We start from the raw sequence: 57613 nt of genomic DNA, 5'->3' as shown, positions 1-57613 counted from the left end.
TCTCTCTCCTAAACCTTAAATCATCATCTCCTGCGCTCCCTGTAATTGGGACTGCAAAGATACAAACTCTTTTTTAACTGGCAACTTTTTTTTTGCAAAAGTTTTGAAGTTTTTTTCGTCTGTCTCTTTTTGAAGTAGCTAATGTTTTTGCCTATCTAAAGGCTCTTCTGCGCTGCTGAATGTCTTTCGTTTTTCAGTGGGGCAAAGATAGAAACTTAACTCACTCCACGCAAATTTATTTAACATAAATGTTACATTTTATTCATATTTATCCCTAAGACACTGGAATGCAGTAAGAAAAATTTTAAACATTTGTTTGGGAGGTTCAGTGAGAGGGGGCTGGGAGTTGGAGAGTTTGGATGTGAGAGGGGTTTTCGTGAGTAATGAGTAATAAAAGGTATACCTATATATATTATACAATAATAGATATCTTTCTAGAAATATTCTTTTTCCAGGTTGGGGATAAAGCCCGCTTCTATTGAATCGCCAGGTACAATTAACCACAGACTGCACGGATTTGCACAGAGGACAACCGGTACAATATATAAGAGAGGTTACAATAGCAGAAATATTATGCATCGTAAGTAAAATACTTCGACTCTGCTCAGCATGACACCGCTAATATTTACTGCTAAAAAACCTTAGACATTATACTCTCATTTTACTTCCTTTACAATTCTCATCAATAAGTCTGGATTCCTGCGGAATGACACAATGGGAATAGCAGGATATCTCCACACTGGTTTGTATAGGAATGATAGATTTAAAAACTTCAAACTGATTACCGAAACCCAGCAACCAGGAACCCACAACTTTATAACCCGAAACCCATCATTCATCACTCATCACTCATCACTCATCACTCATCACTCATCATTTATAATTAACTCCCCTTCCCTAGCCCTGATAGAAATGGTTACCCCGCAGCTTACGTTGGTGGGTGGGTGGGTTTGGGAGTGGGTGCGCTGGCGCGAGGAGTAGGAATGGATAGCAGGATGAAGCTCCTGAGAATGGTGGAGAGTAGGAATAGAAAAGGTTCTATCTATTATATATATGGAGAAAAATTACGATGTTCTATCTAATGTGCTTTCAGCAGTGGTTTTTCTTTTTATGATTCAAGTTTTCAACTATAAGAATAGATGTAATAGTCAGAAAAACCGGCTTACATCTTTTTTTGATTCCTTACATTTGTAGTGCATTCCGGATTCTAAGGAGTGAAATGAGTTTTATATGACAGACAGAAAATATAAGGAAACGGTACATACTGATAAAAGCAACTACGAATATATTACGGTAACCCACGACGAAAATAACGTCAGAATCTATACTCTGAAAAATGGATTAAAGGTTTTTCTTGCCCAGAATTTTATTTCTCCTAGAATACAGACCTTTATTCCGGTAAGAACAGGAAGTAATAATGATCCGTCTGATAATACGGGACTGGCTCACTACCTAGAACATATGATGTTTAAGGGTACTTCTAAGATAGGGACTCAAAACTGGGAAAAGGAAAAGGTGTTTCTCAACCAGATTTCGGAATTGTATGAAGCACACAAAGCTGAGCAGGATTCTGAAAAGAAAAAAGAGATCTATAAAAAGATAGACGAAGTTTCTCAGGAAGCCAGTCAATATGCTATTGCGAATGAATATGACAAAGCTATTTCTTCTCTGGGAGCCAGTGGTACCAATGCGCATACATGGTTTGATGAAACGGTATACAAAAACAATATTCCGAATAATGAGCTTGAGAAATGGCTGAAGATAGAAAAGGAAAGATTTTCTGAAATTGTACTTCGCCTTTTCCATACTGAACTGGAATCTGTGTATGAGGAGTTCAACAGGGCACAGGATAACGATTCCAGACTTGTCAATTACGAATTGATGGACGCGCTCTTTCCTACCCATCCCAACGGGCAGCAAACAACATTAGGAAAGCCTGAACATTTGAAGAACCCTTCTATGAAGGCTATCCACAAATACTTTGATGAATATTATGTTCCTAATAATTATGCATTGGTATTGGTTGGAGATCTTGATTTTGAAAAAACCATTCAATTAATTGATCTGTATTTTGGCAGCTTACCCTATAAGGAACTTCCTAAGAAGACTCCTATTATTGAGAAACCTATCACAGAAATTATAAAAAGAACGGTAAAAAGCCCTACTACTCCACGCACCCAACTTGCATGGAGAACAGACAACTACGGAACCCGCGAAGCTATGCTGGCAGACATCACCGCCAATATCCTCAGCAACAGAGGGGAAGCCGGATTGTTGGATCTGCACATCAATCAGACTCAAAAAATGCTTTGGGCACAGGCTTTTTCTGTGGGATTGAAACAATATGGTTATTTCTCCATCGTTGCGGTTCCTAAGGAAACTCAAACGCTGGAAGAAGCAAAGAACATTGTATTGGAAGAGATTGAACTGATCAAAAAAGGAGATTTTCCAGACTGGATGTTACCCGCTATCATTAATGATTTCAAACTTCAAAGAATGAAAGGCCTTGAAACTTCGGAAGGACTGGCCACCAATCTTTATGATACCTATATAAAAGGAAGGACCTGGGAGCAGGAACTGAATGAAATGGATGAGTATGCTTCATTTACAAAGGAGGATGTAATCAATTTTGCAAATGAATTTTTCAAAGAAAACTATGTGATCATTGATAAGGAAAAAGGGGTCAACGACAGATTGATCAGAGTTGAAAATCCCGGGATTACTCCTATTAAAATCAATCGTGATAGTCAGTCGAAATTTTTAACGGAAATTTTATCTGATAAAACTGAAGATATACAGCCGGAGTTCATCGACTATGAGAAAGCAATTACTACTGTTGATGTAAAAGGAAAGAAACTGAGCTTTGTTAAAAATAAATACAACGATATCGCTCAGGTTCATTTTATTTTTCCTTTTGGAAGTGATAATGACAGAGACCTGGCCATTTCAACCCAGTTGCTTCAGTATTTAGGGACAGATCAATTTTCTCCTGAAGATTTAAAAAAGGAATTTTTTAAAATCGGGGTTACTAATGATTTTAAAACAACTCATGACCAGCTGACCATTACCTTAAGCGGGTTGGAAGAGAATATAGAAAAAGGAATTATTCTTCTTCAGCATTGGATGACTGATGTAAAGCCTGACGACGATATCTACAGCCAGTTTGTGAAAAGTGTTATAGAAAACCGCCAGGCGATTAAAAAGGATAAAAACCGTATCATGACTGCCCTTACCAATTATACAAAATTGGGCAGTACATCACGTTTTACCAATGTTATTTCTAAAGAAGAACTGGAAAGCAGTACCGCAGAAGTATTTACCGACAGAATGAAAAATTTGTTTAAAGCTCCTTACCAGATCTTCTTTTATGGAAAAAACTTTGAACATTTCAATGGATACATTGATAAATATATTGAAACAGAAAGCGTTATAATCCCTGAAGCGAAACAATATCCTGAACCTGATACGGGTGGAAATGTTTATTTCGTTGGTTATGATATGGTTCAGGTGGAAATGAGTAAGATCGGAAAAGGAAATGAAGTAGATCCACAATATTTTGGTAAGGTAAATGTGTTCAATGAATATTTTGGAAGAGGATTATCTTCCATTGTTTTCCAGGAAATGCGTGAGAGCAAAAGTCTTGCTTATTCTGCCTATGTTTCCTATGCTGCCAATTCAGAATTGAAGCACCCTGATTACGTTACCACTTATATCGGAACACAGCCTGATAAGCTTATGATTGCTGTTGACACTCTTAATGAGTTGATGGAAGAACTTCCTGAAGTACCTATTCAGTTTGAAAATGCCAGAAACGCAGCTCTTAAACAGATTGCTTCTACAAGAGTAAGCCGCGAAAATGTATTTTTCAATACGTTGAATCTGAAGAAACTCAATATCTATCACGATTTTAGAAAAGATATCTATGATCAGATCCAGAATCTGAAATTTGAAGATCTGAAAGAATTTTATAAAACAAGAATCCAATCTGTTCATTTCAATACAGCCATTCTCGGTAAAAAAGAAAATCTGGATATGAATGCTGTCAATAAAATGGGGACATTTAAAGAAGTAAGTCTGAAAGATATTTTTGGACATTAAAACAACAAACCGCCCGATAGAACTATCGGGCGGTTTGTTGTTTTATAAATGATCAATGATAATTGATGAATGATTATTCATAACTCATCATTTATAATTCATAATTTTTACGTCATCATACAATCACCGTCACCATCCTGGTAATTGGGATTAAAGTTCTTCGGAAGCAGTTCCAATAAGTCTTTATGAAATAGATATTCTCTATTGAAATCCCGTTCATAGATATGAGAAAATACTTTTGATTGTTGTATGGCCTTGTTCAGTTGGGTTTGATAGCTTGTAAAACCTTTTATCTTATTATTCACAATGAAATAATTGAGAAACCGGACAACCTCATCTACATCAGTATTTGAAAAGAGGTAAGGAATTTTAAGATACCCGTCTCGAAGTTGTAATAGAAGGCAGGCTTTGAGTGTATTATTTTGGTCAAAAATCTTGATCCAGGAATATTTAAAAGTACCTGCAAAGCTTGAAAATAAATATCTTTCATCTTTTTTGCCTTCTAAAACCCATGGATGATCTATAAAAGTATTGATTTCGTCTGCGTTGCGTACTCCTGAAAATTCATTGATGAAATCAGCACTTTCTTTATCTATACGATCAAGCATTTCATATTTGAAATTTGGCTTCTTTATAGGAAAGTTCTTTATTGATATCAATAAATTAGCAGCAGCATCCAACGCCTGAAAAATGGGTTTCAATGGTTGGGTTTCCGGTTTTTTTTCTGGAATTATTTTGGCTGCATCGGTTTTAAAATAATATCTTTTCCCTTCTTTAGGAAAGACATATTCAAAAACACCCATAATATTATATAAAGCTTCTGCTTCTTTGGTAAATTCTGTAATGGCAATTTTGCCTTCGTATTCTTCAAAAACTTTTTTCAACAGAGCCTTTGCTGGTCTTTTTTTTCTGTATTCGGGGTTTACATATAAAGTGCTCAGCCATGCATAGCGGATTTCTTTACCGTCAATCATGAAAGAATCCGGGAAACACCCTACATAGCCGATCAGTTTTTCTTCATCAAAAGCAAGAATAAGAAGGATATCTTCATCTGCAGCCTTTGGATTTTTTATGTGGGATAAAGCCCGATGCCTTGTAATCGGGAGAAAATCATATTGCTGGAAAGTTCCGGATGATATAAAATCTTCCAGTTCTTTTCTGTTGAATGTTTTCAGCGTTATCATTCTCTAATAATCGTATTTTTATTGATCAGTTTTTTCAGTCTGAAATAAGCGATTTCTTTTTTCAGAATCTGTGCACCGCTCTCCCCCATTTCCATGGGAATCCTCTGGAAATTTCTTTGTACGCTATCCAATTTTACGCCTGCGCATCCGAAACTGCAATATATTTCTTCATTTTTAAAAAGCTCATCAAAAAAATCCTTCTTAACCTCAAAATCGGTAAAAGGAAATGCAAAACTTTCATACAGAAACCCATTTTCTTTTAAATAAGCAAAGGTTCTGCCTGTTGTTTTCATCTGTTCGTTCAAGGATAGTTCTCCATATTTCGGGTGATCCCAACTGTGCGAAGAAATTCCGAAACCTTTACGGGTAAGTTCTTTTAATTCTTCTGTGCTTAAATAAGGCCGATGTTCTTTTGAATATGCTTTAAAATCTACCTCAAGTTTTTCTGCAAGCCAGTCCAAAGTATCTTTTCCTTGATAGTTGACTGATAAAATTTTCTTTTGTAAAATACCTTTCTCAACATGACTGTCCAGAGAAAGTATACGATAAACTTCCGGATCTATGGCTTTCTTTTTCTCAACAGCATCTGCAAGAAGGCTTGCTTTACATCTGAACATCATCTCTTCATTGTCTATGAAAGCCGGATTTATAAAATTACAGGCATAAATTCCCTTTTGTTCCAAAATGGGAGCTGCAACATGATAAAACTCTCTAAAACCATCATCAAAAGTTAATAAAGCAATCTTTTTCTTAGGTTTAAAATTCCCAGAAGTAAATTCTTTGAACTCCTGCCAGTCTACAAACTGAAAATTCTTTGACAGATGATCAAGATCGTCTTCAAACTGTTTGGTAGTTTTATAACGGATTACATGTTTTATATGGGAAAGTTCTTTGTCTGAAACACTGTGATAAAGTGGTAAACAGTAATCTAGCGGAAAAGATTTCCCGATATTCTCAGATTCGAAAGCTGCCAAAGCATTGATGATCCTGTCTTTCATCTTGTTTAAAATAAAAAAGAATCTATTCAAAACTCAATTCAAATAGATTCTTAAAGGTATAACTTTTAAAAATTATTTTATAATCTTCATTTCATCAACAAGCCATCTGGAGTCTGCGAACTTATCGATAATGAAAAGGATATATTTTGTATCTACCATGATATTTCTGCTGAAACGCGGATCATAGTTGATATCACTCATCGTTCCCTCCCATTGTCTGTCAAAATTTAATCCTACAAGATTTCCGTTGGCATCAAGAGCAGGGCTTCCTGAGTTTCCTCCTGTAGTATGGTTGGTAGCAGTGAATCCTACAGGAACATCACCTGTTTTATCTTTATAGATTCCGAAGTCTTTTTTGTTGTAAAGATCAATCAGTCTCTTTGGAACATCGAATTCATAATCTCCAGGAACGTATTTCTCCATTACCCCTGCAAGGTGAGTCTGGTATCCATAAGAAACAGCATCTCTAGGAGTAGAACCTTTTACTTTACCATATGTCACACGAAGTGTTGAGTTGGCATCCGGGAAGAATTTTCTGTCCTTATCCGTCTGCATCTGCTGTGCCATGAACTTTTTCTGCAAAGCATCAATTTTTGCCTGCATTGAAGTATACTGAGGATCTGCAGTTTTCATATACGTTTCTTTCATGGAAACATATAATTGGTAAATTGGATCTTTCTTTAACGTTTTGATTAATTTATCCTGATTAGAAAAAGCTTTGTCAATATCTGTTGTTAACGCTCCTCCGTTTACAGCAGTTCTTCCTGTAATAACAGAGTTTTTAGACATATCTTCGATTACAGGAATATTGGCATTCTCATCTTTATATTTGTTGAATCCTGCCGGTAAAAACTGTGGTGCTGTTTTGTTAGCGTATAAAGCCAATAGTTTTGCTGTTACTTTAGCATCAAGTTCTGCACTGTAATCTTTGTAGAAAGAGGTTAGTTTCGTTTTTAACTTGGTAAGTTCTTTCTCATCCATTCTTCCAGCTTCTACAGAAGCTATGAAATCATAATAATCACCGGCAAGCTTTAAAGTCTCAGCGTTTTTCACCACTTCAGTGTAGTAAGCATTGTTTAATGCGTAAGGAGCCTGATCATTGTACAGTTTATTCAGCTGATCCAAAGTAGTTTTGATCTCCGGGTTTTTAGCCACCAAAGAACCTTCATACATTACTTTCTTTTCTACCGCATTGGATTTTTTCAATCCTTCCACTTCACCGATCCATTTTTTCCAGTAGTTGGCTACAGAAGCATATTTTGAAGCATATTTAATACGAGTTTCATTGTCAGCACGCATTTTTTCGTCTAATGTTTTCAAAGCTACATCACGTACCGCAATTCTAGCAGGATCAATATCCTTCATGATTTTCTCTACACCAACTGCAGGAAGATATTCCGTAGTTTTCCCCGGGAATCCGAATACAAAAGTAAAATCGTTTTCATTTTTATCTTTGATAGAAACCGGTAAGTAATGTTTTGGAACGTAAGGTACGTTGTCTTTTGAATATTCCGCAGGTCTGTTGTTCTTGTCTGCATAGATTCTGAACATGGAGAAATCTCCGGTATGTCTTGGCCAAACCCAGTTGTCTGTATCACTTCCGAATTTCCCAATGCTTTGAGGCGGAGCGCCTACAAGACGGATATCTTTATATGTTTCGATGGTGTAAGCATAGTATTTGTTTCCATAATACATAGGCTTTACCATGATAGACTGGTAAGATTCAATTTTCTGAGCGTTTTTGTAAACCTCAATATTATTGTTGATCTTTTTAGTCAGTTCCGGTTCTGTAAGATTGTCCGTACCTTCTAAAATCTGATCAGTAGCTTCTTTTATATCTACAATAAAATCTACTTTTAATCCCGGGTTAACAAGTTCCCCTGCTGTATTTTTTGCCCAAAAACCGTTAGAAAGAAGATCATTCTGAACGGTAGAATGCGCCTGAATCTGGCTGAAACCACAATGGTGGTTTGTTAAAAGCAATCCTTTAGGCGAAATAATTTCCGCAGTACATCCGCCATTAAACTGTACTACCGCATCTTTAATGCTTGGTTTCTGAGGGTTGAAAATATCCTTTGCAGAGATCTTCATTCCCAAATCCTTCATTTCCTTTTCATTCAGCTCTGTAGGGATCCACATTCCGCCATATTGTTGTGCAAATGCCATTGCAGCAGGCAAAAGAAATACAGATAAAAGTATCTTTTTTGTCATAATCAAAATTTTGCCCCAATTTACAAAGAAAAATAGGAATAGGCTTTATAAAATACGCGGAAAAGTTATTATGAGGCTATTTTTAAAAAGATGAATAGCCTATAGTAAATTATGCTTCGCAAGGGAATGGTGAATTTTATGATCATATGGCACTTCCAGGTTTGTTGTAAATTCATTAAAAATTGACAAGCGAAGCGAATTGACCATATTCACTATTCATCATTCACTCATTCTATCCCTTCCCTCTGGCTCAGTTTTTGTTGATTGGAAGTAACTTTATTACTAAAAAACATACTTAAATTAATTATTATGATGAAAAGCAAAATGCTCATGTTGGGAATGGTGTCAGTTCTATTTCTTGCTTCATGTACTAAAAAAGAAACAACTGAAACAACTGCTACAGCAACAGATTCTGTGACTGCCGTACAACCTGCCGCCACAGACAGTATCACTAAAGCAACTCCTACGGCAGCAGGTGACACTTCTGAAAACTCATTGGATTGGGCAGGTACTTATGAAGCGACGGTTCCGTGTGCTGACTGTCCGGGAATCAAGACTTCTTTAACATTGAATGATGATAAAACATTCAGCATTAGTGAAGAATATCTTGACAGAAATTCAAAGAACCAGGATAAAGGAACCTTTGCATGGGATGCTACAGGAAGCATGATTACTTTAAAAGGAAAATCTGCCAACTATAAATATAAAGTGGGTGAGAATATTCTGATCCAGCTGGATATGGAAGGAAAAGAAATTGACGGTCCCAACAAGGATCTTTATGTATTCAAGAAAAAATAAAAATAAAGGCTTCGGCCTTTATTTTTTGCTTATATCTTATCTAAAACTGATAGGCTTTGATTTTCGGATCATCTACCAAACGTCTGGTTAATCCTTCATGATGGCTAATTTTTCCTGTAACTCTCCAGATCACTGTAAAACCTTCCTGTGAATACTGCTGTCTGATCATCAGATAGGCTAAACGATTTTCTTTAAAAATATTCTCACAATATTTAATATCTGCTGAGTTGATAACTGCTATTCTATATTCCCTTATTTTATTATAATTGTCAATAAAACTCTGCAAATAAGTTAAAGCACTCAATATAATTAACACCAAAGCGGTTCCCAACATGGCAATATACACATATCCGGAACCTACCGCCATTCCTATGGAAGCAGTTGCCCAAATGGTGGTTGCAGTGGTAATCCCTTCAATTTTATTATCTCCTTTAAAAATAACACCTGCACCCAGAAATCCGATTCCGGTAATGATATTGGCTGCCAAACGATCCGGATTGGCCACTCCTATTTTGATGGAAAGTATGGTAAACAGACAGGCTCCGAAACAAACCAGAATAAAGGTTCTAAGCCCCGCAGATTTATTACGGTATTCACGTTCAGCACCAATGAACAGTCCTAAAATAACGGAAATAAGGATGAGTAGTAATTCATTTTTAACAGCATAATGGTCCTGAAGAAAATCCATTTTTTTCAATTTAAGCGTAGAATAAAATTACGACAAAAAATCCATCTGTAAAGCGATCAATGAACTTTGTTTAGGGCAAGAAGATTTTATTGGACTGAAAAACTTTCGTAATATTACAGATTAAATGGAAAAGGCAAGTACAGGAGTTATGAAACCTACATTTTTTTCAACAAAAGAAGAATTCAGAGAATGGCTTGAGAAGCACCACGAAGATGAGAAGGAGCTCTTAACAGGGTTCTACAAAACCGGAAGTGGAAAACCTTCTATGAGCTGGTCTGAATCTGTAGATCAGGCTCTGTGCTTTGGCTGGATAGATGGCGTAAGAAAGTCGATAGATCACGAAAGTTATTCTATACGCTTCACGCCAAGAAAGTCATCGAGTATCTGGAGCAAAATCAATATAAAAAAGGTTGAGGAGCTTACGAAAACTGGACTGATGACTTCTGCTGGTCAAAAGGCATTTGATTTCAGAAAAGAGGACAAATCCGGAATTTATTCTCATGAAAAAGCAGATGTTTCTCTTGATCCGGTCTATCAGAAACAGTTTATGGATAACCCTGCTGCCTGGGATTTTTTTGAAAGTCAGGCTCCATCCTACAAAAAGGTGATTATCCACTGGATCACAAGCGCCAAACAGGAAAAAACAAGACTTTCCCGACTTGAAAAAGTCATCGATATAAGTAAACAATCAAAAAGATTAGAATAAAAAATAGTATTATGGATAAAGAAATTTCACACTTCTGGTTAGGATATTTCAAGAATGAAGAAGATTTTTACAGTTTCGTAGAAGAGGATGAAAATTATTATATAGAGGAAGAAACTGACGATCAGTATGTTTCCAAGTTTGCAGAATCTCAGAACATCAAGTGGTTTGACGATGATTTTATAGAATTTGGCTTCGAGGATGAAAGTCTTAGTCTTTATGACAAATTCGCAGAATATTCTTATGCTGACCAATGGCTTCCGATTCTGGAAAGAAAACTGAATGAATTAAGTCTGGATACTCCGGTGAATGCTATCATTTTCGCAACAAGATTTGTGATTCCTAATCCTATCTCTGTAGAAAATGATGATTTTGCACTGCATTATGTGGGTGAGATAGAATACGATATTTAATATCGACAGGTAAAATAAACAAAAAACTTCCGCCCAAAAGACGGAAGTTTTTTTATACCGTTAAAAATAAATCGTATTTATTAATGGGCTTCTAACCAGTTGTCTCCCACTCCAATTTCCACCAATAACGGTACCTGTGTCTTTAAGGCACTTTCCATTTCTGTTTTGATCAGTTTTGAAGCGGCATCAATCTCATCTACAGGAGATTCGAATATCAATTCGTCATGTACCTGAAGCAGCATTTTTGTTTTTAGCTGTTGTTCACTGATTTCCCTGTCTATTTTGATCATGGCAAGCTTCACAACATCTGCGGCACTTCCCTGAACCGGTGCATTTACGGCATTCCTTTCCGCATGACCTCTTACCACGAAATTGTTAGAATTGATATCTTTCAAATGACGTTTTCTTCCTAAAATAGTTTCTACATACCCTAGCTGGCGTGCTTTGTTCACCTGCTCTGCCATATATTCTTTCAGTTTCGGATAGGTTTCGAAATAGGCTTCAATCATCTGCTTGGCTTCTGTACGGGATAGTCCGGTTTGTTCAGCCAAAGCAAAAGCTCCTTGTCCGTAGATAATCCCGAAGTTTACGGTCTTAGCCTGACTTCTCTGAGTTTTTGAAACCTCATCCAAAGGAATTTTAAAGAGTTTCGCAGCTGTGGAAGCGTGGATATCTTCCCCATCCTGGAAAGCTTTGATCATATTATCTTCTCCTGAAATTTCAGCAATCAAACGAAGTTCAATTTGAGAATAATCGGCAGAAATAATCTTTTTCCCTTCGCCGGAAACAAACGCTCCACGAATCTGCTGTCCTCTCACCGTACGGATCGGAATATTCTGCAGGTTCGGATTTACACTCGCTAAACGGCCTGTAGCAGCAGTAGTCTGCGAGAAATTAGTATGTACTCTGTTATCTTCTTTGTCAATCTGTGAAGGTAAAGCGTCTACATAGGTTGATTTTAATTTCTGATACGTTCTGTATTCAAGAATATATTTGATGATCTCATGCTTTAAAGCTAACTTCTGAAGAACATCTTCTGAAGTTGCATATTGTCCTGTTTTTGTTTTCTTAGCTTTCGGATCCAATTGTAATTTTTCAAACAGAATTTCTCCCAGTTGTTTAGGGGAATTCATGTTGAATTCTTCTTCTGAAAGTTCAAAAATCTTCGTTTCCAGCTGTTTCAGATCGTTTTCAAGATCAACACTTTCCTGTGCCAGCCATTTTTCATCCAAAGAAATCCCTGCCAATTCCATTTTTGCTAAAACTTCCATCAGTGGCATTTCAATGTTAAAGAAAAGTTCCTCCAGATTTTCTTTTTTCAGCTGTGGTGCAAAAAGTTCATACAACTGGAAAGTTACATCGGCATCTTCTGCAGCATAATCTGTCTGTGTTCTCACATCTGCATCTCTGAAGCTGCCTTGTTTCTTACCTTTCTTCCCAATAATTGTTTCAATAGATACCGGTTTGTAGTTCAGGTACACTTCTGAAAGGTAGTCCATCCCGTGTCTTCCGTCCGGATTCAGCAGGTAGTGGGCAATCATGGTATCAAACATTGCTCCTTTCACAGTGATGTCGTATTGTTTTAAAACTTTATAATCGTATTTAAGATTGTGAGCAATTTTCAACAGGTCATCTTTTTCGAAAAACGGTCTGAAAATCTCCAATGTCTGCAGTACTTCCTCTCTCTTTTCAGAAAGAGGAATGTAATAGGCAAGTCCTTTTTTATAAGAGAAACTCATTCCTACCAATTCTGCTTCCAGTTCATTTAATGAGGTTGTTTCTGTATCAAAACAAACTACCTTTTGCTGTAATAAATTATCTACTAATTTTTTTTGAGCCTTAGGATTGTCAATATACTGATAAAGATGATCATTATTCTCAATGGTAGATTTTGTAGAAGTAGCCTGTTCCAATTCTTCAAAATTGGCAAAAAGATCAAGCTGCATTACCTGTCCCTTTACTTCAGCTACTGCAGGAGCCTGCTTCTCTTTTGCTTCTGCTTCTACCGCTACAGTTTGGGTGGTGGCAGGAGCAAAAGCTCTGTAAAGATTTTCGTACAGTCTTCTAAATTCTATTTCATCAAAAACCTCTTTTACTTTTTCAAAATCCGGAGTTTCAAGGTCGTATTGTTCCTGATGGAATTCTACAGGAGCATCACAGATAATGGTTGCTAATTTTTTAGACAAAATACCACGTTCTGCGGAAGCTTCTACTTTTTCCTTCAGCTTTCCTTTCAGTTTATCTGTATTGGCCAATAAAGTTTCGATGTTTCCGAATTCTTTCAGAAATTTCATCGCCGTTTTCTCCCCTACTCCTTCCAGGCCGGGAATATTATCCACCGCATCTCCCATCATAGCAAGGAAATCAATAACCTGTTTCGGGTCTTCAATTTCGTATTTTGCTTTTACCTCATCTACTCCAAGAATCTCGATATCCCCACCTTTTAATCCTGGTTTATAAATTTTAATTTTATCGGTAACCAGCTGTGCAAAATCTTTATCCGGAGTTACCATGAAAGTGGTATAGCCCTCTTTCTCTGCTTTGCATGCAATAGTCCCAATAATATCATCAGCTTCATATCCTTCTACACCCAGGCGTGGAATATGCATTGCTTCCAGAATTTTATGGATGTATGGAACCGCAATTTTGATCGCTTCAGGAGTTTCACTTCTATTGGCTTTGTATTCTGAATAATCATCAGTTCTTACACTCGCCTGCCCTACATCAAAAACGACTGCCAGATGGGTAGGCTTTTCTCTTCTGATCAGTTCGATTAAAGAGTTGGTAAAACCAAAGATGGCAGAAGTATCCAGTCCTTTGCTGGTAAGCCTTGGATTCCTGATTAATGCGTAGTATCCTCTGAAAATCATCGCATAGGCATCGATGAGAAACAGCCTTTTATCTTTTGTTGCGTCCATATTTTGAATAATGAACAAATATATGAAAATAGGAGTAAAAGTTGGCAGTTTGGAGAAGGGATTCGGGATATTGAATTGTGGGATACGGGATATGAGTTGCGCGGTTTCGGGATGCGGGGTTGAGAGATAAGGAGACTGCTTTTTAGTGACTACTTTTTATAAAAACAAAACAGCATACCAAAAGGTATACTGTTTCTTTTTTATTTAAGTTGTATTGGATTATTTACCTGCTGAAGGCCATAGTCCAGCGAATTGAGAAGTACCGTAGTCGATGGTTTCAGCACTTATTACGAAGCTGATCAGCATACTGTTGCTATCTACTGCATCGAAGTCTACCTCATGCTGGATAACATATCCGTTTTCCCATTTCAAAGTAATTAATGTTCCTTCTTCGTGAGATTTGTTGAAAACAATTTCTCCTACAGTCGGCTTATATTTACCGTTTAATAAGCTTTCAAGGATGTCTGACTTTTCAGTAGCTTCTACTGTAACCTTGATTAATGCATTAGAAGGATCTGATGCTACACGTCCTGAAACATCTGTAGATCTTGATACGCTGTAGTTCATTTTTAACAGTTTCTGTCCTTCACCGTTGTTGAATTTTAAGATTCCTCTTGAGTTTCTTTCTGCCATGATTGTAAATTTTTAATCGTTAGTAATAAATTGTAATTCAATAATTATATAACAAAGATAGCCTCCTTGATTTTGAAAAAAAAGCTTTTAAATGGAAATCTGAAAAAGTGTAGTAGTTCTACGATTTCATGTCGTAATTCTACGACAAAAGATTTAAAATAAAACATAATGTACTATAAATAAATATTTTAAATCTTCATATTAATTCATAAAAACCCACTAATTATTACACTACAAAGAGAAATAACATATTAAAAAAGCATTATAAAAGAAAACAAAAAGTCAATAATTTTTCACAGTTCAATTGAACAGGTTGGGATATCATAAAAAAACAGAACAGTATACCCAAATGAGTGTACTGTTCTGTACCAATTTTATTTTTACTAAGATGATGAATAGGCTTATTTACCTGCTGAAGGCCATAGCCCAGCGAACTGAGAAGTACCGTAATCGATAGTTTCAGCACTTATTACGAAGCTGATCAGCATACTGTTGCTGTCAATAGCATCAAAGTCTACTTCGTGTTGGATTACATATCCATTCTCCCATTTTAAGGTGATTAATGTTCCTTCTTCGTGGGATTTGTTGAATGTGATTTCTCCTACAGTCGGTTTGTATTTACCGTTTAACAAGCTTTCAAGGATGTCTGATTTTTCAGTAGCTTCTACTGTTACTTTGATTAATGCATTAGAAGGATCTGATGCTACACGTCCTGAAACGTCTGTAGATCTGGATACGCTGTAATTCATTTTTAACAGCTTCTGTCCTTCACCATTGTTGAATTTTAAGATTCCTCTTGAATTTCTTTCTGCCATGATTGTAAATTTTGATCGTTATTATTTTGTGATTCGGTGATTCTATAGCAAAGATAGAGGCTCTTTTCTGCTAAAAAAAGCTTTTGAATGGAAATCTGAAAAATTGTAGTAATTCTACGATTTCTTGTCGTAATTCTACGACAATGGATTTAACAAACCTATTGAAAATATGATTGATAAACGATTTTATCTCATTGAAAAAGAACAATAAAAACAATAATTTTCCACTAAAATGAGAAATATTAAGATTTCTTTAGTATAAAATTAGTATGCTTTAACAAAATCTCAAATACCAGAAAACATTGCAGAGTTATACTGTAAAAAGGAAGAATCTCTGAGAGATTCTTCCTTTTAATATTTTAATTCAATTTATTTTCTTTAGGCTTGGTATAGAAACATTAGAATTGTTCAACAATCATAGCTTCTTTTGTCACTCCACTAACTGATATTAAATTTCCTTCGAAACGATAAGTTGTTCCATCAGTAGTATCATATATTCTAAATATATTCAATTCATTTACTGTTCCCACATTTGTACTTCCATAAATATTAGTCCAAGTTCCTGAAGCTAATGTTCCCGAACCTGTAGAAATACTGTATGCTGTAGGAGTCCAGTATTCAATAACGAATACTGACAAAGGTCTAGTTCCAGAGCCCAAAAATTTAATTTGCCAACTTTGCCCAGTTGAAGTTCCATTATATCTAAAACTATATAATCCATTTTGAGTAGTTAATTCAACACTGCTATTAGCTGTAACTAATTTTTGTTTAACAACCGAAACTCCTACACTTGCAGAATTCACATCTATAACATTTCCGTTTGCATCTGTACCAATATAAGAAGCAGCGGGCAGATTAGTCAATTTAAGACCGGAAGTTCCTGCTGTACTTGAAACGATTTCCAATTTATTAGTTGGACTAACGGTTCCAATTCCTGCATTGCCTGCAGATGTCACCACAAAATCATTAGCCTGCTGAGAGACTGTAGGAACTCCCGTAGAGGCATTGTCTTTTGCTCCGTCAATATGAAAAGAGCCTTGTGGATTAGTTGTATTAATACCAACTTGGGAAAATACACTAACGAAAGACAACAATGCTAAGATTGTAAAGTTTTTTTTTGTCATTTTATTATGTTTTTATATTTTAAAATTGATCAAGGAATCACAGGATCTCTTTTTCGGATACAAAGTTATGCTCCGTCTCAAAGCAAAAAAAAAATCAAATACTACATAAATACTACATGATATTACATGGGTATTACATAGATATTATATTGGTATTACACAAGCATTATATACGGCTTAATAATGTATCATCGATTGAAAATAATAAAATGGTATTGAATATAAATTTTCAGAAAAAAAACTACATGTTATTTGAAAATTAATACAATTAGAATGAGAACTTAGAAAAAAAATGAGAATTTGATTATATATAATCCTATAATAAATTCAATTGAAATACTATTTTTATTTTAATCTGAGATTATTTTACTGTTGAGTCTGTGTATTTACTCCTTCTTTTATGGAACGAACCAATATCTTATTTTTTCTAAGCAGAAAATCAGGCATCAGATCAACAGGGAGATAGAAAGAACTTTCACCTTTTTTCTGCAGTTCTTCCACAATTCCGGGATTCCAGGCAAGGATTTTAACTCAATGAAAAAAGAATAACAAAATGAGATTTTTAAACATAAATTAATCTTTCACCCAAATTCAAAAAAAGAAAAACATTACTAAATTCTCATACTAAAAAAGGAAGAATCTCTGAGAGGTTCTTCCTTTTTGTACTATTATTTAATTCATTTCCTTAGGCTTAATATAGAAACATTAGAATTGTTCAACAATCATAGCTTCGTTTACTACAACTGGAGCTGTGCCCACATTAATTAAATTTCCTTCGAAACGATAAGTCGTCCCATCAGCAGGATCGTATATTCTAAAGATATTCAATTCATTGGCCGTTCCCACAGTGCTACCTCCAGAAATATTATACCAGCCACCCGTTCCTCCGCCTGCTGTTATTGTTCCGCTACCTGTATTGACAGAATATGATGTTGGGGCCCAGTATTCAAGAATAAATGTTGAAACATCTCGACTTCCAGAACCGTTATATTTAAATTGCCAAAAACCTCCGGCTGTACTTCCACTATATCTAAAAGAATATAATCCATTTTGACTCGTCACTACCACAGTGTTACTCGCTGGAGTTAATTTTTGTTTAGTAACTGCAACTCCTACACTTGCAGAATTAACATTAATAACATTTCCACTTGAATCAGTACCAAGATACCCGGCAGAAGGCAAATTAGTCAGTTTAAGACCGGAAGTTCCTGCTGTACCTGAAACGATTTCCAATTTATTAGTCGGACTAACAGTTCCAATTCCTACGTTGCCTGCAGATGTCACCACAAAATCATTAGCCTGCTGAGAGACTGTAGGAGCACCCGTAGAGGCATTGTCTTTTGCTCCGTCAACATGAAAAGTGCCTTGTGGATTAGTTGTATTAATACCGACTTGCGAAAATACACTCACAAAACACAATAGTGCTAAGATTGTAAAGTTTTTTTTTTTTCATTTTGTTATGTTTTATATTTTAAATTGATCAAGGAATCACAGGATCTCTTTTTCGGATACAAAGTTATGTTCCATCTCAAAACATAAAGAAGAACTAGGTAGTACGCTGGTAATACCTGGTGAAAAACAAGGTATTACACAGATATTACATTGGCATCAAATACAGCTTAATAACGCCTCATAGATTGAAAATAATAAAATGAAATTGAATTTAAATTTTCAGGAAAAAAATATATATTATTTGAAAATTAATACAACCTGAATGAGAATTTAGAAAAAATGAGAATTTGATCATATACAATCCTATAATAAATTCAATTGAAATATGATTTCTTTACTATAAAAATGGCAACCAGTTAAAAACTGATTGCCATTTTTATTTTAATCTGAGATTATTTTACTGTTGAGTCTGTGTATTTACTCCTTCTTTTATGGAACGAACCAATATCTTATTTTTTCTAAGCAGAAAATCAGGCATCAGATCAACAGGAAGATAGAAAGAACTTTCACCTTTTTTCTGCAGTTCTTCTACAATTCCGGGATTCCAGGCAAGGATTTTATCTACGTCTATATTCAGTTCATCTGCTACAACTTTTAAGCTGAAACCGGCATTGATCTCTGTTTCGGAAAGAGCTGCCTGAGTTGTTTTTCTGTCTCCTTCAAAGAAAACTTTATTGATTCTTGATGAATTATAGTTATTTAATACACTCTGAAGTTCTCCTGTTGCATAGCATGCATTAAGGTATTTCTTCACATGATTAATGGTTTCTAAGGGAAGGTATTTGGAAAACTCATGGTATTGAGACGAACCTGCAGCCTGCATTGCTTTGGCAATATTTCCTTCACCACAGTTATAAGCAGCTACTACGGTTACCCAGTTATTATATTTTTTATACAGATTACTTAAAGAAATAGCAGCTGTTTTTGTGCTTTTATAAAGATCTGTACGTCCCTGTTCTGTAAGTCCGTACTGGTTGGCATGCGCTGTCATAAACTGCCAGACTCCAACAGCACCGGCTCCGGAGGTAATATTCCTGTCAAAATGGGATTCTATGAGTGCCAAGTTTCTCAAATGTTTGGGAAGTCCTTTCTGAAGCAGCAGCTGTTCAATAAATTCTACCAGATCTTTATTGGCATTAATGATGCCTTTATACTTTTTCACACTGCTTTCCGAGGTGTCGGAGGCGGCAAGAAACTGTCCGTTTATCAAGATAACGGATCCTAATAATAGAAAACCTGTAAAGATATTTCTGACAATTGTTTTCATTGTAATTTTATTTGTGAGCAAAAAGACAAATTTGCAGATCTGCCTTTTCTCTTCATCATTAATCTACTTTCCAGCTAATTTTATCTTCTTCTTTATTCCAATCTACATGAATGGTCTGACCGGATTTTACTTCTTCTCTGACGATCATTTTGGATATAGGCCTGGCAAGTTGTGCACGAATTACCCCAGAGATCTGCCTTGCCCCATACTTACTGCTGAATCCGCCTAATGCAAGATTTCTTACGGCATCATCACTTATTTTCAGGGCAATTCCTAATCTAGTTAATGAAGTATGAAGGGATTTCAACTGAATATTAAAGATTCTTTCTGCAATGGATTCTGTGATTGGGGCAAAAGGAATAATTTCTGTAATTCTCGCTAAGAATTCTGGTCTGAATCGTCCTGAATTTGACATAATCTGCATCAGTGAAGATGATTCCGGAATTTTTCCTTCTTCAAACTGTTTTACAATTTCTTCACTTCCAATGTTGGAGGTAAACAGAATCAATGCGTTGCTGAAGTCTCCCTCTTTACCTAATTTGTCATGAACTTTTCCTTCGTCCATAATTTGAAGAAAAACGTCAAAGACAGAATGGTGAGCCTTTTCAATTTCGTCAAATAAAACAACGGTATAAGGCTGTTGTCTGATTTTATTAACAAGCATACCTCCCTCTTCGTATCCCACATATCCCGGAGGCGCTCCGTATAGCAATGCTGCGGAATGTTCTTCTTTGAATTCCGACATATCAAAGCGTACCATTGCCTTTTCATCGTTGAAAAGTAATTCTGCCATTGATTTTGCCAGCTCTGTTTTACCGGTTCCGGTAGGTCCCAGAAGGAAGAAAGATCCGATAGGCTGTCCGGGTTTATTCAATCCGCTTCGGTTTTCAACAATAGCATCGGAAAGGATTTTTAATGCGTGGTCCTGTCCTACTACTCTGTTCAATAGAAGAGATTCCATATTCAGGAGTTTTTCTTTTTCCTGAGCCTGGATTTTCCCGATCGGAATATTGGTTTTTGCTGCCATTACAGCTGCAAGTTCCAGCCTATCTACTTTTTCTCTTTTCTTTGCAGCATGCTGTAAAAGTTCTGCATAAGTATCTTCAATGATTTTCTGAATCTGCTCTACCGGCATAGAATTGTCAATCGCAGGCTGCTCACTCAATGATCCCCATAGGATCGGGCTTATTTTGTCTCTTAGCAGGTTGTAAGTCCAGATCAGTTCATCAGCTTTATCTTTGCTGTCTGCATATTCTTCTGTTAAGATAGCATCGTAGCTTTCTTTCCAGCTATTTAATTCTTTTTCTGACAACTCATCAAGCATTTTGATGGCAGCCATTGTTCTGTCTAATAAGTCGATAGCCGCATCCGGCAATTTTTTACCTTTTGCATATCTTTTTGCCAGACGTACACATTCCGGAAGGGAAGTTTTTTCTACTTCGATACCGTGGTGTTTTTTGTAACCATCAAGAAGGACATCAATCATTTTCACGCACGTCTTTTCATCCGGCTCAAGGACAGTCAAAACTTCAAAACGACGGTTGAACGCCTGTTCTGGTTCTATAATTTTTCTGTATTCTTCCTGAGTTGTAGCTCCGATTACGGTAATTTCACCTCTGGCCAGCTCTGGTTTCAGGAGATTGGCAACGTTTCCGATGCTTCCTTTCGGGTCTAAAAGGGTATGAATTTCATCAATGAAAAGAATGGCTTTTTCAATTTTCTTGCATTCATTGATTACTTTTTTCAGGCGGTCTTCAATTTCACCTTTGTAAGAGGTTCCCGCTAATAGTGCTCCGGTATCCAGCTCTAAAAGGGTACCGTTTTTAAGCATTTCAGGGACGTTTCCTTTGATGATTTCCGTAGCAAATCCTTCTACCAAAGCTGTTTTCCCAACTCCTGGCTCTCCGATGATGATGACATTGGGTTTACTTCTTCGGCAAAGAATTTCAACCAGCATTCTGAGTTCTTTATCTCTACCAATAATATTTTCGATATCTCCTTTTCTTGCCTGTGCTGTTCTGTCTACACAATAGCTTTTGATGGAAGGAAATGAACTGTCTGAATAGTCTGAACCATTATTTGAAAATAAGGATGAAAAATCACCGTCTTCAGAAACGGTAAATGGTGTATCTTTTCTGTACAGGTTGAAGATCTCATGTTCTCTCAACGGAAGTGACTTCAGCTGTTGAAGTGAGAATACCACCTGTGGTTTTACAATAGCTGTAAGGATACAGATAGGAGTAATCTCGTCCAATCCTAATTTTAAACGGATATCATCAGCTTCTTCAATAAGAGTATCTATCGCATTATCCTGTCCTACTTCATCGGGAAGATGGTTGGTTTTTGGATATTCTTCAATGCGGACGTCTGCCCATTCGTAGAAATAGCCGGGATCTTTATCTATACTTTTCAGGAATTCATTGAGTCCGATATCTTTATGCATCAGAGCCTGCAAAATGTGCGGCCCTCCATAAGTTCCATTATAGTTTTCTTTCGCTATCGACTGAGCAATGTGAAATAGCTGCTTTACGGTTTCATTGGTTACTAGTACTCCCATTTATAATTTTCTTATATTAATATATTTGCGTTCTGTTATAGTGTCTTCAGATTTGATGATTTTAATCTCAGTTTTTATCCTTTTTACCAAGGAATCAAAACTTATTTTTTTCGTGTAGCTAAAATTAACTATTTTATTCTAAATGATATAAAGATAGTTAATTCTTCAATTAGAGAAGTAGCAACCGTATTTTTTTGCTTTTAAGCATGATTGCAGAGCATTCATTTGCTACCCAATTGTTACTCTAGCCTCTATTTTCTTTTAAATATTCAAAAAAAATAATAAAAGCAAACTGAACCATTGAAGCCCTATGTAGATATAGAATAACATGGTTGACGGTTCTGCTAGTTCGTATAATTTCTCAATCAAGGTATTTTTAATAATTTCTGAGAAGTCTGCGTTTTCATCTCCCAGATTCAGTTCATCAAATTTTATTTTGCCGAGGGCATATCCTATTATTTTTTTGAGTATTTTATTTTCTGAACTGTTTTTAAACTCATTCAGAAGTTTTACTTTAGCTATTGCAAAATCTGCACTTGTCCGGATTACCGTTGGCTGTTTCGCTTTAAATACTGATATAACTTTATCAATAAAAGGAACCACAATAGTTTTTGAATGGTCCTGAAGCAGTTTATTAATCACTACAGACATCGCATATTTTGTAGCAAAAACAAATGTAAAAAACGGAGCAATAATAATCAGCAGATAGAAAAGGCTTGCTGAAAGAGGTTTAGCAGTAATAGTAGTTATCAAAAATCCTCCAGCACCACTGTGCCCTAAAGACGGCACCAGCTTTTCTGATAAAATATAGATTCCCAGGACGAGTACAATAATTGTTGAAATGACTCCAATCGCATAGATTTTCAATATATTGATGATGAAGGCTGCAGACAGTTTGGAAAGGTATTTCAGGTGATCTGTGATTTTGTTCATGAATGTTTCGAGGTTACTTAGTTTATTTTTCTTTATCTATACAATATGATTATGGGTTATAAAAGTTTTTTTTTCTAGAGTTCATTTATAATTCTTTAAAAAAGCGATTATACCAGTCAAAATAATGTTCATTTTTTAAAACTTTTTCAGAACTGTCATCCACGAGAATTACAACTCGTTCACATTTTTTATCATCAGGATTATCATCATGACCTTTATTCAGGCCTATCTGCCAATATTTTTTTCCATCATTTTCTTTTCTCCATATTTTCACATATTGTTTGTTCCACTGTTGATCAGTATTAATTACAGCATTTGCTGAGACATCAATTCTATAATTATATTTTTGAATATATTTTTTTGCAATTTCTATAACAGCTTCAAAAGAAGTCTTCCAACCTTCATCAAAATTAGTTGTTTTAGTGAGTTTTCCATTTTCATCAAACTCATACATTAGCCCATAATCTCCTTTGGAAGTTTTATTATAAATTCTTTTTAGCTTTATATTACCGTTTGGATAGTATTCTTTATAAAAGTCAAACCATCCTTTCAGTAATAATGTTCTTTGACTATAACTCAATCCTACGGTTCCGATAGTTGTTTGTGTACTACCATCACTTAGTATTTCAGTCATATCAACATCAAATTTTGAAGAATATGGTTCAACAAGACCTTGTGCTTTTTTAGTCTCCAATAATCTGGGGTTATTAATGTTTAATGTTTCAGTTATTGAGTCCATAGGTGTGGCATATTTATTTTTATTCAAGGTTTCTTTTTGTGCATCGCATTGATAGAATATAAAGCATAGAAAGAAACAGTATATTAATTGGGTGTATATTCTCATTATTTTATTTATTTTAAAATAAATTCGTAGGCTTTTATGCTGTCAATTTTTTCATCAGAAAAAAAATAATCCATTTTTTTTCTTTTTTTGTCTTTCCAATTTGTTTGCATTACATATATTCTCATTTTTTTACTACTATAAACAGCATACCTAATTTGTAATAATTCTTTTTCTTTAAGTAATCGTTGAGATTTCGCCTGATTAAAGCTGATTACTTTATTTTGTATGAAATAATATAGTGGATTATAAGGTTCAGACCATAAGACCGTTATATGTAAACCTTTCAACATCCTATTTAATTTTTTATTTTCAATTGTTTTACCATCATTAATATTCCCAAAATAGGATTGATTATCTAATATTTCTTGAACATCTTGCCCACATAACAAATGAGAAGCTTTAAATTTCGTTGCCGACTGAACAATGACAGTATCATTTTTAGATAAAATACCAGTCCTAACAATATTTTTTTCCAACTGTCTATATGTTGAACAATTTATAGTAAAGATAAACGGAAGAAAAAAAACAGATTGTTTAGAGTATTTAATTATTTGTTCTCTCATCATTCTGTTAATAAATTAAAATTTCTCAATTTATCCCATTGCCATTTCCAAGTGGAATATTTATCTTTATTGTCTAAATGAGCATAATCCATAACGTTTTCTGTCTTTTTATATTTAAAAAGGTAAGGGGTTATTGCAGATATGCTCTCTTGTATCCCAAATGAATGTCCTAATGCAATAGCATGCATCGCCTCGTGGGCTATATCAGAATCTGTGATTCCGGAAAACATAGTTCCTCGTCCGGCCCCAATAGGAGTTCCAATACCTCCCACACCTATTGTAGTTCCATTATGAATTAAATAAGCTGTTTCAGAAAAGAAATAAAGCCGCAAAAATTTATCATATTTACCTGTTCCATCTGCTTTACCATCACTTCCAAAATTTGGGAACATAGCTTTTAACTTTTCATCTAAGTAATCATATAGTGATTTACCTCTAATATTTCCAGCAACATTAATTCCACTTCCATTACTTATGGAAGATAACGATAAATCTGTATTTGGTGTACTATCAATATTTGTTAGGATATTTAAATCCTCTTCAACTATATTTGTTTTAATTAGAGATTGCTTTAAATAATTTTCTAACTCAGTTTTACCTTTTATTGAACCTTTATTTTCTCCATTTCCTATATTAGCTTTCACCCTAACACACACTACATTTAGCTTTTTCACTTTGTTATTATATAATTTTAAATAACCAGCCTCATTCCCATCACAAAAAACTTTTAAAATTTCAGAAGTGGTAATATCTTTTATTACTTTCAATTCTATTTCATCTTCTAATTTATAATTCTCATTTTTTTTGATTACAATTTTTGCATAATGTGTATTTTTTGTTGGATCACTTTTTTCATTTTCAATACCCTGTCCTAAACTTGTCGTGATCTCACATAATGTTTTATCGTAAGCAATTACCAATTCTGTCGGAAGTTTCTCCTTATCTTTTATATGTACTTTTAAAGATAGCTTGATTTTTTTATTTTTTTCAACACATATCCAAGAAGGATAATAATTAGTGGGTTTTCTATCCTTCAATAACCAGGGTATGCTATAAACAGGATTGCTATACTCTCTTTTAAGATCTGTAAATAAAGTAGGTAAGGTAGTAAATCTTGCAGAAGGGTCGGCTGATGGATATTTATCATATGTACCTACTAAATCTGAATATAAGTCATCACCAAATAAACCTGTATCCTTTATACGCATCCAATCAAAACCATATTCTTTTCCCTTCCAATTTCTCATGGGGCGAAAATGTACTACTGCATCTGCAGCAATATTGATTTCAGCCATAGGAGGTTTTTCAGGATTCCCTCCATAAAGAATTTCGGTATCACTATTTTCACTATATATGATACTTGCGTTTTCTATAATATCTGTTTCAGAATAATAACTAAGATTTCCTTCAACAGCCTCATATATTTTTCCTTTTACAATTCTTATCCTACTCATCTTAATTGTTTATATAATTAATGAGCTTTTCCTTTTTCACCACTCCTATTATCAATATTACTTTTTGCATGTTTATTGATAGAAGAATTTGTACTTGTTTCAATTCCTTCCTCACTATTAATCACTGTTTTCCCTTTTTTTGTTTCACTATGTACATCTCCTTCAATAATCTCTGTTAATTTTCCTGTAATAAAAGTACTCGCATTTCCAATTACTGATGTCAATTTCATTGCTCCAACAGATTCTGTGTTATTTAATCCTATACTATCAGACTTATTCATTCCCACTGTTGTCGTCATATTCTCCCCCACATTGATATTCATATTCTTACAGTTCAGCGTCATAGTTTCCGGTGCTGTGATATTAATATTACTTCCTGTGGTATCCAAATGAATTTCATTGCCACTCTTATCTGTAATAATGATGCTTTCATCTTCAGTGAAAACGATTCTGTGGCCACTTCTTGTTTGAATGGATTTTACACGGTTGTCTGCTCCTCCACCAAGACCAATTCCACCATGAAACATTCCTCCCATCACGAAAGGTCTGTCCGGATGGCTGTGTACGAAATTAACCATCACCTGATCTCCTATTTCAGGAATCGCTACATACCCACGATTTTGAGTAATCTGATCTGTTCCCCCAGCATCAGGACTCATTACTCTTACAAAATGCGTGGTATCATTCATCTGCCAGTCGAATCTCACCTGAACTCTTCCCTGCCCTTCCGGGTCAGTATTAGAAATTACAGTTGCGATCTGTGGCTGTGCTGATGGTATTGTAAATTCCGGTTTGGGAAGAAATCCCGTATCTGCTGCAATAGATTCAAAAGTTCCTGTATAGTGTCCGATGGTATCAATTTCGTGAACAGCTTCCGTTACCATTACTTTGGTAAAGTAAGAAGTTTCATTGCTATCCGGTTTTCTCATATGAATATCAACAATACATCCCGGATGCAGAAAAGGAACGCTTGTAGATCCGGAAACTGAAAACACATTGACAGCTTCACTTCCTGATGTACTTCTTTGCGAATGCTCTACATCCAGATGAGTAGTAGCTTTAATCGGGGCCATCTGAAGGGCCGGAGTTTTATATATTTTATCGTTATGACTGTATGATGTACGGGCAAGATCACTTAAATGATTTACCGGAGTTTCTCCTGAAGTCAGTTTTTCATTTTTACTGCTGTTGTAGCCATAATATTGAGGTCTGGTATGTACAGCTTTCAGTTCTACCCTTACATGATCTGCATTGCTTCCATAAAGGAGTTTTATAGGCTTATTCTGTGGCGGAAGCTTCCCGAAATGCAATACTTCGCCATCATAATAGAATTGTTCTCCATACGCTTCTGCCATTCTCGCCAGATAATTATAATGGGTTTCGTTATATTGGCTGCTGTAAATAATTTGTGAATAATCATTTGTATCTACTCTAATATCGAACCTTTCTTTATCAATTCCCTGTTTGATTACTTCTTCAGCAATGATTCCCATGTTAACAGATTGTCCGCCTCCAAAACTTTGGATATGAGGAGCCCCATCCAGCAAAATTGTGGGACTGTATCCGGAAAGTACGATATTTCCAAGGCTCATTTTTTCCTGACTGAATCCTACTTTTGTAATGATCCCCACAAAATTTCTCTCAGGACTTTTCTCAATATCCTTGTAAGAAATAATAGCAGTGAGGCGTTTTCCTAAAAATTTATTGGCTTCTTCAAGGGTATGGGTTTGTCTGTCTCCCAGCGCATCGTGAGCAAGGGTAAGACTGAATTCGTGATGATGACTTGCTTTTTGTTTAAGAGTAAAATGTTTATAGTATTTAATAATTTTTCCCTCCACAACCAGTGACAATTTTACCAGCCGGTTGATCCCTGCATGATGATTCTCGGATATTCCGTCTGCATTCTGTGATGGACGGAAAAAAGATCCTTTTGTCTTTGATTCGGTTTTCATATTCTTTGTGTTTGTGTTTGGTCTTTGAAGATAACAATATTTTATATAACAGACATTATACAAATAGGTTATACAATAAAATTCTCATGATAGTGTTTCATCCAGGCAAAAAAAGACCGCCATAAATAGGGACAGTCTTTTTTCTTATGAATGTTGATAATGTGTATAAATTTAGCTGGTTGGCCAAAGTCCTGCGAACTGAGAAGTACCATAGTCAATAGTCTCTGCACTTACTACAAAACTGATCAGCATACTGTCACTATCAATGGCATCGAAATCAACCTGATGCTGAATTACGTATCCGTTCTCCCATTTCAAAGTGATCAGTGTTCCTTCTTCGTGAGATTTATTGAATGTAATTTCTCCTACTGTTGGCTTGTATTTACCATTTAACAAGCTTTCCAGGATATCAGATTTTTCAGTAGCTTCTACTGTAACCTTGATCAGTGCGTTAGAAGGGTCTGATGCTACACGTCCTGAAACGTCTGTAGATCTGGATACGCTGTAGTTCATTTTTAACAGCTTTTGTCCTTCGCCATTGTTGAATTTTAAGATTCCTCTTGAATTTCTTTCGGCCATGATTAATAAATTTTAATCGTTAGTAATATTTTGTGATTCGGTGATTGTAGAACAAATATAGAGGCTCTTTTCCGCTAAAAAAAACTTTTCAGCACAAATCTGAAAAATTGTAGTAGTTCTACGACTTCTTGTCGTAATTCTACGATAATGGATTTAAGAACAACTTCATAACATCCATCAATAAAGCATTTTAAATTAAATCTCCTTTTTAAGATAAAAAATATTTTTACACTGTGGGGAGAAATAATTCGATTATGAGGTATGGTGTTGGAGGGTTTGAGAGTTGGAGGGTGAAAGGTTTTGAAGGTTGGTTTGTTACAAAAAAAGCAGAAGTGTATACTTCTGCTTTTGATATCATAAAAGAATTCTTAATGCTTTGTATATTCCGGTTGTTCTGTCGGAATTCTTGATGGCGTAAAATATTCATTCAGCCAGTAAAAAGTCTGCCCGTTCTGCTGAATCTTTACAGCAGGATTATTTCTGTTGGCAAGCAATCTGTCTGCTAAATTTTTATAGTGGTGGAAATAATTCTTCACCGTCTCATTAGGAACGATTTTAGATTTTTTCCAGCCTTTCAGTTTATATTTAGCCATTAATTCTTCCTCAGAAAGATCGAATCCCGTACTCATCCCAATAGCGTAAGACATTGGCAATTCGTAAAGCGCTCCTTTATCTAAGAATTTTATGGTTGGATTATATTTCTTAAGCAGTTTCACATATTCTTTCACTGCTCTTGCCTGATTAAAGTCCGGACGATCTGCCTGAGTATTTTTGTAGACCTCAGTGTAGAAAGCTTTCAGGTTATCATATTCAGATTCAGAAATAAGAATTCCTTTTTCTATTCCCGGTGTAAAATCTTTCAGCTCTTTTGGAATATATCCTTTCACAAGGAACGGGCTTCCATAGTTAATCAGCTGTGCTGCAATTCCTGCAGAAACCGGATTGGTAAGTCCCGGATACAGATATTTATATTTCAAATCAACATCTGTTCTTCCTGCTCCTACTGAAGAATGGAAATATTCATTCAATGATTTATCAATAGTCTGATTGTCTAAGGTAACCTGAGAAATAAGACTGTCTACAGATTTTTTCAGGAACCCCGGAGTCGTAATATCCCCCTTTTTAGGGAAAATAACGAATCCCTGAGACATACTCTGTTTAGGATAAGCCAATGAGAAAAATCCTTCATCACCTTCCACCAAACTGAAATTATTCTTGGTTAAAACATCATTTTGGTTGATGATCTTTTGTTTTTTAAGTTCTGCAATGTTTTTGGCTGTATTGGTCACAATATTTTCTGCCATCAATACAAAATCATTATAGTTATCTGATGATCTTGCACTGGTCTGGAACATAATCAGCCTTGCCTGAGCCTGCGTTAATGAACTGATTACACTGTACATATTGCCGCTTTGATTAGCAGAAGTTCCTACCGTAACCACAATATTGGTTTCATCTGCAACATTGGAAAGAAGGTTTCCTGCAGCAGTAAGAGCCTCTCCTACCGGCTGATAGCCGTTATTGCTGGCGCAGTTCATTTCATTCGTTTTCTGATCAATAAACATTGTGATCTTGCTGTAATCTGAACTTAAGTTCGATACAGAAACGTTATTTCCGCAAGGGTTGTTTTTGTATAAAACCACTCCATATTTAACATTGCTGAAATAAGATGGCTTCTCGAATCTAAGCTGAAGATCCTGTAGTAATGATTTTACAATAGGTGCATAAGGTGTGTTGGCTGCACTTACGTCTAATGCAAAAACAATATTGATATTTTTATCTTTTTCTGTGATTTCTCTGTAACGGTCAAAATAAATAGGTTCTCCCAATACATTTGATACAAAGTTTTTGCTGTAATCTAAAATATTGGTAAAATATTTTGTTTTGGTATCCAGAGTAGGTGTTTCTTCCAGTGGAAGATTTATCGGGAAGATGTTCTCCAGCGGTGTTCTTTTGTTAACATCAGTAAGAAGAATAGCTGTTTTATTTTCTGCATCTGAAGCAGAACCACCAGGATGTCCTTCATGAATTCCTAGAGTGGTGTCTGTAATTCCTGTCGTATTTTTCAGTTTGATGGCGGAACGTTCTCCCCAGCTGGAAATCACATTGGAACTTACCCATCCGTACAGTCCTTTCCCAATGCTGTCTATATCAATGGAAGGTTTTTTACCTACTAAAAATCGTTTGTTATTTTCTGCCTGTTTGTAGACATATACAATTTGTCCGTTTGGAATTTTTACATTCGCAGCTTCGATAAGGCTTGGTGAGTTGAACACCATGATAGAGTCATTCTTATAGTATCTTTCAGCGCTTCTGATCACCTCGCTGTTGTTAGGTACTACTGCAACTCTTACAGGATAACCTGTTTTTTCGCTTTTCAGGGCATTGTTCCAAAGAAGGAGATCTGATTCCTGAATCCAGCCATATGTTTTGATTGATTTTGACGAAACCTTTTTCATTAAAGCATCAGGTACATATTCTGCTACCTTTACCATTCCGTCTCTATGTTTTAAAACCATTAAAGGCTCAAGAAATTTCACTTCTTTGTAAGATTTCTCGTCATCTTTATCCAAATAAGCCGTGTTTCTGGATCTGTCTGAAATAACGATCCATGGAACTGACTTTTTAGGATAACCGTTTACGACAGGGGAAGCATCCACCTGACCGTATTGTGACGGCTCCGGGGTTTTCTTTGACGGCAGCTTTACCTGGCAACTCGTCAATAATACTGATAACCCTATATAATATGCTGCTAGAGGAAATTTATTTTTCATCCTATTTTATCTTTAATGATTGGCGCATCCGTAAAACCGGATGATATTATTTGCTTTGATTGATTTCTACTTTAGTTACACAGTTTTGTGTATCATCCAGGTTTACTTTTACAGTCTGAATCACTGTATTTTTGTCAAACTGCAACCCTGCACAGTACATGTAGAAGTTATTCACTTTGCTGTCATTCACCTTTACAACGGTGTTTTCATTGTTACACAGATAGGTTTTCAACAGATAATTATAATGCATATTGAAGCTGTTTCCGTTCGCAATCTGCTGCAAGTGATATTTAAAATCGTTATCTACTTTTGCATAAGAATCTTCTACCGATACTTCCTCTTCAGCAAGAGCATCATAAGCAGGAAGAATTTTGATACGGTGGTAGATAGGCTCCTGAGTTTCTTCGGTATATAGAGTTACCACGTAATCCCCTGGTTTTTTATAAGAGTAGAAGGTAAACTTATCTTTAGAATCTGTATTTCCTGTTTCTCCGAATTTCCATGCAAACTGTTTTGCTTCAGAAACGGCGCGGAAAGGTACATTTTCATTTTGCATAGCCTGAGAAGCCGCTTCGATAGTAGTCGTACTTTTTGCTGTATCTTTTGCTTTCTGAACGCTTCTTGCGCTCACCATTACAGGGAAAGATTTCGTGTACTTATTGTCAACGATCAAACTTACCTGATAGTATCCCGGTTTATTATAGAAATGAATCCCGCTGTTTTTGTCTGAAGTTGTACCGTCTCCGAAATTCCATCTTTTGGTTTTTGCAAATTGGGTTTTATCTTCGAATAAAAGCGTGTCTCCTACCGCCAGTGAAGACGGATAAACCACCCCAACAATATCATCCGCAGAATGGATCACCTTTTTCTGCAGCCATAGTGCGACAAGTGCTGCAATGAGCAAAGTAGCAACTACACCAATAATAATGTTCTTTTTGTTCTTTTGAAAATAATTCATAGTTAGTAATTGTGATGTGTTTTATATAAAGTTCCTAGTATTTTTTTCTTACTGCATTCTTGCTTTCAGATCCTGCTCACGCTGATAAAGCTTGTTTTGCTTATCTTTAAATCCGATTCTGCATTCATCTACCTGCTTCTGGAAAATCTTGATGTCTTCTGATGTTGTTGAGATCACTTTTTTGTCATCAAAGTACATTTTATAGAATTTAGCGATCTGAGGATAGGCATCTTTTCGGATATCTACTACATCAGTCCCGTTAAAATAGCTGTTAAGGTCATTAACGCCCAACTGAATATTGTTTTCCACAAAAGGCTGTGGGCCATCATTGGTAAGCTTGGTGATCATGGCATAAGTACTGTCCATGATAGGTATAACCACTTTTTGGTGCTGCTCAAATTCAGCTTTCTGCTCCAAATTCTGAATTCCTCTTACATCTTCATCAGAAAAGGGAGATACAAATCCTTTTAAAAAGATGACTCCCAAAAATAACATCGCCGTCACAAGCATCAGTATTAAATAAAAAAACTGATAATGCCTTTCTTTTTTAGATAGTGTGATTTGTCCTTGCATTGCTTTTCTTTTTTATCTTCTTCTTTTACTTCCCGTGAAATTTCTCGTAGGGTCTTTTCTAAGCTCGTTGTTGGTCACTTTTATTTTACCCATACATTCATCCAGATCCCTTAAGACGGTTTTCTTCTGGTACTCTACTTCGATGATCTTGGCTTTTAAAGTCATCATCGGTACAATCTGCTTCATCAGTATAGCATAATGCTTAAAGCTTTGGGCACTGTCTTTACCCATAATATTTTTAGCATCTCTCACGTTATCCATAATACTGGTTCTGAGGAATACATCATTCTCCACCTTATTAATGCTAAGCTGGTTCATTTTGTCGTAAATATCATCAATGTGGTCTCTCAGTACGTCACTTCGAAGCATCAGTTCTTTATAGGCTTCAGCTTCCCGGCTGATCCCTTCCCGTTGTATATCATAACTCTTAAAGAAGAGAAATAAACACGAAAAAGAGACAACCGACAAAACGACAAAAGACAGAATAAACTTCCAAATGCCTATTCTGACGTCAGATTTGTTTAATTTTTTTTCCCTGTTAGAAGACATAATTTGCGATTTGTTTGGCCTGTGAAAATATAAAAAAAAAAATTTATGCGCAATACGTAATTTCCCCAAACCTGTTTCGTGAAAACCCTGATTAAATTAATATTAATTTCCTCTTTGATAAGTTTTTCATAAATTAGACCTCTAAATTTTGAATATCATTCGCCAAATCGATATTAAGAATGAGTAAAATATTATCTAATACCGTGCGTTTTTCTATTGCTGACAGTGATTTTTATTTTAAAAAAATAATGATCAAAACACTTATGGAAAACCCTTTCTATATGCTTCTGAATGACTGTAACAATGGACATGAGCTTGTCAACAGAATTTACAGAAGACAGGAAGACGTGTTCATCATAGAACTTTTTATGCCGGTATTAAGCGGAATTGAAGCCATCAAATACATCAGAAAAAACAATACGGAAACTCCGATTATCACTTATTCCGGCACCTACCAGGAGGATATGGCGGAAATCCTTTCCAAGATTCCTAATATCTATTACTGTCAGAAAAAAAGCACCATTATAAAGGATATTATTAAAGGAAGTATTGCTTCCGATGACTTTGATTACCTGGCTTACTCCAAAGAGTGGGAACAGCAGCCGCTTGCCGTACAGGAATATATGGACAGACAGAAAAAAGGACAGGAAGAGCTTTCTCCCGCTGAAATACAGCTTATGAGATTCTGCTATGAAGGTTTCAGTAATAAAGAAATTGCTGAAAAGCTCAACCTGAGTACGAGAACTATTGATACTTACATTAACCGGCTTACAGAAAAGCTTGGGCTAAAAACTAAACTTCACCTGATCCGTTTCTGTGTAGAAAATGGATATTACAATTCCAGTTTATAAAAAAAATCTGAGCGAGTATTTACCATCTTAAATTCCGGATAACTGATGGAGCCGGATGAGGGCACATTAATTTTTAAATAAAAGTAAGAAAACCCTCCAGAGCCTATTTCTACGGGCATTTATTAAATTTTGTTCATTATTTTTTTGTATCTTTATCCCGTTACATTATTTTATTGTTAAATTATTGCAAGCCCGCCTTAATATAGTATATACATTAAAAGCTCAACTCTTTGAATAAAAATATTTTGCCACTAATTTGCTAGTATTCAATTTTTTTAACTAAATTTGCACACCTAAAATTTAAAATTAAAATAAGGAAATGACAAAGGCAGAATTGGTAAACACCATCTCAAATAAGTTGGGAACAGAAAAGAATGAAACACAGAAAGTTGTAGAAGCTTTTATGCAGGAGATTAGAACTTCTATGTATAATGGGGATAACGTTTATCTAAGAGGTTTTGGATCTTTTATCATTAAAACAAGAGCTGCTAAAACAGGAAGAAATATTTCTAAAAACACTGCAATTGAGATTCCTGCTCATAACATTCCTGCTTTCAAACCTTCAAAATCTTTTGTAGAGAAAGTAAAAACTAAAGTTGCAGTAAAATAAGAACATTAACTGAATATTAACTAGTTACTAAAAAATTAAAATTATGCCAAGCGGAAAGAAAAGAAAAAGACACAAGGTTGCTACTCACAAAAGAAAGAAAAGAAGAAGAGCAAACAGACATAAGAAAAAATAATCTCCTCTTTTCGAGATTTACAATATAATAATATAGTTGGTGGATTTAAATTCTTAAAGTTCACTAACTATATTTTTGTTTGCAACTATAAGATTCCTCGGAAAGCGGAGGGTTTCCAAATATTATTTTAATAAACATATAATGGTTTTCATTCAAAATCCTTATATTTAATAGATGAATTAATCTAGAAAAACATCCACTTCCTATAATCTTAACAATTTTATCTTATTAAAAATGAAGAAAGAACTAATAGTTTCGCATGAAGATGATCTTACAAAGATTGCACTGCTGGAAGACGGAAGACTATGTGAACTTCATGAGCAAGAGGACAAAAGCGATTTTATAGTTGGAGATCTGTTTATAGGAAAAGTAAAAAAACTAGCCCCCAATCTGAATGCAGCATTCGTAAACATTGGATATGATAAGGATGCATTTCTGCATTATCAGGATCTGGGACCTCAGTATCTTACATACAGAAAGTTTTTAAAAGACACTATTTCTAAAAAACAAAGCACTTCGAGCTTAAAAAATTTCGAGATACAACCCGAAATAGACAAAAACGGAACAGTAGACAAAGTAATTGCTAAAGATGATGTTGTTCTACTGCAAATTACCAAAGAACCAATTTCTACAAAAGGCCCGAGAATTTCTACCCAGATTTCATTAACAGGGCGTTTTCTGGTTTTAATTCCTTTTGATAATAAAGTTTCCATTTCCAAAAAGATCAGAAGCTTTGAGGAAAAAGAAAGATTAAGAACTCTTATCGACAGTATAAAACCTGAAGGTTTCGGAGTAATTATCAGAACTGTAGCGGAAGGAAAAAAAGTAGCAGACCTTCATAATGACATGAACCAGCTGGTTCAGAAATGGGAAAGCACTTTTAAAAACATCCAGAGAAATAAAGTTCCGTCTAAAGTTTTAAGCGAAGAAGACAAAGCTTCAGCTATTTTAAGAGACAATTTTAATCAGGATTTCGTAAATATCATCTGCGATGATGAGCAAATGGTGAATGAAATGACAAATTACGTGGAAGTAATTGCCCCTGAAAAGAAAAATATTGTCCAGTTTTATGATTCCCATATTCCACTTCTGGAATATTACAATGTTGAAAAACAGCTTAAACAGAGCTTCGGAAAACACGTTAACATTCCGAGTTCCAAAGGAGCCTATCTTGTTATTGAACACACAGAAGCCCTTCACGTAGTTGATGTGAACTCCGGTAACAATATTACCACCGGAACTGCTGTCAACAAAGAGCATGCACTGAAAGTGAACAAAATGGCCGCTACTGAAATCGCAAGACAACTTCGCCTCCGCGATATGGGAGGGATTATTGTTATCGATTTCATAGATATGCCAAATTCTGATCACAGAAGAGATCTTTACGAGCATCTGAAAGAGGAAATGAAGCGCGACAAAGCACGCCACAAAATACTTCCTCCTAGTAAATTTGGTCTGATCCAGATCACCAGACAAAGAAACCGTCCGGAAAAGCAGATCGACACCAAAGAAGAAAACCCGAACAAAGACGGAGAAATTGTAGCTCCAATTGTTATTGTGGAAAGAATGGGTGAAACCTTAAGAACCATCCTGCAGAAAGAAAAAGGAAAAATCTACCTGCACGTACATCCATTTGTGGAAGCCTACCTTACAAAAGGCATTAAAAGTATCCAGATGAAATGGTTTATCAAATACAAAAAATGGGTAACCATTGTTCCAAGAGATTCTTTTAAATATTTAGAATACAAAATCTACAATGCCAAAAAAGAAGAATTGATAGAATTCTCTAATTAAAAAATTTAAAACCTTCAGTTTTCTGAAGGTTTTTTTAGCTTTGATTTTCAATCAGTTACAAAGATATAATATGTACATAATAGGTATGTGATACGTGTGTAGTAGGTTAATTTTTTAATATTTCAATAATTTTTTATCCCTTTGTATTGAAATACACACAATATGATAAAAAAATTAATTCTTATTTTTATTCTGCTAACCCAGAGCGCATTTTCTCAGATTATTTCCAAAGACAATAGTTTTGCTTCAAATGGAAAATTTACAATTTCAGGTAATAATAATTACTGGTCCAGAATGTTTCAGAATCCAGACGGAAGCATCTATTTTATTTATAATAAAAATAATAGCTCCGGAACTGAAAAATCCTTCTTATCAAAACTTACGGCAACCGGTATTGTAGATACCACTTTTGGGCTCAACGGAGAGCTGGAATTACCCTATGTTTCTACTGATAGCAAACTAAAGAAACAATCTGATGGTAAACTTTTAGTTTTTGGCTTTAATAATGGAGCAGCCATCACCAGAATTCTTCCAAATGGACAAATAGATACTACTTTCGGTATTAATGGTACTTCATTAATACCAGAACTTGGTGTTGATCAAAATGATGCATCTTATGGAATTATACTACAAAATGGAAAAATAATTGTTCATGGAATGGAAGGGACAACCGGTCAAATTCATCATAAAATTTATAGAATAGACAGTAATGGAATTATAGATAATGCCTTTGGAAATAATGGTTCTGTACTAACACAAGGTACCTGGTCAAGTGGATCATTTGTACTACTAGATAATCAATCTAATATCGTAAATCTTACTAATACCGGCATTATGGAAAAATTTGATTCCAATGGCCAACCATTAACTAGTTTTGGAAATAATGGTGTTTTACAAATATCTTATAGCTTTAGTAACTTTGGTACTGGTACTGCATTAATGGATAGTAATAATAATATTATCTATGCTAATATTGATGCTGAAATTATTAAAATTAAACCAGATGGAACAGTGGATAGCACTTTTAATTTTGATCCAGCCATACTTCCTTCACCAATATGGATTACAAATATTATTGAAAAAAATGGCTACTATTATATTAGCGGAGCGAATGAAGATTCTAACTCTACATATTTTATTTCCAGACTTACTCAAAACGGTTCAATAGATTCTGTATTTAACTACTTTATAGAAACGGATAGTACTTTAGTAAAAATTGAAGACTTAATAGTGAATGATAATAATATTATTGCTAATGGGGGCGGCTACGTAGTAAAGTATTTATTCAATAATACGTTATCAACAGGAGAAACAGTAAGGTCCAATACTGATATTGCATTCGAAAATCCTGTTAAAGAGAGCTTTGAATATTTTTCGAAAAATAAAATAGGTAAAATAAATATTTATTCCATTGACGGAAAACTTTTAAAAACTTTTAAAAAGAACAATACACCGGCTTCAGATTTGGCAAAAGGTATTTACATAGCCAATATTATCTTCGAAAATGGTACTTCATCCACCATAAAACTCATTAAAAATTAACAAATTCTTTATATATTTTTTCAAAAGTATTTGCTGTATTCCAGCAAATACTTTTATTTTTAATCTATGAATAAAGACCACCATTACAAAATCACTGTTCAATGGACAGGAAACCAAGGTAGCGGAACGAGCAGCTATAGAGATTACGAAAGGAGCCATATTATTTCAGCAGAAAATAAAGCTATTATTGAAGGTTCGTCTGATCCGGCGTTCCGTGGCGATAAAACGAAGCACAATCCGGAAGATATGCTGTTATCTTCACTTTCATCATGTCATATGCTTTGGTATTTGCATTTTTGTTCCGAAGCTGGCATTATTGTAACAGATTACAGGGATGAAGCAACGGGTATTATGGCGGAGACAGCCAATGGAAGCGGGCATTTTACAGAAGTAACTTTACATCCTATAGTAACTATTTCAGAGGAATCGATGAAAGAAAAAGCAGAAGAACTTCATCATAAAGCTAATAAATTTTGTTTCATTGCCAACTCCGTTAATTTTCCGGTAAAGCATATCCCTACCACGTTAGTTATGTAGTACCACGTTTCAAATTGAACTTCAAAAACAATGATTAACATTACGTTTTAACAGCAATAACTCTAAAAAACTCCACAAAAAGAGAATTATTTAATGAATAATCAATAAAAATAATGATTTACCATCAATAAAAACACAATAATTTAAAAATATTTATCAATTTTATTCAAAATGTAAAGTTTTTTTCCTATTTTTATATAAACAAAACAGACCATGATGAAACCAAGATTGACCATTTTTGATGAACCCATGCTGTATACAGAGGGATTATCAAGACTACTTTCGCAAAGTAATATTTTTAGTACCATTGACATTTGTAATTCTTTAGAACCCCTCACCAAACGTTTAAAAGACCAACCTCCGGAAATGCTAATCATGAGTTCCAATATGCTCATGCTAACGGAACTCTGCAAGCTTACAGAAAATATTATTTCTGAACATCGAAATATGAAAATCATTATCATAGGAAGTTCTTATGATGTGATTGACATCCGGAAACTTTTCAACAAAGGCATCAAAGGTTATCTTGACAAAAACTGCACGTATGATGAATTCCTGAAGTCTATCAACATTTTACTCCTTAACGAAATATACATCTGCGATCATGCAAAGGAAAAAATGATCAGCTTTATCAGCAATGAGCAGGAAAAACCCAACCCTCATATCAGAGAACCTCTTACCCGCCGCGAAATGGAAATTCTAAAACTTATATGCGACGGAAACAGCAGTAAAGATATCTCTGAAAAACTTTTTATAAGTATCAATACGGTAGAAACACATCGAAAAAGAATTCTTTTGAAACTCAATGCAAAAAACTCAGTCGGAATTGTAAAATATGCTATAGAGAATCATATCATCGACTGAAATTCTTCCATGAACAACTCAAAAAAATTCCAAACTTTACAGTTTGGAATTTTTTTGTCTGCATTTGGTCTTGTGACTCAGAATGGGACAGACAGCTCATTAATAAACTTTATTTTAAGGCTGGAAGTAAGGTAAAGAGATTGAAAACCGGGCTACTAAAAACTTATATTGCTTAGACCTTATTATTTCATTTGCAAACAACCCGAATTTCCAATCTCAAGCTTACATTCTGGAACTTTAAAACCTGGACTTTATAGTAGTAATAATCATGTCTTACTTGAAAAGCCCATCAATTAAATGTCAATGAAAATGATAAACAACATTAAACTAAAAACATTAAACTTTGAATCTCGAACCTTATTCATAATCCGGCATTTCTCCGTTACTGAAAAGTGTAGTACGCGTAAGATCTGTCAGACTGCTCGATAGGTCAATGACCATCACGTTTCTTTGCGAAATATTATCATTGGAAGTATTCATAAAAATGATCTGAGCATTATTAGGTGAGAACCTTGGATCAAGATCATTGGTTCCCATTACTTTTTCGCTTTCAGCAGAAATATCACTTACAACGTCGGTAACCATATTATAGATAAAGATGTGGGAATCCAGCTGACGGTAATTTCCACTTCCATCCAGATATCCTGAAATATCGCGGGTAAAGAGAAGAAGCTGTCCGTCTACAGAGAAATTCAACCCACCGCTGGCTCCGACAGAACCGGACAATATGGTTTTCAGAACACCTCCAGTCATATCGATTACATAAATTTTGGTGTTATATCCATTATAATCATTGGTTTTCAATGCGATCTTACTTCCATCATAGCTCCAGTCGCATTCGGAAATTAAGCTTCCATCCGGAGTGGTATACACCAGACTCAGACCGCTTCCGTCTTTATTGATTCTATACAGTTTATTAAAGTTAGAATAAATAAGCTCCTTACCATTGGTACTCCAGGCAAAATCCATTTCATAGTTATTAAAGCCTGCTACGGGAACCGTTGTTACTTTAAAAGGATTGGAACCATCAGGATTAGCGGTATAAATATGGGTACTTCCGCCTTCTGTACGAAGAAATGCTATAAGACCTGCATTATTATTTTTACGTGGCCGCCAGCTGTTGTAGGAGGAATTGGTAAACTGGAAGTTATTTCCCTGATCATCACTGGAGACGATAACGAAGTTTCCATTTTGTTTTTGGGTGTAATGATACCTGTTGGCGGGAACAGTATTGGTGGTAAATTTACTGGTAGAGCTTAAAACTGGCTGGTGAATGCCGTCCGAAACAGACACCTGCCAGAAGTAACTTACACCAAACTTCAGATTTGAAAGCGTATAGTGGTTAGCTGTCAAATCATTAACCTGAATCACATTAGTGTCAAGATTATTTTTAATTGTCAAACTGTATTTTAAAACATCCGCTGTATCCGGATCTGTTGCGCTCCAGGTTAATTCGACGCTCAAAGGTTGATTTACTGCGTTATCTATCGGACTTAGCAACTGTGGTGTAGTGGGAGGAGAATTCAATGAAGTATCATCATCCATCTCAAAAACCGCTGTTACCACCTGATTTTCATTTTGTATATTGACTGATTGAAAGCTTGTGATATATCCTGAAATTTCTGCTTTCACAGAATAATTCCCCACCGGCATGGCTGCGATTTCAAATGAACCGTCTGTGCCACTGAAAACCGTCTGTGTCGTAGGATTAGTGAAAATTTTCACATTAGGAATCGGCACATTACTGCCTCTTTTTACGACTTTTCCTTTTAACGTTCCTGTTTGAGCCTGTTCTACAAGGTCTTCATTGCATGAAAACAGACAAAAAGCAAAGATGAATATGCTGAGTATTTTAATTAAAGTTTTCATAATTCGTGTTTTTATTTGTTTCCGAAGTAAAAATTGATTCCTATACCAAAGCGTAAAGCCTGATCTTTTCTTTTTCCATTCACAAGGCCTTCCCAATCATCTTTGAAGCCCATGTCATATTGAGCGGAAGCTCTTAATGAAAAATTCTTGCTGATCATATATTCCAGCCCGCCTCCTAACTGTGCTTTATATTGAGGTTTGTATTTTGAATACATTGCTCCTGCTCCGCCATATAGGTATGGACTGAATCTGTATTTTGGGAAAAGTATATATTCCAGGTTTACTTCGGGACCATAATAGTTTCTTTTCACAATATTTGAATTTTCAAGAGTAAAATAATTGCCATTTATTTCTACATTCAGGTAAGGAGTCAGGAAATATTTGAATCCTACTTTTCCTCCTACGTTCATTTTAGGACCTACATAATCATCTCTGACTTTCTGTCCCTCAACATTAGCAAACATGGAAAATTTCTGTCTGTAGTTTTCAGGATATCTTCCACCTACTACTCTTCCATCATTTTGATCCTGTTCTTTATTATAATCATCGATTAAAGTTTGGTATGCTCCATTAGGATCAACTGCTTTCCCCCAAATTTTATCTCTGATTCCTTCTACGATGAGAGATTTTACCGCTTTTTCAATCGCTTCGGTAACAGCAAGCTGTACAGGCTCATTCTGAGTGAGTCCTACCTCAGCTTCAAGGAGTCTTTCCGTATCAATATATCTGAAAAAACTTCCGTTTACGCTTGTTGAAAGGATTGTTTTAGAGGTATAAACCGTTTTAAGAATTTCTCCGTTAAGCGTAGAAACCGCACGAAGATAAATGGTAATTCTGTCCTGACGATACTGTGTGGAAGCGCCAATACCGAAGTATCTGGCTCCAAGCCCTCCTGTAAGAATATTACTGTCATAGGAAATGACACCGCCTTCAAGAAGAATTCCGGCGTATAAAAGAGGGGGAAGTGCCTGGCTGTTTTTGTCTGCATCCTTTATATACTCCTGACGTGTGGAGCGGATGATTTGTCTTTCATTGAGAAGATTCGCAATATTTTCCCTTTCAATAGGGATAAACCAATGGCTGTCTTCTAGTGCTTTGATGAGAATGGTAGTGGTACCTTGGGGAACTGCCGTACTCCAGTTGTTTCCGTTTTCGGAGGGTTTGTACTGGCCGGTCTGGTCTCTGAATTTGTAGACTCCTATTACAATCTTCTCTTTGGGAAGCGGGAGATTTTTCAATTCTGCGGTAGAAGAGGTAACCTCTCCCATCGTTGGTTTTTCGGGATCCGAAGGTAAACCAAATATTGAACTACAAGCCTGCAGAACACATAGCAGGAAACTACAGAAAAAGATTCTGGTGTAAGTGTAGGTTGTCATGGTAAGTTTATTTTTAGTTATTTCCTATTTCGGAATTACGATCTCGGACTGATCGCCATTGCTGGTATCCAAAATATTGATTAAAAGTCCCTGATTAGTATTGGTAATCTGTAAATAAAGCGATCCAAAAAGATAATTTCCGGGCTTTATATTTCCATCACCAAACTGTTCATCAAACAGTTTTCTTGAAAGTTCACTGAGGATTTGTCTGTTGAGACTCTGGGTAAAACTATCAAGAGAGTTTACACGATCAAGCAAATTGCTGTAATCATTTTTTTCATCAAATTGGTTTTGTGCATTAGCAGAGCTTAAAAGCCACTGATAATTAAATGTATCTCCTCCGAAAGCCGGATTTACCGGTTTATAGACGAGCTGCTGAGATTTTCCGTAGAAAATACCCGCAATACATGTCAAAAAAATGATAAGGGTTTTCATGGCGGACATTTTTAGTAGATGAATTCATTTTTAATAAGGTTTTTCTTAGCGTTAAATTCCTTGATATATTTTAAGCTGTAGGCCAGCTGTTCTTTTAAATAATCTTCTGCCGGATTGGTCATAAAACTGTAAATGATTTTATCCTCAATCTGAATATTGATCTGACCGCTTGTTCCACGAAGAGGAAGTTCTGTAATGGTAACAGCGCTGCTGCTCTTATCCGGAAGCTGGCTGTACTGCATATAAAACAGATCATAAAAATCTTTTCCTACCTTGGTTTTGGTTTCATCAATAGTAAGTCCTCTCAGTTCGTACGCGGCATCCTCTTCTATCTTGGCTGTTTTCTTTTTAAAAAGATCACTGTTCAGTTCCAGACTATCTTTGGCTACCAGCTTTTGTGTTTCTTCATCCCTGATATAAAGGAAAGCTTTCAACGCATCTTTTGATTCAAGGTTTACACTTATTTCTGATAATATTTTGACTTCATTGGGGTTGACAGAAAATTTACCACTCTGCTGATTGTTTGAAAGATTTCCTCCGTTTCCTTTTTTAATAGAAACCAAAAGATAATTCAGTTCCTTATAAACGGTAGTATTGTTCATAACAATGGCTTTCAATATAATCTGATTTTCAAGGAGACTGCTCTCTATCCTGGCATTTACTTTTTTATCTTCCTGCCCATAACCCCATACAGACAGGAAGGCAAAAAAGGTACTCAAGCTAAGGGAATATAAAAGTTTCATCATTTGTGTTTTAATAGTTTCTCATGAAAACTGTTTTATTATCCCCTTTTACATTGATCTGAATTCCGTCCGAAATACTATTACTTCCGGTGACATCAATAATATTATTATTTCCCTGTGCAGTAACAGCAGCTTTTGTTTCTTTATCCGTAAATGAATTGATAAAATATAAGGTATTAAAATCCCCCAGCTGTTTTACCACAATATTAGTTCGGGCGTTAAGAGAAAGCTCTGCATTATTATAATCACCTATCTGAGTGATATTGGAACCGTAAGAATTCTGATCAGTCTGCTGTCTGGCTATAAGATTAAAGATTGTATTACTGTTGACCTTATCCCAGTCTATCTCTTGTGCCTGCAATCGCAATAGTGCGAAAAGAGCAAAGGCACTCCATCTTAAAGTAAACATAGCCTATCTGGTTTTAATTACATCTATACAAATCAGAGAAAAGCGAAGGTAAAAAAGGAGAAACACTGCAGTTTCTCCTTTACAATTTCTAAGATTTACAGTATGTGTTATAGGGCTTAATTGGATTGATTCACAACCATAGAGTTTCCGTTACCCATCTGAGTTCCTACATGGATATGAGAATCACCGCTCTGAGCTACCCAGGTAAAGTTACCGTTACCCATCTGAAGGTCAATAGCCGTGTTGGAATCTCCTACCTGGAACTGATAAAGCTGGTTGGCGTTACCTGTCTGTACTCCTACAGAAGTATTATCATCTCCTACCTGTACTGAAGCTGCTATATTATTATTTCCTGCCTGTGCATGAGTAGCACTGTTATCATTACCATCCTGATACTGAACAAGAATATTATCAGCACCTACCTGAATTCCGGTAGCATCATTTCTTCTTCCAAGCTGAATTTGATAAGCTTCATTACCACTACCTAATTGAATAGCTGAAGCATCATTTCTTCTTCCGTCCTGATATTGAACGACTGAGTTTCCTAATCCGATCTGTACCGAAGAAGCATCATTTCTTCTTCCGATCTGAGTTTGTTCTGTAGAGTTAAGTACTCCAAGCTGCCATGTTGAAGCAGAGTTTCTGTTACCCATCTGCATTACTTCATTTGAGTTTCCGATACCCACCTGATCCACATCTATAGAGTTTCTGTTTCCGATACTTTGCGCATTATTGACGTTTAAAATTCCAACCTGATCAATATCTGCAGTATTACGATTCCCTGTTTGTGTAAGAGAATTGATGTTCAAAAGACCAGTCTGGTCTACAGTAGCAACATTTAAGTTTCCTGTTTGGGTAGTTACATCAATATTGAATTGTGCAAATCCGAAACTCATGGCGAATAGTGTAAGTACACCTGTAAGTAAATTTTTCATCTTAGTAAAAATTAATTGGTTAATAGTAAGGCAAAGGTAGCTTCTACATCAAAGTGAAAAACCACCATCAAAGTGTAAATTTCAAAAGTCACGGTTTATAGTTGGACGGGTCACCAATTGCCGTTGTACAGATATCATTGTTTTCAGTGACGGGAAAATACGGTGGTGAATTATCAACTAAAAGTAAGTCCGTAAACGGTGAATATTAAATAGTTTACAAATACTATCCACACTCATTATTTCACTTTTAGCACATCATTAAAACATCACAGTGAAGAGTTTTAAATTCTTCATCATTATTAATGTTTTTTATTCGCATATTAAGTAAAATCAATGACTGAAATTAAACATTAAAGTTTTTAATATTAAAATTTTAAATAATTATCTCTTATTGACCATGATGATCTATTTTTGACCTACAGTTCATTATCAACCATCTTTCAATCCTAATTTCCACATAGGTTAATTAATGTTAAGGCATTTATTTCTTCAATATATATTGTTAAATTTGAGGTATGGAAAATTTTGGAAAAGATTTATTACGAAAAATAAAAAGCGTGGAACTTCCCGGTGAACATGCACACGGGGTATTCTCCCCTCCTTACCGACCCGTTTTTACCTATGATGAAGTATTGGCAAAGAATCCCAAATTTGCAGCTGTCAATATTGTTCTCTATCTAAAAGATAACGAGTGGTATTTTCCATTGATTCAAAGAACGATTAATGAGCACGACAGACACAGCGGGCAGATATCACTACCTGGAGGCAAGCGTGAGGAAATGGACAGAGATTTTGCTGAAACTGCGGTTCGTGAAACCTCTGAAGAAATAGGAATAGATAAACATTATGTAAGGATCATCAGAGAAATGTCTCCTATTTATATTCCGCCAAGCAATTTTTATGTATATCCCTACATCTCTTATACTAAAAAGGATCCTACCTTCATTCTTCAGCAGACAGAAGCTGTGGAAACAATAGAATTTCCCATTACTTCCTTTCTAAACCTGTCCGACATCCCCGAACTCATGGCTTTGCCTGGTGCAAGCGGACATGAAGTTCCTGTAATCAATTTCAACGGATACATCATCTGGGGTGCTACAGCGATGATATTAAGTGAATTCAGCCAGTTGCTGAAAAAAATGTAACTTTGCACTACCGTGTTTAATTGAGAGATGGCGAAGAAAAATATTTTTACCGATGCATTCGGAACCCCTTATTTTTTGAAAAGGTTTATTATTTTTATTTTAGGAGTTGTATCATACAGACGATTCAACGGCTTTAATAAGTTAAAAATAACCGGTACAGAACACCTTGTGGATCTTCCGGACTCTAACGTGCTTTTTGTATCGAACCATCAGACCTATTTTGCAGATGTGGCAGCAATGTACCATGCCTTCTGTGCAGTAAACAATGGATATTTAAACACGATAAAAAACCCGATCTATCTGCTAAACCCTAAGATTGATTTTTACTATGTAGCAGCAGAAGAAACCATGAATAAAGGTATTCTTCCCAAGATTTTTAAAATTGCAGGGGCTGTCACAGTAAAAAGAACATGGAGAGCAGAAGGAAAGAATGTCAACAGAATGGTAGACATGAGTGAGGTAGATAATATTATGAAAGCATTGGACAATGGCTGGGTGGCTACTTTCCCTCAAGGAACTACATCAGCTTTTGCACAGGGACGAAGAGGAACTGCCAAATTGGTGAAAAATCAGCGTCCTATTGTAATTCCAATCAAAATAAACGGATTCAGAAGAGCTTTTGATAAAAAAGGACTCCGCGTAAAGGTAACCGGTGTAAAACCTACGATGGAATTCAAAGCTCCTTTGGATATTGATTATGATAATGAAAAAGCACCGGAAATTTTATTGAAAATCATGACTGCCATTGAGCAGACAGAAGATTTCAACCTATTACACAGTTATGATGAAGAACTTAAAGCTAAAAAATTAGAACAAAAGGACTCAAATAATTAAAGTAAATAGAAAAATTATGAACAAAATACTTGGAATATTATTCGCAATCATAGTATTAGTTTCATGCAACAGCCAAAAGGTATATTCGGATTTTGATATCAGCTATTCGAAAAGTGGAGGCTTTGCTCCTGTATATGAAAACATGCTTATAAAAGGCAATAATGCACACTACTCTTTTGAAGGGCAGGGCAAAAAATATAAACAGGATTTTAAAATTTCTGATGAAGATCTGAATAAACTGGATCAGGTTCTTTCTCAGAATAATTTCAGAAAAATACAGGAAGACCGCAAAAAATTGTATGACAATATTTCAACTTCCATCAACATCAAGAAAGGCCCCAATGAAGGCAGTAAAACAGATGCCAGTCTGATTACTTCAAATTATCAGAACAATTGGAATACTATTCTTGAAGCTTTTCAGCAGATCATAAATACTAATGTTAAAAAACAGTAAATACAATTGAAAACCCACTTCATTGCCATTGGCGGAAGCGCCATGCATAATCTTGCGATTGCATTAAAAGACAAAGGATATCAGGTGACAGGTTCTGATGACGCTATTTTTGAGCCGTCAAAATCCCGATTGGAAAAGAAAGGAATTCTGCCTCAGGAAATGGGCTGGTTCCCGGAAAAGATCACTCCGGATATTGATGCTGTTATTCTTGGAATGCATGCACATCAGGATAATCCTGAGCTGGCAAGAGCAAAAGAGCTGGGTCTGAAAATATATTCTTATCCTGAATTCCTGTACGAGCAGTCTAAGAACAAAACCAGAGTTGTCATTGCAGGATCACATGGTAAAACAACCATTACTTCAATGATCCTTCACGTACTGAATTTCCACCAGAAAGATGTAGATTTTATGGTAGGTGCTCAGCTTGAAGGTTTCGACTGTATGGTAAAACTGACTCAGGATAATGACTTCATGGTATTGGAAGGTGATGAATACCTTTCTTCCCCTATTGATCTTCGTTCGAAGTTTTTACTGTATCAACCCAATATTGCTTTAATGAGTGGTATTGCATGGGATCATATCAATGTTTTTAAAACTTTTGATGATTATATTGATCAGTTCAGAAAATTTGTAGCAAGTATTACAGCAGGTGGAGTCTTGGTATACAATGAAGAAGATGCTGAAGTAGTAAAAGTAGTGGAAAATGCTGAAAACTATTTCAGAAAAATCCCTTATAAAACACCTGAATATGAAATCAACAACGGGAAAGTATATTTGAAAACCGAAATGGGCGATGTTCCACTTTCTGTTTTTGGGGCACACAACCTGTTGAATATGGAAGGAGCAAGACATATCTGCCAGCAGCTTGGCATTATGGATGAAGACTTCTATGAGGCTATTATGAGCTTCAAAGGAGCGTCCAAGCGCCTTGAAAAAGTAGAAAGAGAAGATAAAGGGACGCTTTATAAAGATTTCGCTCACGCACCAAGTAAGGTGAAGGCTGCAGTAAAAGCTTTTGCAGAACAGTTTAAAAATGATAAGAAATACGGATTTCTGGAGCTTCATACCTATTCCAGCTTAAATCCGGCTTTCCTTGAGCAATATGACCACGCCATGGATGGCCTTGAAGAAGCTATTGTTTTCTATTCTGAAGATGCTTTAAAGATCAAAAGAATGGAACCTATTTCTCCAGAGTTTATCAAAGAAAAATTCAAAAATGAAAATCTAAGAGTTTTCACAAATGCTGAAGATCTACATGCTTACTGGAATACACTGGATAAAACGGATGGCGTTTATCTGATGATGAGTTCCGGAAATTTCGGAGGTCTTGATTTAACAAAATAATGATCTTCATCGCCAGTTTGGCTTAAAAATTTAATGTTCAGAAATACTTTTCAACATAATAAAAACTTCTTTCAAACGAAAGAAGTTTTTTATTTTCCAAATAAAACAAATTTTCAAAATAAATAAAATACGTTTTATTTATTTTATCATAAAATTATTATTAATGTAAAATATTTATCAATAAATAAACCAACTTATAAATATCATTTTAAAATAATTATTTAATTCATTGATAATCAATAAATTGTGATTTACTATCGTAAAATATTTTTATATATTTGAGATGAATAAAAAAGCATAAAAATGAAAAAAGCTATCTTATTTATCGTTTTCCCAGTCACTATATATGCTCAGGTTGGGATCAACACAAACACTCCTGCAAAAACACTTGATATCAATGGAGAACTACGAATCCGAACTTTGCCGGCTGGTGTAGCTGCTGATGACATCCTATCTACGGATGCCTCTGGAAACGTAAGGAAGGTATCCCGAAGTGACCTCAGCAGCGGATCATCATCCGGATTCAACAATACGATACTGGGATACGATCCAAAACCGGTAGCAACAAGGCCACAACCACCAGGTGCATTACCGGGAGGAGGTACAGCCACTGAGCTTGGATGCAAGAAATGGTCTGGGAATAATCATACCTATTGTGCATATCAGCTTTCACAAGCTATTAACTGGTTCAATGCATTCAGTTTTGGAAAACAAATGGGCGGATATCTTGTAACAATGCCTAATGATGCAGAGAGAACGTGGGTTAATACTAATATTGTAGCTTCAGGGACGGGTTATAACTTGGCCAATAATGTATGGATCGGATTTAATAAAATTCAGAGACCAGGAAATCCGGATCAGCTTCAATGGATTACCGGAGAAGAATTTAGAATCAACTGGTCTACCAATCCTGCCACTACAGAAAACTGGTTTAATCCCGGAGAGCCTAACAATTCAGGAGGAGTAGAGGGAGCAACCCACATATTTGCAGGCAGCGTAAATGCTGAAAGAAGATGGAATGATCTAAATGGAACATTGACTGCCAATTCCAGTATCTCCATGAACCAGCTTATTATTGAATTTAATGAATAATAAAAGTACCTATGAAAAAATCAATTTTGCTATTCATTATTCTTCCTTATCTCGCAAATGCTCAAGTTGGAATTAACACAAATACTCCTACAAAAACACTTGACATTAACGGGGAATTACGAACCCGAACATTGCCGCAAGGCGTTGCAGCTGATGATATACTCTCTGCCGATGCCAATGGAAACGTAAGGAAGATTGCCAGAACCGACCTTAGCAGCGGCGGATCATCCGGATTTAATAACTCAATATTAGGATATGATCCGAAACCTGTAGCTACAAGACCTCAACCACCTGGCGCGGTACCGGGAGGCGGTACTGCCACTGAACTTGGATGTAAAAAATGGACAGGAAATAATCATACCTATTGTGCTTATCAGCTTTCACAAGGGATCAACTGGTTTAATGCATACAGCTTCGGAAAGCAGATGGGAGGCTATCTGGTGACCATGCCCAATGATGCAGAAAGAATCTGGGTGGCAACCAATATAGTAGCTTCAGGAACCGGGTACAACTTAGCCAATAATATATGGATAGGCTTTAATAAAATTCAAAGACCTGGCAATCCGGACAGACTTCAATGGATTACCGGAGAAGAATTCAGAATGAACTGGTCTACCAATCCTGCCACAACAGAAAACTGGTTTGCCACAGGAGAACCTAATAATTCCGGTGGAACCGAAGGATCTACCCATATCTATAATACTGCCGGAAACACAGAAAGAAGATGGAATGACTTAAGTGGAACCACCACCACTTTTACAGGATCAGCGATGAACCAGCTTATCATTGAATACAGTGAATAAAAATAAATCAAAAAGCTTCAGAATAATCTGAAGCTTTTTGGTGAAAATATATATATTGTGTTTTAACAAGTCATTAGTTTTTTATATTATTTAATCCAATACTGGACAATACGCCCTTCGTAATTTCCTGATTTAAGATTAAAATTATGTGGTCTCCAGTTGGCCCAGCCACTGTTGCAGAAGCTTGCACCTCCATAATCATCTGTACTGTTGGAGCAGGTTCCGATATGGTGGTTAAGCTGGCTTTCGTTATTCATATATAATCCAAAAAGATCATTCACATAATATTTATTGAAAGTGTAAATCTGCCCACCCGGATAGGTATATGTCAGATTATTGGCAGGTGTATTGTTAGATGCAAATCCGTTTCCTCCAAAAATTCCGGTGAAGAAATTTGCCTGACTATATAAACCCGGTATATTCAATTGAAAATCAACACCATTTAATTTATATAAGGTAACTCCTGTAACAGGTTTCCCAAAATCAAATCCGAATAATTTTCCTGTGGTTGTATTTCCATAGGTAGTATAGTTCCCCGTTGCCAGGTTACCGTCCGTAACAACTGTGTTCAAATAGTTATTTTTTGACCAGTTATCATTTACAGGAGCAACTGTAGAACTTTCTATATCCGATAAAGTAGTACCTGTCTGTCCTTTTTCTTTGATTGAAAAACGATATTCTTTTGAAGTGGAAGTATTATTACCTATATTACTTACAGCTGCTGCAGGTAAAGAAAATGCATATTCATTAAAGATCCCTGTTTGTGTAGTTACTGCGTTTCTGGCAACCTGAGTAGACCATGATTCATTCTGCGTTTGCTCTACCACCAAAATCTGTCTTTCAGAAAGAGATTTAATCAAAGTCCAGCCGCCATTAGACATATCACAATAGGTTTTATAGGGGTTAGAGCTTGCATCCTTCACCCAATAGTAACCGTCTGTTGTTTTTCCGGCACTGAAAATTTCAAGGCATCGGTTGGCAGGATTGGCAAAACTTCCTACTGTGGTTCCAAAAGTGACATTAAAGGTACATACCTGAGGATTAGCACCATTAGTGGTAAAAGAATAGGAATAAGTACCGGCTCCGGCTGGAATCCCTACCCCATGCAGTGTGAAGCTGGTGCTGGCTGCTGTAATGTTTTCCGTTGTTGTAAAACTTACCCCATTATTGGAAGAGGTTGTAATATTAACAGTTCCTGCAGTATTTACATTAGAAAGAGGAACATTCACTGTATTGGTATTATAGTCCATCTGTACCGGGCTATTATAGGTTCCTGAGACTGAAGATCCGGTGCAGTTAATACTGTAACTCACCTGCGAGCTTAGAACATTTACTGTTTTGGAAGTACATGCCGTATCTGTAATTCCTTCATATGAAAAAGAAAGAGTATCTGTCTGTGGTCCTGTCACAGGTGTACCTACTCCATTGAGATTGATAACGTAAGTTCCTGCCCCGGGAAATACTCCGGATTTTTCAAAATAATATCCATTGGGGGTCTTGGCGAGAATATTGTAGGTTCCTGCAGTGGTTACTGTAACGGGTACTGACAAGTAATTACTGTTATTTAATGGTGTTCCCTGTGTATAGCTTCCATATACTTTAACTGAAGTACAATCTGTTGTATAAGCTGCTTTCTGGCTGTTCCCACACAAGCTGATCCATGCTGTATTCCCTGCATTATAATAATTATAACATTTCTGATCTGTATTATAAATAATAAGCCCATCCTCAGTTGCCGCCGCACCAATGGCATCTCTTTGTGCCGTTGTAAGAAGCGGGAAAAGGATTCCGGTATTATTATTTTTAGATATCACATGAAGAGCTGCTTTCGGATTAGGGGTTACCGTATTTATACCTACCTGAGACACCAATCGCAATGAGATTAAAAAGATAAGAAGAGAATAGAATTTTCTGTGTTTTTTCATTTATCTGAGATTATTAAAATATTAGAACATCAATTGTAGTATTTTTTACACTAAGAAACATTTACCCTACAATGGAATACTTTAAATGAAAACTTGAATTCTACTAAAAAAAATATCACATGAATATTTTTACTAATTTTATGCAGCATTAGTATTTTTACTAATTTTACAACATCAAATAATCGTAGAAATTTTATAGGTTTTTATTTATAATTGATTACAACATCTGTAAACAATCACTTTGTATTGGGTGCAAAACTACAGGTTTGAGTAAATCAGGTAAACAGAGAATCAGTCAAAATTCAATATCAACTGAATAAAAGATAAGATATTGTTTAAAAGACATTTAAATAAAATAATTTTGAAAATTATTTGGAAAACACTTTTTAATGGAAAATTTTTATCTAGAAAATATTGAAAGTCTTAAAAAAAGATTTATTCAACAGTACAATATTCTGACATATTGTATACTGATTATACTTATTGTTGTTTTTCAGTTTTACATCTATATCCCGAATATGGCATACTATCTTTTGGGAGGCCTCATTTTTTTAAGCTACAGTAGTTTTCTTATAAAAGACAGATATTCTGCCAGCCAAATTATAAGGGCATACATGATTATTGCACCAGCATATCATTTTTATATTATGCTTACCTTTTGGAATAACTCAATTAGTTTATTTGCTACCCTCTTTCCACTTCCTCTTGCCGCTTATGTATTTTTTTCAAAAAAATCAGCGGTGAGGTATTTACTCTATATGCTGGGGAATATTCTGGCATGTTATATTACCTTAACTGTTTTTGACATTCATTTTCCAAAATACACTCATAATGAGGTCATTTTTTCGGATATTCTCAACTTCATATATACTTTTGCGGTCATCGTTTTGATATTTATTTATCATGACAAGCTTAATAAGCTTCAGGCTCTTACCGGGATCAAATCTGAATTTGATTTCAATGCCCAATCAATGAATGAGCGTTCAGAATTTCCAGACACAGGCAAGTCAGTAAAAAAAGAACATACGATAGATCAGGAAACCGTTAATGAAGTATTTGAAAAACTCAACCATATTATGAGTACAAAGGGATTATTCAAAGATCCAAAGCTTAATATTTCAATGCTGAGCATCCATCTGAAAATTAATTATAATCATCTATCCAAAATCATCCGAAATAAAGGATATCAGAATTTCAATTCTTACCTGAATGAGTACAGGATTAATTATGTAAAGAAGCTCATGTCTGAAACTGATCTTCAAAAAATCACTCTGATGTATATCTACACAGAAGCAGGTTTTTCAAACCAGACTACCTTCAACAGAGTATTTAAACAAATAGAAGGCATTACTCCTTCTGAGTATATTCATAAAAATTTCTCTTCTGAGGACACAGAATAGTTCATTGTCTTTCAATATCTGACATAAAAAATCCTTAAGATATATGATCTTAAGGATTTTTTATTATTGGTCGGTTTAATGTATCCTCCTCTATTTTTCACATTCTCTGATCAGGTTTCTCAAAATTTCTTCTGTAGAAAGTTCGCTATACTGATGTATAGACTGCCCCAACCAGATTGATACAAACTCTGGATTCTGCAGAGATTTTGCCGCTCTACGCAATGCATTGGTCAGTTTGTTCTGATAAGGATAAGGTAAAATATACTCTGAATTTTCAACCTTTTCTATAAATTGATTTTTAATTCCTCTGGCATATCTTCCGGAGAAACTCTTTGTTAAAACAATCTCGTCTTCTTTTACTTTTTTAAGCCTTTCCTTTTCAAAAGATAGTAAAGCACTTTCCCGGGAAACCAATAAAAGATTGCCCACCTGAAAGCCCTGTGCTCCTAAATCTTTAACAGCCTGCAAAGTCCTGGCGTTATAGATTCCTCCCGCATAGATCAAAGGAACTTTTACATGATCATAAACCTGTGGCAGTAAAGGTAACCCTCCGATTTGCGGAATATTTTCTGCTTCAAAACTTCCTCTGTGTCCCCCAGCCTCTATTCCCTGAACACAGATAATATCAATACCGGATTTTTCCAGCAACAACGCCTCTTTCACAGAAGTGCAGGTTCCAATAAGTGTGACTCCGTTTTCTTTTAATTTTTGAATACTCTGATCATCCAGATTTCCGAAAGTAAAGCTTACAATTTTACAGTTTTCCTGAATGATAACATCGATCTGTTCATGGTAGCTGTTTATATGGATATCTTCAAGATCCGGAAGACTTATTTCGATCGTATTTTCTTTGGCCAGCTGCTCAATAAACTGCTTGGTTTTAACATACTTTTCCTTTAAAGAATCAGTTACTTCCGGAATATGATGTACAAAAATATTGACTGCAAAAGGTTTATCAGTCAATCTTTTCATTTCCCTGATCAATTCAACAGACTGATCTGCAGAAAGATCAGCCAGCGCCAACGATCCGAGACAGTCTGCTTTCGCAGCTGCTACAGCCATCTGCACAGTGCTCACTCCAAACATTGGAGCCTGAATAACAGGATATTTTACCCCTAGTTTTTTACTGATTGTCTCCGGCCAAAACATAAGAATTATTTTAATGAAAATTTACGAAGAATGAAGCAATACTTCATACTCAATGATATGATATTGCTCAGAATGTGGAGTAAAGTTTAAGATTCAAGGTTTAAAGTTTAAGGTTATAGATAAACCTCTTTTTCGGGCAGGACAAAGCAGGATTTATCTTGTCTTCCTAAGTTCTTTATAGTGTAATTTTGATTCCGGATCCAATTTCTCTGTAGCATAAGAAAATGTAACAGGAGGCATTGTTTTCACATAAGTGCTGAGAAAATTGTGTAATTTCTTCCTGTCTTTTTTCCCGGCCTCTCTGATCCAGCTTCCTACTGCTTTATTTACCAGTTCGTTCGGATCATGGACAAGGATTTCCGCAATAGCAAAAGTATCCTCCACATCATTTTTTCTGATAAATGCATGTGTACAGACAATAGCTGTCCTTCTTTCCCATGGGCTGTCGGAATAAGCGAGTTTATATAAAATATCCCTCGGCTTATCCATAAGATATTCTCCAACAACATTGCGGGCTGCCCTGTCTACAAAATCCCAGTTATTGAGACGGTCGTGACGGTTGAGATACAGATCAAAAAGGGCTTTTTTATGATTTTCAGACGTTTTTTTACTTCTTGCCTGAAAATCCATGATACTCACCGCTCCCATTCTCACTTCATAAAAATTACTATCAAGAAGCTTATTGATCTCAGCTAAAGACATCATCGAAAACTCCTGGGCTGTAGTAAAAACATCTCCGAATTTCACTCCGAAGCTCTTGGTAGCCCCATCATTTCCTTTGAAAAACTTGTCAACTTTGCCGAGTTCTTTTTCGTTCTTAAACAATGTAAGCGTTTCTATGAATTCTTTTGCAGTCATGGGTTATTTTTTATTTAAAAATCCCACAGATTTCACAATAATTTAGATTCAAAACCTGTAAATTCATGAAAACTGCGGGAAGTATTTATTTTTTAATTTTAAAATTAAATATCTGCTACGGAATTTAACATTTTTTGCTCCCATTCAGTATCTTTAGGATCAAAAAATAATCTTTTTCCTGTATCTAAAGAGCGGACAACGTTCATTTCACCTTCTGTCAGTTCAAAATCAAACACATTAAAGTTTTCTTCAATTCTTGATGGTGTTACAGATTTTGGAATTACTACAAATCCTTCCTGCAGATGCCATCTAAGAATTACCTGTGCTACAGTTTTACCATATTTTTCTGCAATCGCTTTCAGATTCGGATTGTTTAAAAGGCTGGCATTACCATTTCCAAGCGGGCTCCATGGCTGTGTTACGATATTATTTTCTCTGTCGTAAACCTGAAGTTCCTTCTGCTGGAATACCGGATGCAGTTCAATCTGATTAATCACCGGTAAAACAGTTGAATTGGCTTTCAACTCTTCCAGCTTCTCAACGGTAAAATTACACACTCCAATAGCTTTGATTTTCCCTTCATGATACAATTCTTCCAACGCTTTCCAAGTGCCCAGAAAATCTCCATAAGGCCAATGGACAAGATACATATCAAGATAATCCATCTGCAGTCTGTCTAATGTTCTCTGAAAAGCACTTTTCGTTTTTTCATATCCGTGATCCTGAACCCATACTTTTGATGTGATAAACAATTCATCTCTGTTTACACCGCTATTTTTTACTCCAGATCCTACTGCTGTTTCATTCTGATAAATGGCAGCCGTATCAATCATTCTGTACCCTGTCTGAATCGCTTTGATTACCGCGTTCTCACATTCTTTCAGATCTTCCATCTGCCACACCCCGAATCCTAAAGCCGGAATATCTACTCCGTTATTTAAAGTTACCACAGGCTGCCCTGTATATATTTTTTGTGCCATAATTCCTTTGTTATTTTTTATATGTAAAGTAAAAACAAATTTGCAATAAAAAAAATTGAATATAGAAAATGTAATTTATTCGACTTTATTCGATCTAATAAATTAGGTAAATATGTAAGCAACTAATTATTTTTGCAAAAAACACAATGCAAAAAAAATGACACAACATTACTATTATTCCATATATCTCATTTCGACTGATTACAAACCAACTCACTATCATAATCGAAAATAAAATGGAAATATTTTAATATATTTACAGTAACATTAGCGATCATACATATCTAAATTAAAAATGAAAAAAAATTTCTTTGCTAATCTTTTTTTTGTGATGATTTTCTCATTCTGTAATGCACAAAATTATACTATAAAGCAGATAGACAGTTTGATTAGTTATACTGAAAAGGTATATAATGAAAAAAATGATAATAATGTTATTGTATTAGCCAATAGAAACTACAAAATCTCTCAAAAAGCAAACTATCCTGAAGGA

The 57613-nt window shown here is 35.5% G+C and carries 50 protein-coding genes; 18 read left to right on the top strand and 32 right to left on the bottom strand.

Annotated elements, in window-relative coordinates:
- Nucleotides 1–1230: 1230 nt before the first annotated feature.
- Complete coding sequence (locus ACM6F9_RS00605; protein ID WP_414843944.1) at nt 1231–4098, top strand: M16 family metallopeptidase; 2868 nt, start codon at nt 1231–1233, stop codon at nt 4096–4098.
- 107 nt (nt 4099–4205) lie between these two features.
- Here the strand turns inward: ACM6F9_RS00605 and ACM6F9_RS00600 are convergent, their stop codons facing one another.
- The 3 genes from ACM6F9_RS00600 to ACM6F9_RS00590 all read right to left on the bottom strand — a co-directional run bounded on the left by ACM6F9_RS00600 (nt 4206) and on the right by ACM6F9_RS00590 (nt 8491).
- A complete protein-coding gene (locus tag ACM6F9_RS00600) occupies nt 4206–5282 on the bottom strand; it encodes a GNAT family N-acetyltransferase (RefSeq protein WP_414843943.1) in 1077 nt (358 codons plus the stop codon).
- Nucleotides 5279–6280: a polysaccharide deacetylase family protein gene (locus ACM6F9_RS00595; RefSeq protein WP_414843942.1), complete on the bottom strand. Its 1002-nt coding sequence runs from the start codon at nt 6278–6280 to the stop codon at nt 5279–5281. Before ACM6F9_RS00595 ends, ACM6F9_RS00600 begins: the two co-directional genes overlap by 4 nt.
- Nucleotides 6281–6352: 72 nt before the next feature.
- On the bottom strand, nt 6353–8491 hold the full coding sequence (locus ACM6F9_RS00590) for a S46 family peptidase (RefSeq protein WP_414843941.1): 2139 nt from the start codon (nt 8489–8491) through the stop codon (nt 6353–6355).
- Nucleotides 8492–8800: 309 nt separating this feature from the next.
- Here ACM6F9_RS00590 and ACM6F9_RS00585 point away from each other — a divergent pair, with 309 nt between their 5' ends.
- The gene (locus tag ACM6F9_RS00585) at nt 8801–9289 is read left to right on the top strand and encodes a copper resistance protein NlpE (RefSeq protein WP_414843940.1); all 489 of its coding nucleotides are present in this window, start codon (nt 8801–8803) and stop codon (nt 9287–9289) included.
- Nucleotides 9290–9329: 40 nt separating this feature from the next.
- On the opposite strand, the gene ACM6F9_RS00580 is transcribed toward ACM6F9_RS00585, so the two are convergent.
- Nucleotides 9330–9977 (bottom strand): MgtC/SapB family protein, encoded by a 648-nt coding sequence (locus ACM6F9_RS00580; RefSeq protein WP_414843939.1) that lies wholly within the window; start codon nt 9975–9977, stop codon nt 9330–9332.
- Nucleotides 9978–10125: 148 nt separating this feature from the next.
- Between ACM6F9_RS00580 and ACM6F9_RS00575 the strand changes: the two genes are divergently transcribed.
- Both ACM6F9_RS00575 and ACM6F9_RS00570 read left to right on the top strand, forming a co-directional pair.
- Nucleotides 10126–10683 (top strand): YdeI/OmpD-associated family protein, encoded by a 558-nt coding sequence (locus ACM6F9_RS00575; RefSeq protein ID WP_414843945.1) that lies wholly within the window; start codon nt 10126–10128, stop codon nt 10681–10683.
- Nucleotides 10684–10694: 11 nt separating this feature from the next.
- Nucleotides 10695–11093, top strand: a complete 399-nt coding sequence (locus ACM6F9_RS00570; RefSeq protein ID WP_414843938.1) for an immunity 22 family protein — start codon at nt 10695–10697, stop codon at nt 11091–11093.
- 80 nt (nt 11094–11173) lie between these two features.
- Here the strand turns inward: ACM6F9_RS00570 and polA are convergent, their stop codons facing one another.
- The 18 genes from polA to tssO all read right to left on the bottom strand — a co-directional run bounded on the left by polA (nt 11174) and on the right by tssO (nt 33038).
- Nucleotides 11174–14011 (bottom strand): DNA polymerase I, encoded by a 2838-nt coding sequence (gene polA, locus ACM6F9_RS00565; protein ID WP_414843937.1) that lies wholly within the window; start codon nt 14009–14011, stop codon nt 11174–11176.
- Nucleotides 14012–14230: 219 nt separating this feature from the next.
- Complete coding sequence (tssD, locus tag ACM6F9_RS00560) at nt 14231–14644, bottom strand: type VI secretion system tube protein TssD (protein WP_414843936.1); 414 nt, start codon at nt 14642–14644, stop codon at nt 14231–14233.
- A gap of 401 nt (nt 14645–15045) precedes the next feature.
- On the bottom strand, nt 15046–15459 hold the full coding sequence (gene tssD / locus ACM6F9_RS00555) for a type VI secretion system tube protein TssD (protein WP_129041672.1): 414 nt from the start codon (nt 15457–15459) through the stop codon (nt 15046–15048).
- A gap of 398 nt (nt 15460–15857) precedes the next feature.
- Entirely contained in the window at nt 15858–16550 is a 693-nt protein-coding gene (locus ACM6F9_RS00550; RefSeq protein ID WP_414843935.1) for a hypothetical protein, read from the bottom strand.
- A 399-nt stretch (nt 16551–16949) separates the two neighbouring features.
- Nucleotides 16950–17084 carry a hypothetical protein gene (locus ACM6F9_RS00545; protein WP_414843934.1) on the bottom strand — a complete coding sequence of 45 codons (135 nt, stop codon included), beginning with the start codon at nt 17082–17084 and terminating at the stop codon, nt 16950–16952.
- A gap of 204 nt (nt 17085–17288) precedes the next feature.
- Nucleotides 17289–17993: a hypothetical protein gene (locus tag ACM6F9_RS00540; protein WP_414843933.1), complete on the bottom strand. Its 705-nt coding sequence runs from the start codon at nt 17991–17993 to the stop codon at nt 17289–17291.
- A 439-nt stretch (nt 17994–18432) separates the two neighbouring features.
- The gene (locus ACM6F9_RS00535) at nt 18433–19302 is read right to left on the bottom strand and encodes a lytic transglycosylase domain-containing protein (RefSeq protein ID WP_414843932.1); all 870 of its coding nucleotides are present in this window, start codon (nt 19300–19302) and stop codon (nt 18433–18435) included.
- A gap of 58 nt (nt 19303–19360) precedes the next feature.
- Nucleotides 19361–21859 (bottom strand): ATP-dependent Clp protease ATP-binding subunit, encoded by a 2499-nt coding sequence (locus ACM6F9_RS00530; protein ID WP_414843931.1) that lies wholly within the window; start codon nt 21857–21859, stop codon nt 19361–19363.
- 261 nt (nt 21860–22120) lie between these two features.
- Nucleotides 22121–22792 carry a hypothetical protein gene (locus ACM6F9_RS00525; RefSeq protein WP_414843930.1) on the bottom strand — a complete coding sequence of 224 codons (672 nt, stop codon included), beginning with the start codon at nt 22790–22792 and terminating at the stop codon, nt 22121–22123.
- 85 nt (nt 22793–22877) lie between these two features.
- A complete protein-coding gene (locus tag ACM6F9_RS00520; protein ID WP_414843929.1) occupies nt 22878–23558 on the bottom strand; it encodes a hypothetical protein in 681 nt (226 codons plus the stop codon).
- Between the two features lie 86 nt (nt 23559–23644).
- Entirely contained in the window at nt 23645–24112 is a 468-nt protein-coding gene (locus ACM6F9_RS00515) for a hypothetical protein (RefSeq protein ID WP_414843928.1), read from the bottom strand.
- A gap of 86 nt (nt 24113–24198) precedes the next feature.
- Nucleotides 24199–25653 carry a hypothetical protein gene (locus tag ACM6F9_RS00510; protein ID WP_414843927.1) on the bottom strand — a complete coding sequence of 485 codons (1455 nt, stop codon included), beginning with the start codon at nt 25651–25653 and terminating at the stop codon, nt 24199–24201.
- 17 nt (nt 25654–25670) lie between these two features.
- Entirely contained in the window at nt 25671–27605 is a 1935-nt protein-coding gene (locus ACM6F9_RS00505; RefSeq protein ID WP_414843926.1) for a type VI secretion system Vgr family protein, read from the bottom strand.
- Nucleotides 27606–27776: 171 nt separating this feature from the next.
- Nucleotides 27777–28184, bottom strand: coding sequence for a type VI secretion system tube protein TssD (gene tssD / locus ACM6F9_RS00500; RefSeq protein ID WP_414843925.1), 408 nt, complete (start codon nt 28182–28184; stop codon nt 27777–27779).
- Between the two features lie 368 nt (nt 28185–28552).
- Nucleotides 28553–30958, bottom strand: coding sequence for a type VI secretion system protein TssR domain-containing protein (gene tssR / locus ACM6F9_RS00495; protein WP_414843924.1), 2406 nt, complete (start codon nt 30956–30958; stop codon nt 28553–28555).
- A gap of 46 nt (nt 30959–31004) precedes the next feature.
- Nucleotides 31005–31916, bottom strand: coding sequence for a PKD domain-containing protein (locus ACM6F9_RS00490; RefSeq protein WP_414843923.1), 912 nt, complete (start codon nt 31914–31916; stop codon nt 31005–31007).
- 48 nt (nt 31917–31964) lie between these two features.
- On the bottom strand, nt 31965–32489 hold the full coding sequence (locus tag ACM6F9_RS00485) for a type VI secretion system transmembrane protein TssO (protein WP_105704364.1): 525 nt from the start codon (nt 32487–32489) through the stop codon (nt 31965–31967).
- Nucleotides 32490–32501: 12 nt separating this feature from the next.
- Complete coding sequence (gene tssO / locus ACM6F9_RS00480) at nt 32502–33038, bottom strand: type VI secretion system TssO (protein ID WP_129041691.1); 537 nt, start codon at nt 33036–33038, stop codon at nt 32502–32504.
- A gap of 179 nt (nt 33039–33217) precedes the next feature.
- Between tssO and ACM6F9_RS00475 the strand changes: the two genes are divergently transcribed.
- From ACM6F9_RS00475 to ACM6F9_RS00450, 6 genes are all read left to right on the top strand, one after another.
- Nucleotides 33218–33889 carry a response regulator transcription factor gene (locus ACM6F9_RS00475; RefSeq protein WP_414843922.1) on the top strand — a complete coding sequence of 224 codons (672 nt, stop codon included), beginning with the start codon at nt 33218–33220 and terminating at the stop codon, nt 33887–33889.
- A 319-nt stretch (nt 33890–34208) separates the two neighbouring features.
- The gene (locus ACM6F9_RS00470; RefSeq protein WP_002984212.1) at nt 34209–34499 is read left to right on the top strand and encodes an HU family DNA-binding protein; all 291 of its coding nucleotides are present in this window, start codon (nt 34209–34211) and stop codon (nt 34497–34499) included.
- A 367-nt stretch (nt 34500–34866) separates the two neighbouring features.
- Entirely contained in the window at nt 34867–36426 is a 1560-nt protein-coding gene (locus ACM6F9_RS00465; protein ID WP_414843921.1) for an Rne/Rng family ribonuclease, read from the top strand.
- 162 nt (nt 36427–36588) lie between these two features.
- Entirely contained in the window at nt 36589–37968 is a 1380-nt protein-coding gene (locus tag ACM6F9_RS00460) for a T9SS type A sorting domain-containing protein (protein ID WP_414843920.1), read from the top strand.
- A gap of 66 nt (nt 37969–38034) precedes the next feature.
- Nucleotides 38035–38505: an OsmC family protein gene (locus ACM6F9_RS00455; RefSeq protein ID WP_414843919.1), complete on the top strand. Its 471-nt coding sequence runs from the start codon at nt 38035–38037 to the stop codon at nt 38503–38505.
- Between the two features lie 213 nt (nt 38506–38718).
- A complete protein-coding gene (locus ACM6F9_RS00450; protein WP_414843918.1) occupies nt 38719–39369 on the top strand; it encodes a DNA-binding response regulator in 651 nt (216 codons plus the stop codon).
- Nucleotides 39370–39726: 357 nt separating this feature from the next.
- Here ACM6F9_RS00450 and ACM6F9_RS00445 read toward each other — a convergent pair whose 3' ends face one another.
- The 6 genes from ACM6F9_RS00445 to ACM6F9_RS00420 all read right to left on the bottom strand — a co-directional run bounded on the left by ACM6F9_RS00445 (nt 39727) and on the right by ACM6F9_RS00420 (nt 45136).
- Complete coding sequence (locus ACM6F9_RS00445) at nt 39727–41238, bottom strand: carboxypeptidase-like regulatory domain-containing protein (RefSeq protein ID WP_414843917.1); 1512 nt, start codon at nt 41236–41238, stop codon at nt 39727–39729.
- A gap of 11 nt (nt 41239–41249) precedes the next feature.
- The gene (locus tag ACM6F9_RS00440; protein WP_414843916.1) at nt 41250–42614 is read right to left on the bottom strand and encodes a CsgG/HfaB family protein; all 1365 of its coding nucleotides are present in this window, start codon (nt 42612–42614) and stop codon (nt 41250–41252) included.
- Between the two features lie 24 nt (nt 42615–42638).
- Nucleotides 42639–43049, bottom strand: coding sequence for a curli production assembly/transport component CsgF (locus tag ACM6F9_RS00435; RefSeq protein WP_414843915.1), 411 nt, complete (start codon nt 43047–43049; stop codon nt 42639–42641).
- Between the two features lie 11 nt (nt 43050–43060).
- Nucleotides 43061–43795: a CsgE family curli-type amyloid fiber assembly protein gene (locus tag ACM6F9_RS00430; protein ID WP_414843914.1), complete on the bottom strand. Its 735-nt coding sequence runs from the start codon at nt 43793–43795 to the stop codon at nt 43061–43063.
- A 7-nt stretch (nt 43796–43802) separates the two neighbouring features.
- On the bottom strand, nt 43803–44201 hold the full coding sequence (locus ACM6F9_RS00425; RefSeq protein ID WP_414843913.1) for a hypothetical protein: 399 nt from the start codon (nt 44199–44201) through the stop codon (nt 43803–43805).
- A 116-nt stretch (nt 44202–44317) separates the two neighbouring features.
- Nucleotides 44318–45136, bottom strand: coding sequence for a hypothetical protein (locus ACM6F9_RS00420; RefSeq protein ID WP_414843912.1), 819 nt, complete (start codon nt 45134–45136; stop codon nt 44318–44320).
- A 515-nt stretch (nt 45137–45651) separates the two neighbouring features.
- Here ACM6F9_RS00420 and ACM6F9_RS00415 point away from each other — a divergent pair.
- The 6 genes from ACM6F9_RS00415 to ACM6F9_RS00390 all read left to right on the top strand — a co-directional run bounded on the left by ACM6F9_RS00415 (nt 45652) and on the right by ACM6F9_RS00390 (nt 50808).
- Entirely contained in the window at nt 45652–46281 is a 630-nt protein-coding gene (locus tag ACM6F9_RS00415) for an NUDIX hydrolase (RefSeq protein ID WP_414843911.1), read from the top strand.
- Between the two features lie 27 nt (nt 46282–46308).
- Complete coding sequence (locus tag ACM6F9_RS00410; protein ID WP_047373745.1) at nt 46309–47115, top strand: lysophospholipid acyltransferase family protein; 807 nt, start codon at nt 46309–46311, stop codon at nt 47113–47115.
- Nucleotides 47116–47131: 16 nt separating this feature from the next.
- On the top strand, nt 47132–47569 hold the full coding sequence (locus ACM6F9_RS00405) for a hypothetical protein (protein WP_414843910.1): 438 nt from the start codon (nt 47132–47134) through the stop codon (nt 47567–47569).
- Nucleotides 47570–47575: 6 nt separating this feature from the next.
- Complete coding sequence (locus ACM6F9_RS00400) at nt 47576–48913, top strand: UDP-N-acetylmuramate--L-alanine ligase (protein WP_414843909.1); 1338 nt, start codon at nt 47576–47578, stop codon at nt 48911–48913.
- A 303-nt stretch (nt 48914–49216) separates the two neighbouring features.
- Nucleotides 49217–50005: a C-type lectin domain-containing protein gene (locus ACM6F9_RS00395; RefSeq protein ID WP_414843908.1), complete on the top strand. Its 789-nt coding sequence runs from the start codon at nt 49217–49219 to the stop codon at nt 50003–50005.
- A gap of 11 nt (nt 50006–50016) precedes the next feature.
- A complete protein-coding gene (locus ACM6F9_RS00390; RefSeq protein ID WP_414843907.1) occupies nt 50017–50808 on the top strand; it encodes a C-type lectin domain-containing protein in 792 nt (263 codons plus the stop codon).
- 86 nt (nt 50809–50894) lie between these two features.
- Here the strand turns inward: ACM6F9_RS00390 and ACM6F9_RS00385 are convergent, their stop codons facing one another.
- Nucleotides 50895–52733 (bottom strand): fibrinogen-like YCDxxxxGGGW domain-containing protein, encoded by a 1839-nt coding sequence (locus tag ACM6F9_RS00385; protein ID WP_414843906.1) that lies wholly within the window; start codon nt 52731–52733, stop codon nt 50895–50897.
- Nucleotides 52734–53122: 389 nt separating this feature from the next.
- On the opposite strand from ACM6F9_RS00385, the gene ACM6F9_RS00380 reads away from it, so the two are divergent.
- On the top strand, nt 53123–54133 hold the full coding sequence (locus ACM6F9_RS00380) for a helix-turn-helix transcriptional regulator (RefSeq protein WP_414843905.1): 1011 nt from the start codon (nt 53123–53125) through the stop codon (nt 54131–54133).
- Between the two features lie 90 nt (nt 54134–54223).
- Here ACM6F9_RS00380 and ACM6F9_RS00375 read toward each other — a convergent pair whose 3' ends face one another.
- The 3 genes from ACM6F9_RS00375 to ACM6F9_RS00365 all read right to left on the bottom strand — a co-directional run bounded on the left by ACM6F9_RS00375 (nt 54224) and on the right by ACM6F9_RS00365 (nt 57120).
- Nucleotides 54224–55282 (bottom strand): NAD(P)H-dependent flavin oxidoreductase, encoded by a 1059-nt coding sequence (locus ACM6F9_RS00375; protein ID WP_414843904.1) that lies wholly within the window; start codon nt 55280–55282, stop codon nt 54224–54226.
- Nucleotides 55283–55435: 153 nt separating this feature from the next.
- Nucleotides 55436–56140 (bottom strand): DNA alkylation repair protein, encoded by a 705-nt coding sequence (locus tag ACM6F9_RS00370; protein WP_414843903.1) that lies wholly within the window; start codon nt 56138–56140, stop codon nt 55436–55438.
- 104 nt (nt 56141–56244) lie between these two features.
- Nucleotides 56245–57120: an aldo/keto reductase gene (locus ACM6F9_RS00365; protein ID WP_414843902.1), complete on the bottom strand. Its 876-nt coding sequence runs from the start codon at nt 57118–57120 to the stop codon at nt 56245–56247.
- A 295-nt stretch (nt 57121–57415) separates the two neighbouring features.
- Here ACM6F9_RS00365 and ACM6F9_RS00360 point away from each other — a divergent pair.
- A partial coding sequence (locus ACM6F9_RS00360) for a hypothetical protein (protein ID WP_414843901.1) occupies nt 57416–57613 on the top strand: 198 nt, incomplete at its 3' end.

Source organism: Chryseobacterium sp. IT-36CA2, assembly GCF_949767875.1.
GTDB lineage: Bacteria > Bacteroidota > Bacteroidia > Flavobacteriales > Weeksellaceae > Chryseobacterium.
The sequence above is the reverse complement of the archived record's forward strand: the minus strand, read 5'-3'. Positions and strand labels throughout refer to the sequence as shown.

What these genes read in the sequence shown, in the direction of transcription:
- ACM6F9_RS00605 (WP_414843944.1), top strand. Translation starts at nt 1,231, where the DNA reads ATGACAGACAGAAAATATAAGGAAACGGTACATACTGATAAAAGCAAC.
- ACM6F9_RS00600 (WP_414843943.1), bottom strand. Translation starts at nt 5,282, where the DNA reads ATGATAACGCTGAAAACATTCAACAGAAAAGAACTGGAAGATTTTATA.
- ACM6F9_RS00595 (WP_414843942.1), bottom strand. Translation starts at nt 6,280, where the DNA reads ATGAAAGACAGGATCATCAATGCTTTGGCAGCTTTCGAATCTGAGAAT.
- ACM6F9_RS00590 (WP_414843941.1), bottom strand. Translation starts at nt 8,491, where the DNA reads ATGACAAAAAAGATACTTTTATCTGTATTTCTTTTGCCTGCTGCAATG.
- ACM6F9_RS00585 (WP_414843940.1), top strand. Translation starts at nt 8,801, where the DNA reads ATGATGAAAAGCAAAATGCTCATGTTGGGAATGGTGTCAGTTCTATTT.
- ACM6F9_RS00580 (WP_414843939.1), bottom strand. Translation starts at nt 9,977, where the DNA reads ATGGATTTTCTTCAGGACCATTATGCTGTTAAAAATGAATTACTACTC.
- ACM6F9_RS00575 (WP_414843945.1), top strand. Translation starts at nt 10,126, where the DNA reads ATGAAACCTACATTTTTTTCAACAAAAGAAGAATTCAGAGAATGGCTT.
- ACM6F9_RS00570 (WP_414843938.1), top strand. Translation starts at nt 10,695, where the DNA reads ATGGATAAAGAAATTTCACACTTCTGGTTAGGATATTTCAAGAATGAA.
- polA (WP_414843937.1), bottom strand. Translation starts at nt 14,011, where the DNA reads ATGGACGCAACAAAAGATAAAAGGCTGTTTCTCATCGATGCCTATGCG.
- tssD (WP_414843936.1), bottom strand. Translation starts at nt 14,644, where the DNA reads ATGGCAGAAAGAAACTCAAGAGGAATCTTAAAATTCAACAACGGTGAA.
- tssD (WP_129041672.1), bottom strand. Translation starts at nt 15,459, where the DNA reads ATGGCAGAAAGAAATTCAAGAGGAATCTTAAAATTCAACAATGGTGAA.
- ACM6F9_RS00535 (WP_414843932.1), bottom strand. Translation starts at nt 19,302, where the DNA reads ATGAAAACAATTGTCAGAAATATCTTTACAGGTTTTCTATTATTAGGA.
- ACM6F9_RS00530 (WP_414843931.1), bottom strand. Translation starts at nt 21,859, where the DNA reads ATGGGAGTACTAGTAACCAATGAAACCGTAAAGCAGCTATTTCACATT.
- ACM6F9_RS00525 (WP_414843930.1), bottom strand. Translation starts at nt 22,792, where the DNA reads ATGAACAAAATCACAGATCACCTGAAATACCTTTCCAAACTGTCTGCA.
- ACM6F9_RS00510 (WP_414843927.1), bottom strand. Translation starts at nt 25,653, where the DNA reads ATGAGTAGGATAAGAATTGTAAAAGGAAAAATATATGAGGCTGTTGAA.
- ACM6F9_RS00505 (WP_414843926.1), bottom strand. Translation starts at nt 27,605, where the DNA reads ATGAAAACCGAATCAAAGACAAAAGGATCTTTTTTCCGTCCATCACAG.
- tssD (WP_414843925.1), bottom strand. Translation starts at nt 28,184, where the DNA reads ATGGCCGAAAGAAATTCAAGAGGAATCTTAAAATTCAACAATGGCGAA.
- tssR (WP_414843924.1), bottom strand. Translation starts at nt 30,958, where the DNA reads ATGAAAAATAAATTTCCTCTAGCAGCATATTATATAGGGTTATCAGTA.
- ACM6F9_RS00490 (WP_414843923.1), bottom strand. Translation starts at nt 31,916, where the DNA reads ATGAATTATTTTCAAAAGAACAAAAAGAACATTATTATTGGTGTAGTT.
- ACM6F9_RS00485 (WP_105704364.1), bottom strand. Translation starts at nt 32,489, where the DNA reads ATGCAAGGACAAATCACACTATCTAAAAAAGAAAGGCATTATCAGTTT.
- tssO (WP_129041691.1), bottom strand. Translation starts at nt 33,038, where the DNA reads ATGTCTTCTAACAGGGAAAAAAAATTAAACAAATCTGACGTCAGAATA.
- ACM6F9_RS00475 (WP_414843922.1), top strand. Translation starts at nt 33,218, where the DNA reads ATGAGTAAAATATTATCTAATACCGTGCGTTTTTCTATTGCTGACAGT.
- ACM6F9_RS00470 (WP_002984212.1), top strand. Translation starts at nt 34,209, where the DNA reads ATGACAAAGGCAGAATTGGTAAACACCATCTCAAATAAGTTGGGAACA.
- ACM6F9_RS00465 (WP_414843921.1), top strand. Translation starts at nt 34,867, where the DNA reads ATGAAGAAAGAACTAATAGTTTCGCATGAAGATGATCTTACAAAGATT.
- ACM6F9_RS00460 (WP_414843920.1), top strand. Translation starts at nt 36,589, where the DNA reads ATGATAAAAAAATTAATTCTTATTTTTATTCTGCTAACCCAGAGCGCA.
- ACM6F9_RS00455 (WP_414843919.1), top strand. Translation starts at nt 38,035, where the DNA reads ATGAATAAAGACCACCATTACAAAATCACTGTTCAATGGACAGGAAAC.
- ACM6F9_RS00450 (WP_414843918.1), top strand. Translation starts at nt 38,719, where the DNA reads ATGATGAAACCAAGATTGACCATTTTTGATGAACCCATGCTGTATACA.
- ACM6F9_RS00445 (WP_414843917.1), bottom strand. Translation starts at nt 41,238, where the DNA reads ATGAAAACTTTAATTAAAATACTCAGCATATTCATCTTTGCTTTTTGT.
- ACM6F9_RS00440 (WP_414843916.1), bottom strand. Translation starts at nt 42,614, where the DNA reads ATGACAACCTACACTTACACCAGAATCTTTTTCTGTAGTTTCCTGCTA.
- ACM6F9_RS00435 (WP_414843915.1), bottom strand. Translation starts at nt 43,049, where the DNA reads ATGAAAACCCTTATCATTTTTTTGACATGTATTGCGGGTATTTTCTAC.
- ACM6F9_RS00430 (WP_414843914.1), bottom strand. Translation starts at nt 43,795, where the DNA reads ATGATGAAACTTTTATATTCCCTTAGCTTGAGTACCTTTTTTGCCTTC.
- ACM6F9_RS00425 (WP_414843913.1), bottom strand. Translation starts at nt 44,201, where the DNA reads ATGTTTACTTTAAGATGGAGTGCCTTTGCTCTTTTCGCACTATTGCGA.
- ACM6F9_RS00420 (WP_414843912.1), bottom strand. Translation starts at nt 45,136, where the DNA reads ATGAAAAATTTACTTACAGGTGTACTTACACTATTCGCCATGAGTTTC.
- ACM6F9_RS00415 (WP_414843911.1), top strand. Translation starts at nt 45,652, where the DNA reads ATGGAAAATTTTGGAAAAGATTTATTACGAAAAATAAAAAGCGTGGAA.
- ACM6F9_RS00410 (WP_047373745.1), top strand. Translation starts at nt 46,309, where the DNA reads ATGGCGAAGAAAAATATTTTTACCGATGCATTCGGAACCCCTTATTTT.
- ACM6F9_RS00405 (WP_414843910.1), top strand. Translation starts at nt 47,132, where the DNA reads ATGAACAAAATACTTGGAATATTATTCGCAATCATAGTATTAGTTTCA.
- ACM6F9_RS00395 (WP_414843908.1), top strand. Translation starts at nt 49,217, where the DNA reads ATGAAAAAAGCTATCTTATTTATCGTTTTCCCAGTCACTATATATGCT.
- ACM6F9_RS00390 (WP_414843907.1), top strand. Translation starts at nt 50,017, where the DNA reads ATGAAAAAATCAATTTTGCTATTCATTATTCTTCCTTATCTCGCAAAT.
- ACM6F9_RS00385 (WP_414843906.1), bottom strand. Translation starts at nt 52,733, where the DNA reads ATGAAAAAACACAGAAAATTCTATTCTCTTCTTATCTTTTTAATCTCA.
- ACM6F9_RS00380 (WP_414843905.1), top strand. Translation starts at nt 53,123, where the DNA reads ATGGAAAATTTTTATCTAGAAAATATTGAAAGTCTTAAAAAAAGATTT.
- ACM6F9_RS00375 (WP_414843904.1), bottom strand. Translation starts at nt 55,282, where the DNA reads ATGTTTTGGCCGGAGACAATCAGTAAAAAACTAGGGGTAAAATATCCT.
- ACM6F9_RS00370 (WP_414843903.1), bottom strand. Translation starts at nt 56,140, where the DNA reads ATGACTGCAAAAGAATTCATAGAAACGCTTACATTGTTTAAGAACGAA.
- ACM6F9_RS00365 (WP_414843902.1), bottom strand. Translation starts at nt 57,120, where the DNA reads ATGGCACAAAAAATATATACAGGGCAGCCTGTGGTAACTTTAAATAAC.